The 55992-nt window shown below is 63.5% G+C and carries 52 protein-coding genes and 2 pseudogenes (1 of these 54 only partly in view); 32 read left to right on the plus strand and 22 right to left on the minus strand.

Annotated features, from left to right (window positions below; all coding sequences use genetic code 11):
* On the minus strand, positions 1-101 hold a 101-nt coding region (locus ACTHJ1_RS07190; protein WP_440190021.1), incomplete at its 3' end, for a transposase.
* Between the two features lie 297 nt (positions 102-398).
* Between ACTHJ1_RS07190 and ACTHJ1_RS07195 the strand changes: the two genes are divergently transcribed.
* The 7 genes from ACTHJ1_RS07195 (at position 399) to ACTHJ1_RS07225 (ending at position 8031) form a co-directional block, all read left to right on the plus strand.
* Entirely contained in the window at positions 399-1070 is a 672-nt protein-coding gene (locus tag ACTHJ1_RS07195; protein WP_440189851.1) for a GntR family transcriptional regulator, read from the plus strand.
* A 79-nt stretch (positions 1071-1149) separates the two neighbouring features.
* Entirely contained in the window at positions 1150-2124 is a 975-nt protein-coding gene (locus ACTHJ1_RS07200; RefSeq protein WP_440189854.1) for a tripartite tricarboxylate transporter substrate-binding protein, read from the plus strand.
* 24 nt (positions 2125-2148) lie between these two features.
* On the plus strand, positions 2149-3837 hold the full coding sequence (locus ACTHJ1_RS07205) for a thiamine pyrophosphate-binding protein (RefSeq protein ID WP_440189857.1): 1689 nt from the start codon (positions 2149-2151) through the stop codon (positions 3835-3837).
* Between the two features lie 3 nt (positions 3838-3840).
* On the plus strand, positions 3841-5472 hold the full coding sequence (locus tag ACTHJ1_RS07210) for a GMC family oxidoreductase (protein ID WP_440189860.1): 1632 nt from the start codon (positions 3841-3843) through the stop codon (positions 5470-5472).
* Between the two features lie 17 nt (positions 5473-5489).
* On the plus strand, positions 5490-5879 hold the full coding sequence (locus ACTHJ1_RS07215) for a carboxymuconolactone decarboxylase family protein (protein ID WP_440189863.1): 390 nt from the start codon (positions 5490-5492) through the stop codon (positions 5877-5879).
* Between the two features lie 32 nt (positions 5880-5911).
* A complete protein-coding gene (locus ACTHJ1_RS07220) occupies positions 5912-6643 on the plus strand; it encodes an N-acyl homoserine lactonase family protein (protein WP_440189866.1) in 732 nt (243 codons plus the stop codon).
* A 53-nt stretch (positions 6644-6696) separates the two neighbouring features.
* Positions 6697-8031 (plus strand): MFS transporter, encoded by a 1335-nt coding sequence (locus tag ACTHJ1_RS07225; RefSeq protein ID WP_440189869.1) that lies wholly within the window; start codon positions 6697-6699, stop codon positions 8029-8031.
* A 57-nt stretch (positions 8032-8088) separates the two neighbouring features.
* Here ACTHJ1_RS07225 and ACTHJ1_RS07230 read toward each other — a convergent pair.
* Positions 8089-8274, minus strand: a pseudogene (locus tag ACTHJ1_RS07230) (hypothetical protein); the annotation flags it as partial.
* 43 nt (positions 8275-8317) lie between these two features.
* On the opposite strand from ACTHJ1_RS07230, the gene ACTHJ1_RS07235 reads away from it, so the two are divergent.
* Positions 8318-8482, plus strand: a complete 165-nt coding sequence (locus ACTHJ1_RS07235; protein WP_440189872.1) for a hypothetical protein — start codon at positions 8318-8320, stop codon at positions 8480-8482.
* Between the two features lie 441 nt (positions 8483-8923).
* On the opposite strand, the gene ACTHJ1_RS07240 is transcribed toward ACTHJ1_RS07235, so the two are convergent.
* Positions 8924-9676 carry an SDR family NAD(P)-dependent oxidoreductase gene (locus ACTHJ1_RS07240; RefSeq protein WP_440189875.1) on the minus strand — a complete coding sequence of 251 codons (753 nt, stop codon included), beginning with the start codon at positions 9674-9676 and terminating at the stop codon, positions 8924-8926.
* A gap of 302 nt (positions 9677-9978) precedes the next feature.
* On the opposite strand from ACTHJ1_RS07240, the gene ACTHJ1_RS07245 reads away from it, so the two are divergent.
* Complete coding sequence (locus ACTHJ1_RS07245) at positions 9979-10392, plus strand: ester cyclase (protein ID WP_440189878.1); 414 nt, start codon at positions 9979-9981, stop codon at positions 10390-10392.
* Between the two features lie 35 nt (positions 10393-10427).
* Positions 10428-10859, plus strand: coding sequence for a MarR family winged helix-turn-helix transcriptional regulator (locus ACTHJ1_RS07250; protein WP_440189881.1), 432 nt, complete (start codon positions 10428-10430; stop codon positions 10857-10859).
* A gap of 187 nt (positions 10860-11046) precedes the next feature.
* Here the strand turns inward: ACTHJ1_RS07250 and ACTHJ1_RS07255 are convergent, their stop codons facing one another.
* Positions 11047-12627, minus strand: a complete 1581-nt coding sequence (locus tag ACTHJ1_RS07255) for a winged helix-turn-helix domain-containing tetratricopeptide repeat protein (protein ID WP_440189884.1) — start codon at positions 12625-12627, stop codon at positions 11047-11049.
* 234 nt (positions 12628-12861) lie between these two features.
* Here ACTHJ1_RS07255 and ACTHJ1_RS07260 point away from each other — a divergent pair, with 234 nt between their 5' ends.
* Both ACTHJ1_RS07260 and ACTHJ1_RS07265 read left to right on the plus strand, forming a co-directional pair.
* Positions 12862-13605, plus strand: a complete 744-nt coding sequence (locus ACTHJ1_RS07260) for an SDR family oxidoreductase (protein WP_440189887.1) — start codon at positions 12862-12864, stop codon at positions 13603-13605.
* A gap of 99 nt (positions 13606-13704) precedes the next feature.
* Positions 13705-14184, plus strand: a complete 480-nt coding sequence (locus ACTHJ1_RS07265) for a carboxymuconolactone decarboxylase family protein (protein ID WP_440189890.1) — start codon at positions 13705-13707, stop codon at positions 14182-14184.
* 139 nt (positions 14185-14323) lie between these two features.
* Here ACTHJ1_RS07265 and ACTHJ1_RS07270 read toward each other — a convergent pair whose 3' ends face one another.
* Positions 14324-15778 (minus strand): efflux transporter outer membrane subunit, encoded by a 1455-nt coding sequence (locus tag ACTHJ1_RS07270; protein ID WP_440189893.1) that lies wholly within the window; start codon positions 15776-15778, stop codon positions 14324-14326.
* 93 nt (positions 15779-15871) lie between these two features.
* Here ACTHJ1_RS07270 and ACTHJ1_RS07275 point away from each other — a divergent pair, with 93 nt between their 5' ends.
* The 4 genes from ACTHJ1_RS07275 (at position 15872) to ACTHJ1_RS07290 (ending at position 21657) form a co-directional block, all read left to right on the plus strand.
* Entirely contained in the window at positions 15872-16489 is a 618-nt protein-coding gene (locus tag ACTHJ1_RS07275; protein ID WP_440189896.1) for a TetR/AcrR family transcriptional regulator, read from the plus strand.
* 76 nt (positions 16490-16565) lie between these two features.
* Positions 16566-17693 (plus strand): efflux RND transporter periplasmic adaptor subunit, encoded by a 1128-nt coding sequence (locus tag ACTHJ1_RS07280; RefSeq protein ID WP_440189899.1) that lies wholly within the window; start codon positions 16566-16568, stop codon positions 17691-17693.
* Positions 17690-20776: an efflux RND transporter permease subunit gene (locus ACTHJ1_RS07285; protein ID WP_440189902.1), complete on the plus strand. Its 3087-nt coding sequence runs from the start codon at positions 17690-17692 to the stop codon at positions 20774-20776. The genes ACTHJ1_RS07280 and ACTHJ1_RS07285 overlap by 4 nt, the downstream gene beginning before the upstream one ends.
* Positions 20777-20850: 74 nt before the next feature.
* Positions 20851-21657 (plus strand): oxidoreductase, encoded by an 807-nt coding sequence (locus ACTHJ1_RS07290; RefSeq protein WP_440189905.1) that lies wholly within the window; start codon positions 20851-20853, stop codon positions 21655-21657.
* A 159-nt stretch (positions 21658-21816) separates the two neighbouring features.
* Here the strand turns inward: ACTHJ1_RS07290 and ACTHJ1_RS07295 are convergent, their stop codons facing one another.
* The gene (locus ACTHJ1_RS07295) at positions 21817-22782 is read right to left on the minus strand and encodes a GlxA family transcriptional regulator (protein ID WP_440189908.1); all 966 of its coding nucleotides are present in this window, start codon (positions 22780-22782) and stop codon (positions 21817-21819) included.
* 274 nt (positions 22783-23056) lie between these two features.
* Here ACTHJ1_RS07295 and ACTHJ1_RS07300 point away from each other — a divergent pair, with 274 nt between their 5' ends.
* From ACTHJ1_RS07300 to ACTHJ1_RS07315, 4 genes are all read left to right on the plus strand, one after another.
* Entirely contained in the window at positions 23057-23716 is a 660-nt protein-coding gene (locus tag ACTHJ1_RS07300; RefSeq protein WP_440189911.1) for an HD domain-containing protein, read from the plus strand.
* Positions 23717-23751: 35 nt separating this feature from the next.
* Entirely contained in the window at positions 23752-24447 is a 696-nt protein-coding gene (locus tag ACTHJ1_RS07305; RefSeq protein WP_440189914.1) for an alpha/beta fold hydrolase, read from the plus strand.
* 52 nt (positions 24448-24499) lie between these two features.
* Positions 24500-25372, plus strand: a complete 873-nt coding sequence (locus ACTHJ1_RS07310) for an alpha/beta fold hydrolase (protein ID WP_440189917.1) — start codon at positions 24500-24502, stop codon at positions 25370-25372.
* 66 nt (positions 25373-25438) lie between these two features.
* A complete protein-coding gene (locus ACTHJ1_RS07315; RefSeq protein ID WP_440189919.1) occupies positions 25439-26200 on the plus strand; it encodes an MBL fold metallo-hydrolase in 762 nt (253 codons plus the stop codon).
* Positions 26201-26321: 121 nt separating this feature from the next.
* Here ACTHJ1_RS07315 and ACTHJ1_RS07320 read toward each other — a convergent pair whose 3' ends face one another.
* Complete coding sequence (locus ACTHJ1_RS07320; RefSeq protein WP_440189922.1) at positions 26322-27224, minus strand: LysR family transcriptional regulator; 903 nt, start codon at positions 27222-27224, stop codon at positions 26322-26324.
* A gap of 116 nt (positions 27225-27340) precedes the next feature.
* Here ACTHJ1_RS07320 and ACTHJ1_RS07325 point away from each other — a divergent pair, with 116 nt between their 5' ends.
* The 3 genes from ACTHJ1_RS07325 (at position 27341) to ACTHJ1_RS07335 (ending at position 31225) form a co-directional block, all read left to right on the plus strand.
* Positions 27341-29023 carry an acyl-CoA dehydrogenase family protein gene (locus ACTHJ1_RS07325; protein ID WP_440189925.1) on the plus strand — a complete coding sequence of 561 codons (1683 nt, stop codon included), beginning with the start codon at positions 27341-27343 and terminating at the stop codon, positions 29021-29023.
* Between the two features lie 66 nt (positions 29024-29089).
* Complete coding sequence (locus ACTHJ1_RS07330; RefSeq protein ID WP_440189928.1) at positions 29090-30070, plus strand: Bug family tripartite tricarboxylate transporter substrate binding protein; 981 nt, start codon at positions 29090-29092, stop codon at positions 30068-30070.
* Between the two features lie 21 nt (positions 30071-30091).
* On the plus strand, positions 30092-31225 hold the full coding sequence (locus ACTHJ1_RS07335) for a CaiB/BaiF CoA transferase family protein (RefSeq protein WP_440189931.1): 1134 nt from the start codon (positions 30092-30094) through the stop codon (positions 31223-31225).
* A 25-nt stretch (positions 31226-31250) separates the two neighbouring features.
* On the opposite strand, the gene ACTHJ1_RS07340 is transcribed toward ACTHJ1_RS07335, so the two are convergent.
* Positions 31251-32465: an MFS transporter gene (locus ACTHJ1_RS07340; RefSeq protein ID WP_440190023.1), complete on the minus strand. Its 1215-nt coding sequence runs from the start codon at positions 32463-32465 to the stop codon at positions 31251-31253.
* Positions 32466-32618: 153 nt separating this feature from the next.
* Here ACTHJ1_RS07340 and ACTHJ1_RS07345 point away from each other — a divergent pair, with 153 nt between their 5' ends.
* Complete coding sequence (locus tag ACTHJ1_RS07345; RefSeq protein WP_440189934.1) at positions 32619-33497, plus strand: LysR family transcriptional regulator; 879 nt, start codon at positions 32619-32621, stop codon at positions 33495-33497.
* Here the strand turns inward: ACTHJ1_RS07345 and ACTHJ1_RS07350 are convergent.
* Together ACTHJ1_RS07350 and fumC are read right to left on the minus strand one after the other, a co-directional pair.
* A complete protein-coding gene (locus ACTHJ1_RS07350; protein ID WP_440189937.1) occupies positions 33481-34479 on the minus strand; it encodes a tripartite tricarboxylate transporter substrate binding protein BugE in 999 nt (332 codons plus the stop codon). The two genes, ACTHJ1_RS07345 and ACTHJ1_RS07350, sit on opposite strands and share 17 nt — an antisense overlap.
* A 240-nt stretch (positions 34480-34719) precedes the next feature.
* Positions 34720-36120 carry a class II fumarate hydratase gene (gene fumC / locus ACTHJ1_RS07355; protein WP_440189940.1) on the minus strand — a complete coding sequence of 467 codons (1401 nt, stop codon included), beginning with the start codon at positions 36118-36120 and terminating at the stop codon, positions 34720-34722.
* An 83-nt stretch (positions 36121-36203) separates the two neighbouring features.
* Here fumC and tsaE point away from each other — a divergent pair, with 83 nt between their 5' ends.
* Together tsaE and ACTHJ1_RS07365 are read left to right on the plus strand one after the other, a co-directional pair.
* Positions 36204-36731, plus strand: coding sequence for a tRNA (adenosine(37)-N6)-threonylcarbamoyltransferase complex ATPase subunit type 1 TsaE (gene tsaE, locus ACTHJ1_RS07360; RefSeq protein WP_440189943.1), 528 nt, complete (start codon positions 36204-36206; stop codon positions 36729-36731).
* Complete coding sequence (locus ACTHJ1_RS07365; RefSeq protein WP_440189946.1) at positions 36671-38056, plus strand: N-acetylmuramoyl-L-alanine amidase; 1386 nt, start codon at positions 36671-36673, stop codon at positions 38054-38056. The genes tsaE and ACTHJ1_RS07365 overlap by 61 nt, the downstream gene beginning before the upstream one ends.
* A gap of 15 nt (positions 38057-38071) precedes the next feature.
* On the opposite strand, the gene ACTHJ1_RS07370 is transcribed toward ACTHJ1_RS07365, so the two are convergent.
* From ACTHJ1_RS07370 to ACTHJ1_RS07380, 3 genes are all read right to left on the minus strand, one after another.
* Complete coding sequence (locus ACTHJ1_RS07370; protein WP_440189949.1) at positions 38072-39523, minus strand: HDOD domain-containing protein; 1452 nt, start codon at positions 39521-39523, stop codon at positions 38072-38074.
* On the minus strand, positions 39523-41238 hold the full coding sequence (locus ACTHJ1_RS07375; RefSeq protein WP_440189952.1) for a putative bifunctional diguanylate cyclase/phosphodiesterase: 1716 nt from the start codon (positions 41236-41238) through the stop codon (positions 39523-39525). Before ACTHJ1_RS07375 ends, ACTHJ1_RS07370 begins: the two co-directional genes overlap by 1 nt.
* Before the next feature lie 64 nt (positions 41239-41302).
* Entirely contained in the window at positions 41303-41932 is a 630-nt protein-coding gene (locus ACTHJ1_RS07380; RefSeq protein WP_440190026.1) for a VTT domain-containing protein, read from the minus strand.
* Between the two features lie 124 nt (positions 41933-42056).
* Here ACTHJ1_RS07380 and mutL point away from each other — a divergent pair, with 124 nt between their 5' ends.
* Positions 42057-43964, plus strand: coding sequence for a DNA mismatch repair endonuclease MutL (mutL, locus tag ACTHJ1_RS07385; protein ID WP_440189955.1), 1908 nt, complete (start codon positions 42057-42059; stop codon positions 43962-43964).
* Positions 43965-44002: 38 nt separating this feature from the next.
* On the plus strand, positions 44003-44950 hold the full coding sequence (gene miaA, locus ACTHJ1_RS07390; protein ID WP_440189958.1) for a tRNA (adenosine(37)-N6)-dimethylallyltransferase MiaA: 948 nt from the start codon (positions 44003-44005) through the stop codon (positions 44948-44950).
* An 85-nt stretch (positions 44951-45035) separates the two neighbouring features.
* Here miaA and ACTHJ1_RS07395 read toward each other — a convergent pair.
* Positions 45036-45232: pseudogene (locus ACTHJ1_RS07395) on the minus strand (YqaE/Pmp3 family membrane protein).
* Between the two features lie 62 nt (positions 45233-45294).
* Positions 45295-46344, minus strand: a complete 1050-nt coding sequence (purM, locus tag ACTHJ1_RS07400) for a phosphoribosylformylglycinamidine cyclo-ligase (protein WP_440189961.1) — start codon at positions 46342-46344, stop codon at positions 45295-45297.
* A 129-nt stretch (positions 46345-46473) separates the two neighbouring features.
* Here purM and hda point away from each other — a divergent pair, with 129 nt between their 5' ends.
* Genes hda through ACTHJ1_RS07420 form a run of 4 tightly spaced genes read left to right on the plus strand, consistent with a single transcriptional unit; the run spans position 46474 to position 49780 of the window.
* Complete coding sequence (hda, locus tag ACTHJ1_RS07405; RefSeq protein ID WP_440189964.1) at positions 46474-47175, plus strand: DnaA regulatory inactivator Hda; 702 nt, start codon at positions 46474-46476, stop codon at positions 47173-47175.
* Complete coding sequence (locus tag ACTHJ1_RS07410) at positions 47172-47873, plus strand: HAD family hydrolase (protein WP_440189967.1); 702 nt, start codon at positions 47172-47174, stop codon at positions 47871-47873. The genes hda and ACTHJ1_RS07410 overlap by 4 nt, the downstream gene beginning before the upstream one ends.
* The gene (pcnB, locus tag ACTHJ1_RS07415) at positions 47873-49258 is read left to right on the plus strand and encodes a polynucleotide adenylyltransferase PcnB (protein WP_440189970.1); all 1386 of its coding nucleotides are present in this window, start codon (positions 47873-47875) and stop codon (positions 49256-49258) included. Before ACTHJ1_RS07410 ends, pcnB begins: the two co-directional genes overlap by 1 nt.
* Before the next feature lie 12 nt (positions 49259-49270).
* On the plus strand, positions 49271-49780 hold the full coding sequence (locus ACTHJ1_RS07420; RefSeq protein ID WP_440189973.1) for a 2-amino-4-hydroxy-6-hydroxymethyldihydropteridine diphosphokinase: 510 nt from the start codon (positions 49271-49273) through the stop codon (positions 49778-49780).
* Positions 49781-49791: 11 nt separating this feature from the next.
* Here ACTHJ1_RS07420 and ACTHJ1_RS07425 read toward each other — a convergent pair whose 3' ends face one another.
* The 7 genes from ACTHJ1_RS07425 to ACTHJ1_RS07455 form a co-directional block, all read right to left on the minus strand.
* A complete protein-coding gene (locus ACTHJ1_RS07425) occupies positions 49792-50619 on the minus strand; it encodes an HpcH/HpaI aldolase/citrate lyase family protein (protein WP_440189976.1) in 828 nt (275 codons plus the stop codon).
* A complete protein-coding gene (locus ACTHJ1_RS07430; RefSeq protein ID WP_440189979.1) occupies positions 50619-51812 on the minus strand; it encodes a CaiB/BaiF CoA transferase family protein in 1194 nt (397 codons plus the stop codon). Before ACTHJ1_RS07430 ends, ACTHJ1_RS07425 begins: the two co-directional genes overlap by 1 nt.
* On the minus strand, positions 51809-52642 hold the full coding sequence (locus ACTHJ1_RS07435; RefSeq protein ID WP_440189982.1) for an FAS1-like dehydratase domain-containing protein: 834 nt from the start codon (positions 52640-52642) through the stop codon (positions 51809-51811). The genes ACTHJ1_RS07430 and ACTHJ1_RS07435 overlap by 4 nt, the downstream gene beginning before the upstream one ends.
* Positions 52643-52797: 155 nt before the next feature.
* A complete protein-coding gene (locus tag ACTHJ1_RS07440) occupies positions 52798-54201 on the minus strand; it encodes a DHA2 family efflux MFS transporter permease subunit (protein ID WP_440189985.1) in 1404 nt (467 codons plus the stop codon).
* A gap of 10 nt (positions 54202-54211) precedes the next feature.
* Positions 54212-54541 carry a hypothetical protein gene (locus ACTHJ1_RS07445; protein ID WP_440189988.1) on the minus strand — a complete coding sequence of 110 codons (330 nt, stop codon included), beginning with the start codon at positions 54539-54541 and terminating at the stop codon, positions 54212-54214.
* A 24-nt stretch (positions 54542-54565) separates the two neighbouring features.
* Positions 54566-55066 (minus strand): MarR family winged helix-turn-helix transcriptional regulator, encoded by a 501-nt coding sequence (locus tag ACTHJ1_RS07450; RefSeq protein WP_440189991.1) that lies wholly within the window; start codon positions 55064-55066, stop codon positions 54566-54568.
* Positions 55067-55191: 125 nt separating this feature from the next.
* Positions 55192-55992, minus strand: the 3' portion of a protein-coding gene (locus tag ACTHJ1_RS07455; RefSeq protein WP_440189994.1) for a fumarate hydratase. It continues 723 nt past the right edge of the window; only the last 801 of its 1524 coding nucleotides appear in the window; its start codon lies off the right edge, out of view — the gene reads right to left on this strand; it ends in the stop codon at positions 55192-55194.

The raw sequence follows: 55992 nt of genomic DNA on the forward strand, positions 1-55992 counted from the left end.
CTGACGCCGTACTTGCGGCATAGCTCGGCCACCGGTACACCGGCTTCACCTTCCTTCAGCGCGGCAACGATCTGGCTTTCTGTAAATCTGGTTTTCTTCAAGGGAGACTCCTAACGGGGGAGGCTCCGAATATTCTACTGATGACTGTCTACCGCACGGGGAAGCTTACGAACCGACACTCCTCTGTGTCGGAATCGACGCCAGCCTTCTGAGGCTGGTGTTTTCATTTCAGGAGCCACGATGGTCGGTGAATCCCCCATTTATAGCGATCACCGCTTTATTGGGGGATTATCGTAGTAGCCCTTACCTGGAGTCCGCTGACCGCCGATGGTAGCCCGCCTCGCTGGCCTACAATATTTGGCACATACTATCTTGGTCGCTCAAATCACTTGGTCCAGATGTCCCAGTTGCAGCAAAACCGAAATCTCCTGAAGACCCTGCCCCTGCAGATCGCGGATTTGCTTGCTGAGCAAATCGCCGAGGGAAGGCCCATGCCCGGCGATCGGCTGCGGGAAACGGAGCTCGCCTCGACCTACGGCGTCAGCCGGGCGACGGTGCGCGAGGCCCTGCGGCTACTGGAGTTGCGCGGCCTGGTCACCATACGACCACAGCGCGGCGCCTGCGTCACCCAACTCTCGACCAAGGAAATCTTCGACTTGTACGCCGTGCGCGCCGCCATGGTGTCGACAGCGTCGCGCCTGGCCGCCGAGCGATGCACGCCCGAAGAGGTCGAAGTCCTGAAAAATCGCCTGCAGCTACTGGCCGACAACATCGACGATGCCACGGCCTACATCCGCCATAGCCGGGAGACGGTCGAATACATTTCCGCCCTGGCCGACAACCCCATTCTGGCCGGCTACGTCAGCGACATGGCCAAGCAGATGGGCCGCTACGTGCGGATCAGCCTGGCGACTCCCGAACGGCGCCAGCGCTCGCTGCGCACCTGGGAAGAGACTATCGACGCGATCGTGCGCCATGACCCCGAGCGCGCGGCCGCCTGCCACTATCGGCTGGCGGTACAAAATCGGGACGCAGTGCTGGAAGAACTTTCCCGCATCAACCCCGCCTGAAACCCTTGCCTTACCCGGATTTATTCGTTAAAGTAAAAATGTCGACATTTAAAATACCGACATAATAGGGAGGAGAATCATGTTTTCAATTCGCAGGCTGAAAGCCGCCATCGGCGCAGTTCTTTTGCTCGTGGGAACGGCTCAGGCATTGGCCGCGCCGGCCCCTGCAGTCAAGTTCGACGCTCCGCTCAAGATCGTCGTGCCGTTCAGCCCGGGAGCGCTGATCGACATCATCGCCCGGATCTACGCCGAGAAAATAAGCAAGCTCGTCGGGCAGCCCGTGATCGTCGAGAACCGGCCTGGCGCGGGAGGCCTGGTCGGCGCCCAGCACGTGCTTCTGGAGCCCGTCGCCGAGAACACCATGCTGTTCGTGTCCTCGTCGTACGCGGTCATCCCCGCCATCACCCCGAAGATGCCGTACGACACCTTGAAGGATTTCTCCGGCATCTCGGAGATCGCGTCGTCGCCCACGCTTGCCATCGTCAACGGCAAGAGCCCCTACACCCGCCTGCAGGAGTTGATCGACGCCGCACGGCGCCCCGGCGCCCATATCACCTACGGTTCGGCGGGTGTGAATTCGGCGACCGATCTGGTCGGCCGCTACTTCAACCGCGAGGCCGGCATCCATTTGGCGCAGATCCCGTTCAAGGGAGTGCAGGAAGGTGTCAGCGAAGTCATGGCCGGCCGGGTTGGCGTGTCTTTCCCGCCCATCGCGCTGGCCTTGCCGTACATCAAGTCGGGACAGCTCAAACCCCTGGCCGTGACCAGCCTGAAGCGCTCCACGCTGCTGCCCGACGTCCCCACCGTATCGGAAAGCGGCCTGGCCAACTTCGACTACAGCATCTGGTACGGCGTGGTAATGAGCGCCAAGACCTCGCCCGCGGTCAAGCAGGCTTTGGCTCATGACATCGCCCAGATCAACCAGGACCCCACCGTCCTGAACGTGCTGACGCGCCAGGGCCTGGTGCCCGAGAGCCTGCAGCTCAGCGCTTTCGATCACTACATCGCCGGCGAGATGAACAAGTTCAACAAGCTATTGCAAGCGAACCCGTAAAAATTCGATAGAAGGAAACGCAAAATGAAGACCATGACTGGCGGCCAGGCGGTCGTCGCAGCGCTCGGCGCTCAAGGCACAGACCATGTATTCGGTCTGATCGGATCCGCGGGCATGGAAATTTTCGATGCCCTGTACGACGCCAAGGACATCAACTTCATCGGCGTGCGCGACGAGCGCACCGGGGTGCACATGGCCGACGGCTATGCGCGCGCCTCGGGCAAGGCCGGCGTGTTCCTGGCCGGGCAGAACGGGCCTGGCGCGACCAACCTGGCGACGGGCCTGGCGCAGGCCTACGCTGCATACTCGCCGGTCATCGCCCTGGGTGGGTCGCTATCCTCGGCGCATATTTATCGCGATGCGTTCCAGGAAGTCGACCAGCAGTCGCTCTTCAAGCCCATCACGAAAAAGACCTATACGCTGACTCAGACCGCGCGCATTCCCGAGATGGTGGGCGAGGCCTTCAGAACCGCCCTGTCGCCGCGGCGCGGGCCGGTCATGCTCAATCTGCCGCGCGACCTGCTGGCCGACTCGCTCGAGACTTCGGCGTACGGCCAAATCGAGAAAGCCCAAGTATTCGGCGCGATGACGGCGCCGCGATCCGTGCTGGAGCAAGCCGCGCAGCTGCTCGCGAATGCACAGCGCCCGCTCATCCTGGCTGGCGGCGGCGTCAAAAACGGCAGCGGCCAGCGCGCCGTGCTGGATCTGGCCGAAAGACTGAATGCGCCAATCGCCATGTCGCCCGGGCACGGCGATGCCGTTCCCTGCACGCATCCGCTCTATGCCGGGCAGGCCGGTCCGCGCGGCAACTCCGTCGCATCGGATCTGGCTAGGCAGGCCGACGTCATTCTGGCCCTGGGCACACGACTTGGCTTCAACACGACCTTCTACCAGCGCGAGAGCCTGAACCCCGCAGCCACACTGATTCAAGTGGAAGTCGAGCCCACCGCGCTGGGCCGTTTCTTCCCAGTGGACGTGGGCATCCTGGGCGATGCCGCGACGGTTGCGGGCGACCTGGTCGACGCGCTGCGAGGCCTGCCGACCCATCCCGAGAGCAGGACTTGGGCGGACAGATTCACCGAACAGCGGCGCGCGCTGCTGCAGCAACGGGACACTGCGGCGGGCAATGCCGCCGATCCTCTGCAGCCGGGGTATCTCTTCAAGACCATCCGCGAAGTCGCGCCCGACGACGCTATCTACACCATGGACGCGGGTACGCTTTGCCTGCAGGCCACGGACCAGATGCGCTACGTTCAGACGCCCTCGCTTTTCACGCCGCTCGATTTCGGCCTGGTGGGTTTCTCGTATGCCTGCGGCCTGGGCGCCAAACTGGCGCAACCGCACCGCACGGTGATCAGCCTCATGGGCGACGGCGGCTTCGGCATGGCCTGCAGCGAAATCGGCACCGCGGCCGCCTATGGCATCAACACCGTATGCCTGGTGCTGAACAACGGCTGCTGGGGCGCCGAGAAAGCGTATCAACGAGACTTCTTCGGCGAGCGCTACATCGGTGCCGACGTGCCCAATCCACCGTACGACAAGCTTGCCGAGCTGTGGAATGCCAGCGGCTTTCGCGTGGACCGCGCCGCGGACCTCGCCAAGACCCTCGAGGCGGCCATTCACTGCGGCAAGCCGGCCGTGGTCGATATCCGCGTCGATCCCAACGCCCTCTACAGCTTCCGTAGGGACTCCTTCAAGAATCGCACGAAGTAAATCATGACACCCGAACAATTCGACTACATCGTGATCGGTGCGGGCTCCGCGGGATGCGTCGTGGCGAACCGACTGAGCGCTTCGGGCAAATACCGCGTCCTGCTCCTCGAAGGCGGCGGCGAAGACCGCAATCCTTGGATCCATATCCCGCTGGGCGTGGGCCGGCTGCTGACCAACGAGAAATTGGTTTGGCCCTTCAAGACCGTGCCGCAGGACACCCTGGCCGGACAGCAGATCTATTGGCCGCGCGGCAAGGTGCTGGGCGGGTCCAGCGCCGTCAACGGTATGGCCTATGTCTGGGGCGATCCGCAGGAGTACGACAGCTGGCAGAGCCGCTTCGGCATCGAGGGCTGGAACTTTCAAGACCTGCTGCCCTACTTCGGCAAGATCGAAACCAATCCGTATTCGAATCATCCGCTGCGCGGCAAATCGGGACCCATTCGCATCACCGACCGGGGCGCACGCGACCCGGACAAGATTTCCGACGCTTATATCGCCGCTTGCAGGCAGGTAGGCATCGTGCCGACCGAAGACTACAACGCCGTCGACTACGAAGGCGTGCGGTATCTGGAACAAAGCGCGAACAACGGCAGGCGCTGCAGCGCCGCCGTAGGCTATCTGCGCCCGGTCCGCGGGCGGCCGAACCTGACCGTTCGCACGCTGGCTTTCGTCAGGCGCATGCGCCTGGCCGGAACCCGGTGCGTGGGCGTCGAATACGAATGGAACGGCGCCATACATCTGGCGACGGCCCAGCGCGAGACGGCGCTCTGCGCGGGCGCCGTGCAGTCGCCGCAGATGCTGGAACTGTCCGGCATCGGCGATGCCGGCCGCCTGCAGTCCCTGGGTATACCCATCGTACGCAATCTGCCGGACGTAGGCGAACACATGAGCGACCATCTGCAGGTGCGGTGCACCTATCGCTCGGCCATCTCCGAGACCATCAACGACATCATGCGCAGCCCCTTTTACAAGGTCAAGTATGCACTGCAGTACGCTATCAGCCGCAAGGGCCTGATGGCCGGCACCTCGTCCACGGCCCACGCCATCACGCGCACCTCGGCCACGATGACGCACCCAGACGTCATGATCCGCATTTATCACATCAGCGGCAAGGACCGATATTCGCGCGATGGCATCGGCGGCATCGATCAGTTCTCGGGCTTCTCGATCGGCGGCTTCATGCTGTATCCGCAGTCGCGCGGCAGCATCCATGTGGTCTCTGCCGACCCGAAGGTGGCGCCAGCCATCAATCCGAATTATCTGCAGAACGAAACAGACCAGCAGACCGTCGTCGGCATGCTACGCCTGATCCGGCGAGTCGCCGGTCAGGAGGCACTGCGTCGCGTGATCATCCAGGAAGAGCGGCCCGGTCCGGCTGCCGACACCGATGCTGATCTGCTGGCCTATGCTCGCCAGACAGGCCAGACGGCATGGCATACCGTAGGAACCTGCCGCATGGGCCGACCCGGCGAATCCGTGGTGGACAACCGGCTCAAGGTGCACGGCATCCAGGGCCTGCGTGTGGCGGACATCTCCGTCATGCCCACCATCGCGTCCTCCAATACGAATGCCCCCGCCATGATGATCGGCGAGCGCGTGGTCGATTTCATGCTTGCCGATGCCGTCGGCAACTGACCTGTCGGGAGATCACAATGACCAGCAAAAAAACCTCGGGCATCCCCACTCCGCAGTGCGAAGCGCACATCGCCAAGGGCGATTGGAATCCGCTGTGGGACCAGCTTCGGGAACTCGATCCCGAGTTCATGGAGGCCTATCTTGCCTTTCGCAGCGTGCCGCAGCGCAATGGACCGCTGCCGCAGAAATACAAAGAACTGATCCTCGTAGCCATTAATGCTGCCACCACGCATTTGTACGGGCCGGGTGTGCGGCGCCACGTGCGCAACGCTATCAAGGCCGGCGCGACGCGCGAAGAACTGCTCGAAGCGATACAGCTCACCACCGTGATGGGCATTCACGCCTGCAACCTGGCGATTCCCATCCTCATGGAAGAGACACGGGACCAGAGCGCCATCCAATCTTGAGCGCCACGCCTGCCCTGCCGGAGACCCTGCGCATGAATACTGCGGCTCCCTTTCGCATCGATGCAGTTGAAATCGGCCGGCGCAGGGCCGATACCTCCCTGTTCCTGTACCTGACCGAACCGGGCACGTCGCTCGAGATCGCCTATCGCGTATGGGTGTTGCGCGACGGCGCTCGCACCATTCTGGTAGACACCGGGCCGCCGACGCAGGAAGGCCGCGAACGCGGCCTGACGCAGGTGACCGACGTGGCCCCGGCGTTAGCCCGTATCGGCGTGGACGCCGCGAGCATCGATACCGTGCTGCTGACCCATCTGCACTGGGATCACGCCGCGAACGCCGAGAAATTTCCTAATGCCACGTTCTTCGCGCAGCAGGCCGAACTCGATTTCTTCGGCAGCGCCATGCGGCAGCATCCGGCCTTCAACCATTTCTTCAGCGTACGCACCGACTTGAGCGGAATGATCCGCGCACAGCGCATCCGGCCGCTGAACGGCGACGTGGAATTCTGCCCCGGCATCCGGGTGATGTGCGTGGGCGGACATACCCCCGGCTCGCAAATGATCTGCGTCGACACGCAGGAAGGGCTAGCCGTCATTACCGGCGACGCGATTCCGCTGCGCCGCAATTACCACGACTCGATTCCGTCGGGCATCGTCTCCAACATCGACGAGGCCATCCTCGCGCTCGAACGCGTGGCACGCCTGGCGCCGGCGCGCATCTACCCCGGCCACGATCCGCAGGAGAGCTTCGATCCGTCCTCTTGAACACCACTAGAACTTGAATAGCCACGAGAAATACTTAAAACATGGAGACAACAATGCACGAGAAATCATCCTTCTCATCGATGAACGACGCGCCGCTCAACGCATTTCACCGCAAGGTGACATTTCTGTCGGGCATGGGCGTCTTTCTCGAGGGATACGACTTCACCAACATCGCTTCGGCCCTGGTATTTCTGGTGCCGTACTTCCAGCTCAAGCCCGCCCAGATCGCGCTGGTGGCCACGTCCACCTATGTGGGCACCATCGTCGGCGCGGTCAGCATCGGCTACCTCGCCGATCGGTTCGGACGCCGGTCCATGTACATGGCCGACATCATCATCTACGCGCTGTTCGCGCTGATCAGCGCCTTCGCCAATTCGTACGAAATGCTGGTGATCGCGCGCATCGGCCTGGGCTTCGCCGTCGGTGCCGACCAGGCCCTGAGCTTCACGATCATCGCGGAATTCGCGCCGCGCAAGATCCGCGGCAAACTCAATGCCAGCACATGGATCCTGTGGACGGTAGCCAGCGCCTTGACCTATCTAATCAGCTACGCGCTCAACCCGCTACTGCATGGAGAAACGTGGCGCGTCCTGTTCGGGCTGGCGCTGATCCCGTCGATCATCGTGCTAATAGGCCGGCACAGCATCCCAGAATCGCCGCGCTGGCTGGTGCGTCAGGGCCGCTATGATGAAGCCCGCGCCGCGATGGACGCGGCCGTTCCCGGCAGCGGCGCGCAGCTCAAGCCGACTAGCGCCGGCATGAGCGCGACGTCGGCACGGCCCGGCATCGGCGCCCTGTTCCGCACCAAACAGCAGACCTACAGCACGCTCTACATCTTCTTCATGTGGTTCTGCATCACCTTCAACACCTACGGCGTGGGCTATTTCACGCCCTACATCCTCAGGACGCTGGGTTTCACCGAAACCTTGTCCTTGCTGGGCGGCGTCGTGGTGTCGACGTTCGCGGTGATCGGCTCGATCCTGATGTTCCTGCTGGTCGAGCGCGTAGGCCGTAAACCCTTGGCCACGCTGGGCTTCGGCTTGCTTGCCTTGATCGATTTCGGATTGGTCCTGGTCAGCGACTCACAGGTGTTCATTGTGCTGCTCGTGCTCTTTAGCCTGTTCCAGCTCGTCGTCTGGATCGGACCGGCGGGACTGGTCGGCGTGGTCGCTCCCGAGGCGTTCCCGACCGACATCCGCTCGTTCGGCACCGGATTGGCCGCAGGGTTGGGACGCCTGGGCGCGATCATCGGCATCATCCTGTTCCCGATCCTGATGAACCTGGGCGGCCTCAAACTGACCATGTCGGTGTTTTGCCTGGACGCCATCATCGCCACCGCGGCGATGGTTATGTTCGGTCGGGAGACCAAAGGGGTTGAGTTGGATTGACGGTAAGCATAGCAGGCAAGAAAAACCCGCAGCCCCTAAGTCGCCGCGGTTTTTTCACTAGGCCTGGCCATCGTTGATCGGGCACTCGTCGCCCCGGTCTTGATTCCATACTTTGAACACCGGTAACAAGCCGGCAGAGAAGTAGCTGCGAATCAGGTCGTCATACAACGAAATGTCACGGCGGCTCCGTGCGATCAATTGGGCACCTGCGATTGCTGCAAAAATAGCTTCTGCGCGGCTGGCGCATTCCTTATCCGGTATCGTAGCCTGGCTTACAAGCATACGTTTGCCCGCCATCGCGCAGTTGGGCATCTGGGGCCGCAAGTATCTACCGGTAACCAAGGAGAGCGCGGCCGCTGCCTCAGCGCTGGAGAAGGGCGGGCCCGAGCTGCTGAAGACGATGAAGGCCGAGCTGCGGCGGCAGCACGTAGGCAAGCAGACCACGGAGTGAAGGCGCCGCGCCGCTCGCCGGTGTTCCTCGCTAGATGCGAGGTCCTTGCAGAACAGTCTTCGATCAGCGGCACTCGGTGCTCGGCCACGATCTGATCGCGGACGTGGCGCAGAGGATCGACGCCTGGCTGGCGCGCATTGGGTACAAGTTCAATCAGGTACGCGGGGATTCATCATGCTGATCGGGTTCCTGCTGCCGCTGAGGTTTTGAGCTGTTCTCCGGACTCGCCATGCGTGCGACCTCGGCGGCAGAGAGAGCCGTTTTGCGGCCCTCAATGTCGCCTGCGGGACCTTCAAGGTCTCGGCTCAAACGAGCCCGTACTGCGGCCATTCATAGGCGACGGCTCATGGCCGGTCAGAGCCCGACCGCTTGCGGAACGGGCCATCGCTAGACGGACGATCACCGTGGAGCTGGCGCGGGCGTTGGTTCGTCGCGTTTTGGTTACGTGAGATTCAAACCGCCGTCCGAGAGCAGAATTTCGCCCGTTAGATAATCCGAAGCGACTAACAAGGCAACCGCCTGAGCAATATCCTCGGGGCTTGCGGCCCGCCGCATCGGTGAACGCTCTTTCCAGAGTTGCTGGGCTTGCGTCCACTCGGCCGTGAGAGGTGTATCGACCAAGCCAGGCGCGACAGCATTCACACGAATGTCAGGGGCAAGTGAAAGCGCAAGCAAGCGCGTCACATGGTTTAGCGCTGCCTTGGTTGCTGCGTACGGGATGGATGCACCTTTAGGTCGCACTCCGGCATGTGAACTCACGTTGACGACGCAGCCCGCCTTTCCTCGCGCGGCAGCTTCACGCAGTGCCAATTGCGCTTCGGTTACAAGGCGAAACGGTGCGACAACATTAACTTCATGCAACTCCTGCCAAACGTCTGGCGTGGCGGCCGCCAGATCGTTATGGGGGATCACTCGACTGATGCCGGCGTTATTGACTAGGACGTCGAGTCGACCCCAAGCGCCGATTGCCTCGCGGATGAGATTCACCCTCTCTACATCGTTGGCTAGATCGGCTTGCACGTACACGGCGGAACCGAGGTCGCGAGCCAACGCGAGCCCCGCATCGACGGAACTGCGCGAATGGAGAACAACAGAGAATCCATCTTTTGAAAGCCGTCGCGCGATTGCAGCGCCAATCCCGGTGGTCGAGCCGGTCACAAGAGCGACGGGGGCTGAGGTCTTCACAGTGGCCATGCGATCCTCTAAAGGCCATTCGTTGATTGGCGATTGTCGGCGAGTCAGGGCCCCGTGTCGAATGTCTCAAAGTGGCCGCACTCCGACCGATTTTGTTGAAAAACTCGGTAAATCTCTGCGCAGGACACGTGGCGGGAATACTTCAACCGTTGCCGAGAGCAGCCGTAAGCTTCCCCGTGCGGTCGAAGCCGGTCTTCGTCGCTTCCCTGTCATCCAATAAAATATACAGCATTACTGTACAATATTCCGTAACGCGCACTCCCCCTGGCGCTACCTATCTCACCAAAACAAACGGAACATACATGACCAGCAATGATTTAAAAGCCATTGTCACGCGCTTCAATCGCGAGGTTATCCAGGAGGGCAATCGCGAGTCCTTCGAAGCTCTCATGGCGCCGGATTTCGTCAACTGGTCGGCACCCAGCGAGGCACAGCGCGGCGCCGAAGTTATGTGGAAAACGTTTGCCACCGTGCTGCGTCCTGCGATCGGATATCTGCAAGTACATATTCACGAGCAACTCAGTGATGGCGACAAAGTGATCACGCGCAAGACGATCTCGGGTAAACACATCGGCCTGCTGGCCGGCATCAAAGCGACGAATAAAGATATCTCGATCGATGTGATCGATATCGTCCGCATTCGCGACGGCCGTTATTTCGAGCACTGGGGCGTCAACACGCTTGCCGCAGTTGCGGATCAACTGCGGCAAGCGTGAGGTCTCGCGATATGAGTCAGTCTCGGCGAGCGCCAATGCCTTCCTCCCATGCCACTGACGCTGCGCAGATTGCCGAATCCCTCCGCGAGGTAGTCAGTCGTTTCGTCAAGAGTGTCCGGGGGCATAGCGGCACGCACTCAAACGCCCAGAACGAAACCCTCGCAGCTTTGGAACATACTGGGCCGGTAAGTATTTCGGCGCTGGCCGAGCGCCGAGGCGTGACGCATCAGACGATGCGACTGATCGTGATGAAACTTGTCGAGCAGAATCTATTGGGCCTGACGCAGGATGCCGAGGATCGTCGCGCTTATCTCGTGCACATGACCAATACCGGAAAGCATCAATTGGCGCGAGAGAGGACCGCGCGTACGCGCTGGCTAACCGAGCAGCTACTCGCTAAAACAACCTCGGAAGAGCGCGCTCTATTGAAAGTGGCGACTCAGTTGCTTGATAGGCTGATCGACTAAAAAATCTTCGGTCTTTTAAAGCACGAATGTTTAGACGGCCTACTTGCGACCGTCGCATGATGGCCGCACTCCGACCGATGAGGCCGGCTCGAAGCGCTTCGCCGCGGAAAGGTCGCTGTCCGGCAGTTTCCTGCCAATGACTCGTTTACACAAAATTCTGCACACTCCCTGAAGGGGGAAGCGCCCTTCATTCTGGCAGCCCAGCCCTACGTAGACCGTCCATTAAGATGGCGAAATTCTCCGGGCGTTGGATAGGTAGCCAATATTTGAGATTGGACAGACGCAACTTGGGATCGAGCTGGCGCAAATGATCCATTGCATGCCGGGATTCGGCCATGCGGCCGGCAAGCGCGTGACTTGCCGCGAGCACGGCGGCTACCAGCAGAAAACTTGGCAAATCCCGGAATGCCTTTTCCGCCCATGACGATGCTGCGTCGAAACGCCCCAGGAAGAGATGCGCGGCCCCCATTCCGGCTTGCATTCTATACAGCTCCGGGTCGAGAGGGCTGAAACGCATGGCGTGCGCAAAGTACTCGATAGCCGAGTCAGTTTCGCCATGCCAGAGCCTGAGAAATGCACCGAGAAACCACGCCGCCGCGAGGTTGGGATTGAGTTCGAGCGCCTTGTCCAACAATGCGATACCGGCTCGGAGGTCACCGGCAAGATGGGCAAGCGCATGTCCGCTCCTGGTGAGCGCGACTGCATCACCCTTGCCCAACTCTATGGCTCGGCGAGCCAGTCTGGCGCCCTCCGCCATCTCCAGCGGGCAATCCGTCCAGCGATTGACCCTGCGCCAACAATGGCACCACGCCGCCATTGCGTAAGCTGACGCGAAATCCGGATCGGACTCTATTGCCTTGTGAAAGAGTGGGAGCGCCTGGTCGATGGACTGCTTGGTCCCGTGATGCAGCTTGGACATTCCGCGCAGATAGTAATCGTAAGCGTCGAGGTTTTCTGTCGTCTTGCGGCTCGTCCGCTCGATCTCCGCTCGTTCAAGCTGTGGCGCGATTGCGCCGACCACACTCTCGGTAATTTGATCTTGCAGCGTGAAGATATCTCCCAGCACCCCTTCGAAACGGCCTGCCCAGTGGAGCTCCCCGGTTGCCGCATCGACCAGCTGCGCCGTAATGCGGACACGATTTTTTGCTTTGCGCCAACTGCCTTCCAACACATAGCGAACGCCCAACTCGCGACTTACTTGTTTCACGTCCACTACACGAGCCTTGTAGGTAAAGCTCGAGTTGCGCCCGACGACGAACAGCCAGCGATACTGCGACAACGCCGCGATGACGTCCTCCACCACACCGTCAGCCAGGTAGTCTTGCTCCGGATCTGCGCTCAGATTCACAAATGGCAAGACAGCAATGGACGGCTTTGCAGGCAAGGCTGGCGCGACGACCGAGATTTCAACCGATCGGGAGGGCTCGGCAGCAGGCAGGCCGACGCCATCCCATGACCCGGCGTTCCTGACGTCGGCAACGAACCGGAATCCCTTGCGGGCAATCGTTCGGATCACGCGCTGTTGCTGGCCGTTGTCGCCGACCGCCGTACGCACCGCATTAATGTGACTGGCCAGAGTCGATTCCGAGACGATTCGACCGCCCCACACTGCTTCGATCAAATCGGATCTGCTGACGACGCGTTCGCGGTGCTCTGCCAGATAGACCAGCAGGTCGAAGACTTTGGGCGCCGTGGCAACGGCCAGAGAGGCCCGGAAGAGCTCTCTCCGGTCGAGGTCGAGTACGCAGTCGTCAAACACCAATCGCATTCAGGGCTCCTTGCCCCATGTTCGTGCCGAGCATGCGACCGAAGCAACCGGGCGGCTACGCCGGCCAGCCGGCAACACCCATAGCCCAGTCACGGTTCAGGTTTCTAGACAAATTTCCAAGCCTAATTCAATGAAAACCCAAGGCGTTGACAAAGTATTCCGACAGGTCGCCAAGCATACTGAATACATCGATCGCTGCCCTGAGTCGATCGACATTGAATCGAGGAGCCGAGCATGAAAATAGTCGTTATTGGCGGTGGAGGCCTTATCGGGTCGAATATTGTAAACAGGCTTCGTCATCATGGTCATGAAACGGTAGCGGCATCGCCTCGAACGGGTGTGAACACTCTCACCGGGCAAGGTCTGGCAGAAGCCCTTGCCGGCGCTCAAGTGGTGGTCGACGTAACAAACTCTCCCTCGTTTGAAGATCGGGACGTCCTGGAGTTTTTCGAAACGTCCGGCCGAAATCTGCTTGCCGCAGAAGCTGACGCCGATGTCGAGCATCACGTCGCGCTCTCGGTTGTCGGCACTGATCGCCTTCCCGAGAGCGGCTACATGCGCGCAAAAGCCGCCCAGGAACAACTGATCACAGCGTCAAAAATCCCCTACACCATCCTGCGCGCAACGCAGTTCTGCGAGTTCATCGAAGGCATTATCAACTCGAGTGACGATGGCGGCGTGATTCGCCTTTCACCCGCTCTTATTCAGCCCATCGCTGCTGATGATGTCGCAGCGGTCATGGCTGATCTCGCAGTCGGGGCGCCGGTGAATGGCGTTGTCGAAGTGGGTGGTCCGGACCGCTTTCCCCTTGATGAACTGGCACGCAAGTTTCTAGCGGCGCGCAAAGACAAGCGCGAAGTAACCGCCGACGTCCATGCGCGCTATTTCGGCAGCGAGCTGAATGACCGATCCCTGATCACGGGCGACAACGCGCTCATCGGCTCAACACGTTTCCAAAACTGGCTCAGCCATTCATAGATTCACGCTCGAGCCTCAAACCCAGCGCCGACCCACATACCCCGAGGGCGGACGCCAACGCTTCACTAGCCTGCATACTTCGTACATTAAGGACTCCTCATGACCCAGCGCATCGCCTACCAGAAGCAATCCCCCGAGCTGTTCAAGAAGTTTCTCGAGTTCAGCCTGGCCCACAATGAGTCCTCAATCGAGCGGTCCACCCGAGACCTCGTCGATATCAGGGCGTCGCAGATCAACGGCTGCGCATTCTGCGTGGATATGCATATCAAGGAAGCCACGATTCATGGCGAGCGTCCGCTCAGGCTGCACCATGTTGCCATCTGGCGCGAGTCCACGCTGTTCAGTCTGCGCGAACGAGCCGCCCTGGAATGGACCGAAATCCTGACCCGGATCCCGGCCGAGGGGGTGTCCGATGAAATCTATGAACACGTTCGTTCGCACCTTTCCGAGAAGGAGCTGTCCGATCTGACCTTCCTCGTGATGGCGATTAATGCTTGGAATCGCATCAGCGTGGGTTTCCGAGCCGTTCCGGGCTCATACGACAAGGTATACGGTCTCGACAAATCCGGCCTGTCCTGATCCTGCATCGGCGCCGCCGATGCGCAGCAAGCGTCGCAGGGGGCGCACGTGACGCTGCCGATGACCAAAAGTATGGCCGACATGCAAAGCTCGTCAACGGGATACCAAGCGCTGAAGCGATCTGCTATCTGAACAGGGACTACGAGGGCTGCGCGAAATTCCGAGGTTGCCAACCGCCCCCAAGTGCCTTGAACGTGGCGACCGCAGCACGCGCTGATTCCACTTGTGCCTGCGCTCGCGCCTCGGAGGTCTGCAACAGCGTTTCATCGGCGTGCAGTACATCGACCCGGCTTGCTGCGCCCTTCCGGTACGCCATCATGGAAGATTCGCGTGCCCGAGCAAGCGATGTTTCTCCCTGGCCTAATACGATGGCCTGTTCTTCGCGGTTGATCAAGGCTGAGAAGGCATTTTCGACATCTTCCGTTGCGCGAAGAACTGCCTGACGATACGCAGCCAATGCCTCGGCATCCCGTCCTTTGGCCTGTTTGATCTGAGCGTTGATGCGGCCAAAATCGAACAAACGCCAGCGCAACCCAAGCACACCCGCTGCCTGATTCGCTCCGCCGGTAAATAAATTGCCTGCCGACACCGTTGCGGCGCTGCCCAACAGGCCACTGAGCGAAAATTTTGGGTAGTACTCGGATATGGCTTCGCCGATTCTCGCATTGGCTGCTGCGAGATGTCGCTCGGCAACAATAAGGTCAGGCCGCCGCTGGAGCAGATCTGCCGGCGATCCCAAAGACACGATCTTCGGTGTGGCGGGTATCGGCTTGGCCTTCGCCAGCTCGGCCCGATACGAGCCAGGTGGAGAACCCAGCATTACATCCAATGCATTCATTGCAGCATCAAGATGCATCTGGAGGATAGGCAGAGTCGCTCGAACCCGGGCGAGCTCTCCCTTCGTTTGCTGAACCTGATATTCGGCAGCGAGGCCGTGGTCGTAAAGCAGGTTGATTTTTGCCAACAGCTCTTGCTCGACGCCAACCTGCCTCCGGGCGATCTCAAGACGAGTCTGCAGCCCTCGAATGGCGATATAGATATCCGCAGTCTGAGCAGCGACTTCCAATCGCGTGGCGACGACACCTGCCTTCGATGCCTGATAGTCCGCCAGCGCTGCCTCACGTCCACGCCGCAACCCGCCAAAGATGTCAATCTCCCAACTCGCACCCAGATCAGCCTCGTATGCGTTACCCCACCGTTCATAGTTAGGCGTGGCATTGAGCAAGCGCCCTGTTGGCGTTTCGACCGACTGGTATGCCCGGGCGGCCGAGCCACTGACGTTGCCTGACGGAAGCAGTGCGGCGTCAGATCCACCGAGTGCTGCGCGCGCCTGTGTAACTCGGGCCCTTGCTTGCGCCAGATCCAGATTCTGTTCGAGAGCTAGCGATACAAAATGAGTCAATAACGCATCATCGAAGCTCTCCCACCATTTCGCGAGATCGGCCGTAGTGGCCGCGTGCTGCCGCGCGATCGCGCCCTGCTCCATGTAGTGATTCGGAAGCGGCGCATCGGGCCGGTGATAATCTGGACCCACTGCGCAGCCGGCAATGGCGCCGGCGCATACAAAAAGAGCAAGAAAGCGGCTGACACGCATGGCGATCCTACTGAAGAGTATCAATTTCGATGTGACTAATATACCAAATGGTCACTTGTTTTCAAACCCCATCTTTCGCGGTAAGCTTGTGCCATGACTGACTCCACGCCTCTTGCCCCGCAACTGCGGGGACCGCAGGACCACGATGTCCGCACCCAGATCGTTGAAGCCGCCACCGAGCATTTCGGGCATTACGGCTACGAGAAGACCACTGTTTCAGACCTGGCCAAAGTCATCGGTTTTTCCAAGGCTTACATCTATAAATTCTTCGATTCCAAGCAGGCAATCGGCGAAGTGATCTGCTCCAACTGCCTGGATGCAATCATGAAGGCGGTGGACGAGGCAACGTCCGCGGCGCCCACGGCATCTGATCGGCTGCGCCAGATGTTCAAAGCCTTGGTGGAGGCCGGTAGCAACCTTTTTTTTCGGGAACGCAAGCTTTTCGACATTGCCGCTGCGGCGGCAAGCGGGCCATGGCCCTCGGCGCGTGCCTATGAAGAGCACATCAGGCAGCTCATTGCGCAAATCATCGTCGAAGGCCGCAACTCAGGCGAATTTGAGCGTAAGACCCCTCTGGATGAGACCGTGAACGCCATCCATCTCGTGATGCGCCCCTACGTCAATCCGCTCCTGCTTCAGCACAACCTCGACCTTGCTCCAGAAGCGGCGGTCCAGCTCTCCAATCTGATCCTGCGCAGTCTGGCGCCATGATTACACCTCATGTGTGACTATTGACTTTATTAGTCACTTGAATAAAATGGCGGTCCTACCCTGAAGGAAGGACCCCATGCGCCGCCAACTTGCTTTAACCGCCCCATGCCTCTTGTCCTTCGTCTTGGCAGCATGCGGCAACAATCACTCAGCTGACCCGCGCACCTCGACTCCCGTGGTCGGAATCGCGCCTGTTGCAGAGGCCCCTGTTGCCTCTCTGTCGTTCACCGGCAGCGTGGGCGCGCGGGTCGTAAGCAACCTGGGGTTTCGTGTTTCGGGCAAAATCTTGCAACGCTTGGTCGACGCGGGACAGGTGGTAACGCGTGGACAGGCGCTGATGCGGATCGATCCGACCGATCTGCGGCTGGACGCCCATGCACAGAGCCAATCGGTCGCTGCGGCTCGCGCCCAGGCGAAGCAGACCGCCGACGACGAGGCGCGTTATCGCGGGCTGGTAGCTGCCGGCGCAGTGTCAGCTTCAGCCTATGACCAAATCAAAGCGGCAGCCGATGCCGCTCGAGCGCAGCTCGCTGCCGCCGAGGCGAAAGCCGACGTGTCGAAAAACGCAGCCAGCTACGCAGTCCTGGTGGCCGACGCCGACGGCGTCGTAGTGGACACGCATGCCGAGCCCGGCCAAGTGGTAAGCGCCGGGCAGGTCGTGGTGCGCCTTGCGCACGCCGGCCCGCGCGAAGCGATCGTCGACTTGCCTGAGACATTGCGTCCGGCCATCGGATCCAAGGGCGAAGCAACGCTATATGGCAAAGACCAGGTCGTATCCGCGAGATTGCGGCAACTCTCGGATGCAGCCGATCCGCTGACGCGGACCTATGAGGCAAGATACGTACTCGAAGGCGCGCTTGCCAGCGCACCGCTAGGTGCGACGGTCACTATCCGAACACTGGTGAATGACGCCCCGGCACGGACCAGCATGCAGGTGCCGATCAGCGCCATTTTCGATCCTGGCAAGGGCGCGGGAGTCTGGGTGGTGACGGGCCATCCTGCGCATGTGACGTGGCGTTCGGTCAACGTGCTCGGACTGAGCGATGATGCTGCGCGCGTTGGCAGCATCAATGACAACCTGAAGGCAGGCGATCAGGTCGTGGCGCTCGGCGCTCAGCTATTGCACGAGGGAGAAGAAGTCAAACCCGTGCTTCTCGCCACACACACGGCCGCGATCGTCGAACGCGGAGGGCTGCTGAAATGAGTGGGTTCAACCTCTCGGCGCTTGCCGTCCGCGAGCGATCGATCACGCTCTTTCTGATTATCCTGATCTCCGTCGCCGGCATCCTTGCTTTTCTCAAACTCGGGCGAGCCGAGGATCCGCCCTTCACTGTAAAGTCGATGACCGTCATCACCGCGTGGCCTGGCGCAACCGCCAAGGAAATGCAGGACCAAGTCGCCGATCCATTAGAAAAGCGCATGCAGGAATTGCGGTGGTACGACCATACCGAAACGTACACGCGCCCCGGTCTGGCGTTCACCACCGTAGAGCTGCGCGACAGCACACCGCCCTCGGAAGTACAAGAACAGTTTTATCAGGCACGCAAGAAAATCCATGACGAATCCGCTCAGCTGCCGGCCGGCGTCATCGGGCCGATGGTGAACGACGAATTTTCAGATGTGACCTTCGCACTGTTCGCCTTGCAGGCGCAAGGCGAACCACAGCGGCTTCTAGTGCGCGAAGCCGAGGCGCTACGCCAACATCTTCTGCATGTTGCAGGGGTAGAAAAAGTCAACCTCATTGGTGAACAGCCAGAACGCATATTCGTGTCATTTTCCAATGATCGATTAGCGACGTTAGGGGTGACGCCGCAAGAGATCTTCGCCGCGCTCAATCACCAGAACCTTCTCACCGCGGCGGGTTCGATCGACACGCAAGGACCGCAAATATTCATTCGTCTGGATGGCTCCTTCGATAAATTGCAACAGATACGCGATACGCCAATTGTTGGTCATGGGCGAACGTTCAAGCTATCGGACGTCGCCGACGTCAAGCGTGGCTACGAGGATCCGCCGACTTTCTTGGTCCGCAACGACGGCAAGCCAGCATTGCTGCTGGGCATTGTGATGCGCGACGGCTGGAACGGTTTGACCCTGGGCAAGGCGCTGGACCGGGAAGTCGTCAAGGTCAACGCGGGATTGCCGTTGGGCGTGAGCCTGACGAAAATCACCGACCAATCTGTCAACATCAAGTCGGCGACCAACGAATTCATGCTCAAGTTCTTTGTCGCCCTGCTCGTGGTGATGGTCGTTTGCTTCGTCAGCATGGGCTGGCGTGTTGGCGTGGTGGTCGCCGCTGCCGTCCCGCTGACGCTGGCCGGAGTTTTTGTTGTCATGGCGGCCACGGGAAAGAACTTCGACCGCATCACTCTCGGATCATTGATCCTGGCCCTAGGTCTGCTGGTAGACGATGCGATTATCGCTATCGAAATGATGGTGGTGAAAATGGAGGAAGGCTATAGCCGAGTTCATGCCTCCGCTTATGCCTGGAGCCATACGGCCGCACCGATGCTGGCCGGCACTCTGGTTACTGCCGTGGGATTTCTGCCCAACGGTTTTGCCCGATCCACTGCAGGCGAATACACGCACAATATGTTCTGGATCGTGGGCATTGCCCTGATCACTTCCTGGATTGTCGCGGTGGTCTTCACCCCCTACCTCGGCGTGAAGTTGCTGCCGGAAATACCAAAGATTGAAGGCGGCGAGAAAACCCTCTACGACACGCCGAACTACAACCGCTTCCGTCGCGTGCTTGGTCGCGTCATCGGGCGCAAGTGGCTGGTGGCGGGCATCGTCGTCGGGGCATTCCTGCTGTCCGGCCTCGGTATGAGCGTGGTGAAAAAGCAGTTCTTCCCGACATCGGACCGCCCCGAAGTACTGGTCGAAGTACAGATGCCTTACGGATCCTCCATCGAGCAGACCAGCGTGCAGACAGCCAGGATTGAAGCCTGGCTGGCAAAGCAGAAGGAGGCGAAAATTGTCACGGCTTACATCGGCCAGGGAGCGCCTCGCTTTTACCTGGCGATGGCGCCCGAATTACCCGACCCATCCTTCGCGAAAATCGTCATTCGGACAGACAACGAAGAAGAACGCGATACCCTCAAAGTCCGGCTACGCCAAGCCATCGCGAACGGTCTGGTGTCCGCAGCGCAGGTGCGTGTCACCCAATTGGTATTCGGCCCCTACTCGCCGTATCCCGTGGCATTTCGCGTAATGGGGCCGAACCCGGACAAGCTTCGCGCGATCGCGGCGCAGGTCAAGGCGATCATGCGCGCCAGTCCGATGATGCGCACAGTCAATACCGATTGGGGACCGCGCGTCCCGACCTTGCATATCGCGTTAAACCAGGACCGGCTACAGACATTCGGACTGAGTTCAAGCTCGGTTGCTCAGCAGCTCCAGTTCCTGCTGACGGGCATCCCCGTCACGGCGGTCCGCGAGGACATTCGTTCCGTGCAAGTGGTAGCCCGCGCCGACGGCGACATCCGCTTGGATCCGGCCAAGATCAACGGCTTCACGCTGGTGGGATCATCCGGGCAGCGCGTTCCGCTCTCGCAGGTCGGAACCGTGAACGTGCAAATGGAAGAGCCCATCCTTCGTCGAAGAGACCGCATGCCAACAATCACGGTGCGCGGCGATATTGCGACGGGATTGCAACCGCCCGACGTATCTACAGCCGTATTGAAGCAATTGCAGCCAATCATCGCCGCACTACCAGACGGCTACCGGATCGAAGAAGGCGGTTCCATCGAACAATCTCGCAAGGCGTCCGATGCCATCGTCCCGCTTCTTCCTATCATGATCGCAGCCACGCTCCTGATCATCATTCTGCAGGTGCGCTCCATGGCCACCATGATCATGGTGTTTGCCACAAGCCCGCTTGGCCTGATCGGTGTCGTGCCGACACTCTTACTGTTCAATCAACCGTTCGGCATCAATGCGCTGGTCGGCCTGATCGCGCTCTCAGGCATCGTCATGCGCAATACCTTGATCCTCGTCGGACAAATAAAGGACAACATAGAATCCGGTTTGACGCCTTTTGCCGCGGTGGTCGAGGCGACCGTGCAGCGTGCCCGCCCCGTTATCCTGACTGCGCTGGCGGCGATCCTGGCCTTCATCCCGCTGACCCATTCCGTGTTCTGGGGAGCCCTCGCTTACACGCTGATCGGCGGAACGTTTGCAGGGACGATTCTGACTCTGGTTTTTTTGCCAGCCATGTATTCCATCTGGTTCAAGATCAAACCAGGCGACACGGCCGATCTGCGCAGCAACCATGCGCATGCATAACCAGCATATCGGCGAGCCCCTTTGCGCTGCCGGCATGTCTTTATCGCAATTTATCTACGTCGAAAGGAGCCGCCATGTCGAATTCTAAAGTTGTTGTCGTGACCGGAGTGTCGTCGGGTATCGGACGCGCCACCGCCGAGACGTTTGCCAAGCGAGGTTGCCGGGTATTCGGCACCGTGCGCAACACAGCAAAAGCTCAGGCGATACCCGGTGTTGTTTTCATAGAAATGGATATTCGCGATGAAGCATCAGTTCAACAGGGAATCCAGGCCGTCATCGCTCAAGCCGGGCGCATCGACGTACTTGTCAACAGCGCAGGGGTAACCCTGGTCGGCGCGACGGAAGAAACGTCGATTGCGGAAGCCCAGACGCTGTTTGACACCAACCTTCTTGGCATCCTGCGCACAACGCAGGCAGTTCTTCCGCACATGCGCGGGCAGCGCTCGGGGCGCATTGTCAATGTCAGCTCCGTGCTCGGTTTTCTGCCTGCGCCCTACATGGGGCTCTATTCGGCATCCAAGCATGCGGTTGAGAGAATGTCCGAGACCTTGGATCATGAGGTGCGCCAATTCGGAATTCGCGTAGCACTTGTCGAGCCGTCCTTCACTAAAACCAACCTGGACCTCAACGCGCCGCAGGCGGCCTCCACGATATCTGCCTACGATGCCGAGCGCAGAATTGTTTCTCAGGCCATTCAAAAGGGCATTCAAAACGCAGCCGCACCCGATGGCGTTGCCAAAGCGATTGTCGATGCCGCCTTGGGCACCTGGAAAATGCGCCATACGCCCAAGGGAGAGGCATCTCTTCTGGCCAAATTGCGCCGCTTCATGCCTGCCGTTCCGGTCGAGAAGGGTCTGAGAAAAAAATTTGGGCTCAGTTGAATTCAGCTCGCGCTTTCTTGCTACCGCGCAGGTCCGATTCGCATCGCAACACACCTGCAGACACTTTTCGGGTGTCTGGCGAGAGATCGCGGCCCCACCCACAAGGCACAGCCGTCCCGCTCGGAAGCGGTCTTTCAGCCGGCCTATCCACAGTGCGGCTCACACGGTTCTGAAGCTTCGCCGATATTGCTGAGGCGTGACGTTGAGTCGCCGCTGAAACGCGCTTCGCATCTGCTCGGGACTGGTAAAGCCACATTCGAAAGCGATGGTCTTGAGGGCCGCCTCCGTGGATTCCAGAAGTTTTCGGGCTTGGTCCAGGCGCACCCCTTCCACGAAGTCATGCGGGGTTACGTTCAGTTCGCTAACGAAGAGCCGCGCAATGCTACGCGGGCTTACACCGCCTATATCGGCGAGCCGCTCGACCGGGAAGGCCTCGCGGATGTGTTCCATGACATAGGTTTGCACCTTGCCCAGCGGGGTTTCCGGATCGCGGACCGAGTTCAGCAGGGGGCTGAACTGAGATTGACCTCCCTGGCGCTGCGCGACAACAACGAGTGCCTTGGCGCACGCGAGAGAAAGCGCGGGTCCGTGATCTTCTCCGACCAGAGAGAGACTGAGGTCGATGCCGGCCGTCACGCCGGCGGAGGTCACCAAACGATCGTCACGTGAATAGATCCGGTCATGCTCCACCCTCGCCGCAGGAAACTGCGTTGCGAGCTGCTCCGAACAAAGCCAATGCGTCGTGACGGTTCGCTCGTCGAGAAGTCCCGCATGGCCTAGCGCAAAAGCGCCCGTGCAAATCGAGCCATATCGCTGGGCCGCCACCCCCCATCGTCTCAGCCATACCGACAAGGCCTCGTCGGGTGGACTAGCCGGAAGATGCGGGCCTCCCGCCACCAGTACCGTGTGAAACGCGCGGTCTGCCTGATCGAAGCTGAGATCGGCGATCATCCACATTCCGTTGGAACTGCGCAGGCGCTGTGTGCTGCCCGCCACCAGGATGCATTGGTAATGGTCCTGTTCCGGCAAGAAGCCATTGGCTGCGGCGAAGACATCGAGCGGGCCGGCTACGTCAAGCGCTTGAACGCCGTCGAAAATGACGAGTGCAACTTCTCTCTTTGCCATCAGTACCCGTGTCCTTGTGCCAGGAATGCTCCGTTTTCGGCACTGGAAGTAGTCCGAAACGCTGCTGGCAGCTTATCACCTACGCTTGGCAGTTTTCCGCAGGTCAATGTGATTGCTGCCAAACGGGATTGTCGCGATGATGACTGGGTCGGCTGCAAGGTCCTCGTCGGACACCAGCCAAATCCTGCATTCAACCCACGGCAATGGCCGTCAGCACAAACCAGTGGCGCATTCATCCGATGCCCGCCGTGTCTGCTGCCTACGGAGAGAAATCTTGACCCACCCTCATCGCGCAACGCCGTCCATCGACGGCGTCGCCATTCCCGACAGCGCCTTGGCCCGAGCCATCACCGAATTTGTGCGCGATACCGAGACCGAGCTGCTCTTCAACCATTCGAGCCGGGTCTATTTCTTCGGCGCCATCGCCGGACGACAACGCGGGCTGACGTTCAATCCGGAGCTGCTTTATGCGGCGACGATGTTCCACGATGTGGGTCTGATGCCGTCGCACAGCAGCGCCGATCTGCGCTTCGAAGTGGATGGAGCGAACGCCGCCCGCGACTTCCTGCAAAGCTACAAGCTCGACCCTGCCGACATTGAAAAAGTGTGGACCGGCATTGCACTGCATACCACGCCGGGCATACCGGAATTCATGCATCCGGTGATCGCGCTTACCACCGCAGGCGTTGAAATGGACGTGCTGGGCCTGACCTATGACCGCTATCGCGCCGACATCCGTGAGGCCGTGGTCGCAGCCTTTCCACGCACACCCGCCTTCAAGGAAGACATCATCCAGGCCTTCTACGACGGCATCAAGCATAAGCCCGACACCACATTCGGCAACGTCAAGGCAGACGTGATCGCCGACAAAGCGCCGCATTTCCATCGCGGCAATTTCTGCTCCGTCATCCGCTGCTCACATTGGCACGGCTGAGCCTATTTCCCCAACCATTTATTCAAGGAAAAACCATGACTACCTCTGTATCCAACTCCGTCTCTAACGTAATTCTTGTCCACGGCGCCTGGGCTGACGGTTCCAGCTGGGCCAAGATCATTCCTCTGCTGGCCGCCAAGGGCGTGGCATTGACTGCCGTCCAGCTTCCTCTCACCAGTTTCGATGACGATGTTGCGGCGGTGGGCCGCGCCATCGCGCTGGCACAAGGAGATGTGGTTCTGGTTGGTCACAGCTATGGGGGCGCCGTGATCGGGCAGGCAGGCAACGACCCCAAGGTCAAGCGGCTCGTGTACATCGACGCCTTTGCGCCGGATGCGGGGGAATCGGCGGGCTCGCTGTTCGCCCAGTTCGAAGCAGTCCCGCTCAACGACGAAATCAGGCCCGACGCGAAAGGGTTTCTGTCGCTCACTTACAAGGGTGTCGCCACCCTGTTCGCACAGGACCTGGACCCCGTCGAGCAGAAGGTAATTCACGCCACGCAAGGCCCGATCAACGGCGCGGCGCTAGGCGGCACGCTGACACAGGCCGCGTGGCGCAGTCGCCCCACCTTCTACCTGATCGGCGAAAACGATCAGGCCATCCTGCGCGTGGATCAGGAACGCATGGCCGCGCGCATGAATGCAACGATCAAGCATGTGGCCTCCAGCCATGTGCCGATGTTGTCGCATCCCGTTGTCGTCGCCGACTTCATCCTTCAGGCCGCCGCCTGAGATCGCCGCAGCCGCCATATCCGCGCTGCTAGCCTGCTTCAGGAGCCGTTTCATGAATACCCTTTCGAACACTGTCAAACTGCATGTCGAAGATCTCGGGAACGGCGCTCCGGCGCTCGTTTTCCTGCATTACTGGGGAGGGTCGTCGCGCACATGGCGGCATGTCGTGCAGCGCCTTAGGCCCGGTTTTCGCACCATTGCGGTCGATCAGCGGGGCTGGGGTCAGTCGGACAAACCTCCTGGCGGCTATACGCTGGCGGCGCTGGCCGACGATGCCCAACATCTGATCGAAAGTCTCGGCCTGGATCATTACATTCTGGTGGGGCATTCGATGGGCGGCAAAGTCGCGCAGCTGCTGGCATCGCGCCGCCCGGCAGGACTGGCAGGACTGGTGCTGGTGGCGCCATCGCCGCCATCTCCGATGAGCGTGCCGCTTGCAGTCCGGCAAGACATGGTCAAGGCCTACGACAGCCGGGAAAGCATCCTGGCTACCGTCCGGCAGGTGCTGGCAGCCAACCCTCTTCAGCCGGACGATCTGGAAACCGTGGTGCAGGACAGCCTGCAAGGAGCCCCCGCTGCCAAAGTGGCGTGGCCGCTGGCCGCCAGCCAAGAAGACATCGGCGCACAAGCCGCGCGAATTCGCGTTCCCACGCTTGTCATTTCAGGCGAAAAAGATCAGGTCGATCCCCCTGCCGTGCTGCAGCGGGAACTGATGACGCGCATACCGCAAGCCACGTTGCATATTCTGCCGGGCGTCGGCCATCTCTCGCCCCTGGAAGCGCCGGGTGACCTGTCTGACCTGATCCGGGGCTTTGCCACGCCGTTAGCGGCCGCTATGCCCACACAGCTCGAGACTCCGGAAGGGTCTCTTGCCGGCGGCAGCGTGATCGCGGACACCGGCGAACACGTGGCATTGCCGCGATGAAGAAGACCTTCTCGCTACACGATAGACCGCATGTAGCCGTCTACTTGCCTATCCAAGGATAACTCCATGTTTCAGACCCAGATCATTACCATTCCGATCTTGCCTTTTGGTATGGTCAACGCCCATGTCATCCGCAGCGAGGCCGGTTGTGTGCTCATCGACACCGGGATTCCCGGATCGGAGTTCAAGATCGGCAAGGCGCTCGCCAAACACGGCCTGACGTTTCGCGACATCAAGCTGATCGTTGTGACGCATGCCCATACCGATCACGCCGGCAGCGCGGCACGTGTGCGTGCGTTGTCGGGCGCGCCCATTCTGGCGCACCGGGATGACGCGGATTTTTACAGCCGCAAGGTGCCGATGACTTATTGCACGACAAGTTGGGTCGGCAAGCTGTTTCTCAAAACGCCGGTTCCGCATGAACCCTACGAGGGCTTTACGCCGGACATCATGATGACCGCCGGCCACACCGTGAACCTGCTCGACTTCGGGGTTGACGGCATTGTGCGACATACCGGCGGCCATACGCCCGGCTCGATTGCCGTGGAGTTGTCGTCCCAAGACATGATGGTCGGCGACCTGATCGCCTCAGGCATCCTTATTGGTGGCGTGATCCGAAAAGGGCGGGCGATTCGACCGCCGTTCGAAGATGATCCCGCGATTGTTTCGCGTGAACTGATCAGGATGGTGCAAAGCGGCGGCAAGCGGTTCCATATGGGCCATGGTGGGCCTTTGGATGTTCGCGAAGTGCTGCGCCACGCCCAGGCGCTTGCAAAGCTGGGGGGCAATCCATGCATCTCTGGCAAATGCCAGCACCTGCATCACTAGGCCTTTGCAGATTCAGCAATCGGCGCTCTTCAAAAATGAGCTTGTGCCACCCGTTGCAGGGCCCGTTTTTGACCAGTCGCCATTGACTCTTGCATTACGCAACCCGCCTAATGATCGGCATTTAGACCTTCGCTTTGGGCAAGGCGTAGTGCCCCTCCACCCGCCGCAATACCGTGCGCACCAGCGGCGCCGGATCAGCCTGACGCCAAATCACCTGACTGACCGACCGCGCCTGGTGCGCGAAGGCCAGGAACCGCGTCCCCGCCAACCCGCTACGCGCCAAGCAAGCCGGCACAACAGACACCCCCAGCCCCTGCGACACCAGCGCAGCGACGCTCAGCCAATGCCGCACCTCATGACGCACCGCAGGCACGAAGCCCGCAGCCACGCATAGCGACATGACCGTCGCGTAATAGCTGGGCGATGCCGCTTGCGCGAACATGATGAACTCCTCGCCGTTCAACGCCTTCAGATCCAGACGCTTACGCCCCGCCAAGGCATGCGTCTCGGGCACACAGACGACGAAGGGCTCGGCCACCAGATCCTGCGCGCCCACCTCCTGCGGCACCGGGTTGGCATGAATAAAACCTAAATCCAGCTCGCCGCGCCGCACGGCCTCGATCTGGTCGTGGGAATTGATCTCCGACAGCACGTGCTCCACATCGGGCAGCTCGGCGCGCAGGGCGCCCAGCAGCACGGGCAGGCCGCGGTACAGCATGGAGCCGACAAAGCCGATGCGCAGCCTGCCGCGCAAGCCTGCGTCCACCCGGCGCACGAGCCGACCCACCTCGTCCGCCTGGCGCAGCAGCCCCTGGGCTTCGCGATAGAGCACGCGGCCGGCCTCGGTCAACGCCACGTGCCGGCTGGTGCGTTCAAGCAGACCGGCGCCGAGCAGGTCTTCCAGCTGGCGTATCGCATAGCTCAACGGCGGCTGGGAGATGTGCAGGCGCTGCGCCGCCCTGCCGAAGTGGCGCTCTTCGGCCACCGCAATGAAATAGCGCAGCAGCCGCGGTTCCAGTTCCATAGCGAGGCTCCTCGATTAATATTTTTCATATATTGTTCAACACAAAAATAGTATTTGTATAGATAAATCAAAGTTCGGAAGATGGTGCCGTTTTCACTGCCAAAAGCACCGCTTCCATGGATACCGTCAGCTCCTGCGCCGTTCCCGATTCGCGCGGCCTGAACCTGTACCGGGCCGACCCCTATGCCGCCGCCCTGGCCCAGTGTTATCTGCCCGCCGATCTCTATCGGCATCTGGCGCCGCATTTCGATCGCCTGGGCGAACTGGCCGGCGGCAGGCTGGACGAGCTGGCCGCGGTTTCCGACAAACACCCGCCCACGCTGTCGGTGCGCAGCCGCGCCGGCACCGATGAGTCGCGCATCGACAAGCATCCTGCCTACGTCGAGATGGAACGCCTGGCCTACAGCGAGTTCGGCCTGGCCGCGCTGTCGCATCGCGGCGGCGTGCTGGGCTGGCCCGAGCCCATGCCCGCAGCGGCCAAGTATCTGCTGACTTATCTCTTTGTGCAGGCCGAGTTCGGCCTGTGCTGCCCGGTGAGCATGACCGACTCGCTGGCGCGCACGCTGCGCAAGTTCGGCGACCCCGCGCTGGTGCAAAAGGTGCTGCCCCAGGTCATCTCGCAGGACTTCGACGAACTGCGCCAGGGCGCCATGTTCATGACCGAACAGGCTGCGGGCTCGGACGTCGGCGCCACCGAGACAGTGGCCCGCGAGCAGGCCGACGGCAGCTGGCTGCTGACCGGCGACAAGTGGTTCTGCTCCAATGCAGACGCCGGCTTCGCCATGGTGCTGGCGCGCGGCGACGACACGCCCGGCTTAAAGGGGGTTTCGCTTTTTCTGCTGCCGCGCGATCTGCCCGATGGTTCGCACAATCACTACCGGGTGCTGCGCCTGAAGGACAAACTGGGCACCCGCTCCATGGCCAGCGGCGAGATCCGCATGGAAGGCGCGCGCGCCTGGCTGGTGGGCGAGCGCGGCAAGGGCTTCAAGCAGATGGCCGACATGATCAACAATTCGCGCCTGTCCAACGGCATGCGCGCGGCCGGCCTGATGCGCCGCGCGCTGACCGAAGCGACGTTCGTGGCGCAGCGCCGCCGGGCCTTCGGCAAACGTCTGATCGACATGCCGCTGATGCGCCGGCAATTGACGAAGATGACGGTCTGGACCGAACAGGCGCGCAGCGTCATGCTGCAGACCGCGCAGGCGCTGTCGGCCGCGGACCAGGGCAAGGGCGATGCGGCGCTGGCGCGCATACTCACCCCGCTCATCAAGTTCCGCGCCTGCCGCGACGCGCGCAAGGTCACCGGCGACGGCATGGAAGTGCGCGGCGGCTGCGGCTATATCGAAGAATGGACCGAGCCGCGCCTGCTGCGCGACGCGCATCTGGGTTCGATCTGGGAAGGCACCAGCAATATCGTCGCGCTGGACGTGCTGCGCGCCATCCGCAAGGAAGGCGCGCTGCCTGCATTGAAGCGCCACATCGATAGTCTGCTGGCCGACGGCCTGCCCTGCGCGGCGCCGCTGGCCGATCTGCAGGCCCGCAGCCTGGAGCAGGCCTATGCGCTGGCCCGGTACGCGGCCGATCAGCAGCGCGACGACCTGGCCCGCCAGGTCGCCTCGGCGCTGTATCACGCCGTGGCACTGGCCGCGCTGCGCTGGGAAGCGCGCACGCCTGGGCTGCAGACGCGCGCATTGATCGCCGACCAGGTGCTGATTCATCGGCTGGCCCCGCGCGACCCGTGCGGCATACCGGCCGACGAGGACGCGGCCTGCCGCGCGATTCTGCACTACGCGCTCTGAGCGCATCGCATTCATTACGCCATCGACGCAAAGCCGGCGGCGCACAACCCCGAGGAGACAAACACGATGTACAAGAAGACCCTGGCCTGGATGGCCTGCGCCGCCGCCCTGATCGCCGCTGCGCCCGCGGCATATGCGGCAGACAGCTACCCCGAGCACGCCATCAATCTGGTCGTGCCCTTTCCGCCGGGAGGCCCAACCGATGCCCTGGCGCGGCGCCTGGCCGAAGGCCTGGGCAAGCAGCTGCACCAGAACGTGCTGGTCGAGAACCGCGCGGGCGCGGGCGGCAATATCGGCGCCGACTTTGTCGCCCATTCCGCGCCGGACGGTTATACGGTTCTTTTCGGTACGTCGGGACCGCTGGCCATCAATATCGGGCTCTACAAGCACCTGAACTACGACCCGCGCACCAGCTTCGCGCCCATCATCCGCATCGGCTATCTGCCCAACATCCTCACGGTCAATCCCTCGCTGCCCGTGCACGACGTGCAGGAGCTGATCGCCTACGCCAAGGCCAACCCCAACAAGCTCACCTTCGCCTCGTCGGGCAACGGCGCTTCCTCGCACCTGGCGGGCATTCTGTTCAACAAGATGGCGGGCACCCGCATCCAGCACATCCCCTACAAAGGCACGGGCCCGGCCATCACCGACCTGCTGGGCGGACAAGTGTCGATGTCGTTCACCGACATTCTCACCGCGCTGCCGCTGGTGAAGGCAGACAAGCTGCGCGCCCTGGGCATGGCCAGCGGCGAGCGTTCCGAAGCGCTGCCCAATCTGCCCACCATCGCCGAGCAGGGCTTGCCCGGCTACGACGTGAGCGTGTTCTTCGGCATCGTCGCGCCCAAGGGCACACCCGCCCCCGTCATCGCCCGACTCAACCAGGCCTTCGTCACCGCGCTCGACGATCCCGCCGTGGCCAAGGCCCTGCATGATCAGGGCGTCGTGCGCGCCGCCGACACCACGCCCAAGGGATTGGCCGACTACATTCAGGCACAGGTGCCGTACTGGAGCGGCATCCTCCACGAGGCCAAGGTGTCGATCGACTGACAGCCACGGAGCGCAATCGCCATGTCCCACGCCCCCATTCCGCCCGGATCGCTGTCGGGCTGCAAAGTGGTCGACCTGTCCCGCGTGCTGGGCGGCCCCTACTGCACGCAGATATTGGCCGACCACGGCGCCGACGTGCTCAAGATCGAGCCGCCCGACGGCGACGAGACGCGCGGCTGGGGGCCGCCCTTTCTGGGCAAGACGGCTTCGTACTTCGTCGGCGTCAACCGCAACAAGCGCGGCCTGTCGCTGGACTTGTCCACGTCGACCGGCCAGCATCGCCTGCGCACCCTGCTCGCCGACGCCGACGTGCTGATCGAGAACTTCAAACCCGGCACGCTGGAGAAATGGGGGCTGGGTTATGACGCGCTGAGCCAGACGTTTCCGCGTCTGGTCCATTGCCGCGTCAGCGGCTTCGGCGGCGACGGCCCGCTGGGCGGTCTGCCCGGCTACGATGCCTGCGCGCAGGCCATGTGCGGCTTGATGAGCGTCAACGGCGAGGCCGGCGGTGAAAGCACGCGCGTGGGCCTGCCCGTGGTCGACATGGTTACCGGTTTGAACGCCGCCGTGGCCATTCTGCTGGCGCTCAACGAACGCCAGCGCAGCGGCCTGGGACAGTTTCTCGACATTACGCTGTACGACTGCGCGCTGTCGCTGCTGCATCCGCATGCGCCCAACTACATCTACGGCGGCCAGTTGCCCAGGCCCACCGGCAATGCGCATCCCAACATCGCGCCGTACGAGACATTGCCCACGAAGCACGGACCGATCTTTCTGGCAGTGGGCAACAACCGGCAGTTCGCCAGTCTGGCAAAAATGCTGAAGGCGCCGGCGCTGGCCGACGATCCGCGCTTTGCCACCAATGCCGATCGCCTGATTAACCGCGCCGCGCTGCACGAACGCCTGGCCGAGTTGCTGCGCGAGCACGATCCCGTCGAGTTTTCCGAACGCCTGCTGCGCGCCGGCGTGCCCGCGGCCGCCGTGCAGGACGTGTCGCAGGCCTTGAATCATCCGCACACTGCGCATCGCAATATGGTGTGGCGCGACGGCGACTACGTGGGGCTGGGCACGCCCATCAAGCTGTCGCGCACGCCCGGTGGGCTGCGCAGCCTGCCGCCGGACCTGGGGGCGAGCAACGACGAATTCGGCTGGTAGCGCCGCGCCGACGGTTCGACCCGTTTTATGCGGCCGCTCTTCCCGGCATGCCGCCAAGAGACGAGCGAAACGCCACCAGCACCAGCGTCGCCGCCAGCCCCATGCCGAACGAGCCGATATACATCGGCGCATAGCTGCCGAAATGGTCGTAGACCATGCCGCCCACAAGCGGACCGGTCGACATGCCCAGACTGCCCGCCATCGCGGTGCCGCCGACGATCGTGCCCATCATCTTCAGCGGAAAATTCTCGCGCACCAGTACGGCATAGAGCGGCATGGTTCCGGCATACATGAAGCCGACCACCGCCGCCACGGCGTAGAACGGCCCGAGCGTCGAGACGAAGGCATAGGACAACACGCCGAGGGCCTGCACCAGCAAGCCGAGCGTCAGCACGCGCAGCGCGCCGCAGCGATCACCCAAAATGCCGAAGGCCAGGCGTCCGCCCATTCCGGCAAGCCCTTCGACGCTATAGATCGTCACGGCCATGACCATCGGAATGCCGCAAGTCTGCGCGTAGCTCACCGTATGGAAGATCGGGCCGGAATGCGTGGCGCAGCAGAAAAAATTCGCCAGCATCAAGGCGATGAACTGCGGCGTGCGCACCGCTTGCCTGACCGTCATGTCGGAACGCGGCTCGTTCGCGGCCGCAGCGGCCGGCGCCGCGCCGCTCAAGGCCGGCGCACGGCGCACCAGCAGCGACACGGGAATCATCAGCGCCGCCGCGATGGCGGCGATGCCGAGCATGGCGCCGCGCCAGCCATAGCGCTCGAGCAGCCAGGCGGCGAGCGGCGACATGGTCATCGGCGCCATGCCCATGCCGGCCGACACGAGCGACACGGCCAGCGCACGCCGGGTTTCGAACCACCCGGTCACGCAGGCGATCATCGGCGCGAAAACGGCCGCGGTGGACGCGCCGATCAAGACGCCGAAAAGCAGCTGGAATTCGATCAACGAGGCGGCGCGGCTGGCCAGCGCCATGCTGGCCGCCAGCACGACCGACCCCGTGAGCACGGCCGTGCGCGGCCCGTAGCGGTCGGACAGATTGCCCCACGCCATGCTCGCCGCTGCCATGGCCAGAAAGCCCACGGTCATCGCTGTGGAGATGCCCGTGACCGACCAGCCCGTGTCCTGCGCCATGGGCAGCAGGAAGACCGGCAGCGAAAACATGGCGCCGACTGCGACGCAGCCCAGCAGGCCGCCTGCCGCGACGATGACCCAGCGATACGAATGCCCGCTCATGGCCAGGCGCGCTTCAGGCTTGCGCATGCGCGCAGCGGTCTGCGGGGCGGGTTGGATGCTTTCATGATCCGCTCCCAAGGGGTGTCGAGCGATCATCATAGCCCTGCTCCCGGCATAGAATCGAGGCTTAACCCGGATCGCCCCTCACCTTCCATGCGCCTGCGCCACATCGAGATCTTCGAGGCCATACGCCGCACCGGTTCCCTGACCGAAGCCGCGGCCACGCTGCACATTACGCAGCCGGCCGCCAGCAAGCTGCTGGCCAACGCCGAGATGCAGCTGGGCTTCAAGCTGTTCGAGCGCGTCAAGGGCCGGCTGGTGGCGACGCGCGAAGCCGAGATCCTCACGCCCGAGATCGCCCGCCTGAGCCAGGACCTGAACGGCGTGCGCAAGCTGGCCGCGAGCCTGCGCGAACGCCCGCACGGCCACCTGCGCCTGGGCTGCGCGCCGGCGCTGGGCCTGGGCCTGCTGCCGCAGGTCATCCGCGCGAGCCGCAAAACCCGGCCCGGCCTCACCTTCGACATACAGACTCACCACAGCGCGGAGCTGGTGCAGGGCCTGCTCACCCGCGAGCTGGACCTGGCGGTGACGTTCGACACGAACGACACCCCCGGCCTGGTACGCGAAGAAATCGGCCATACCGAACTGGTGAACGTGGGAAGAGAGCCGGGCGAAGGCCCGGTCACGCTGAAGCAGCTATGCGGCCAAGCGCTGATCGTGCTCGACCCGCGCGACGCTGCGGGCGCCTTGCTGCAGATGTCGCTGGATGCGCTGGAACTGGAAGCGCCGCAGGCCCTGCAGGTGCAGACCCACTATGTGGCCTGCGCCCTGGCCGAGGCGGGATGCGGCGAGGCCATCGTCGACGCCATCACCGCCCGCGCCATGCTGCGCCCGGGCATGCGGCAGCGGCCTATCGTGCCCGCGCTGCGCGTGCCGATCAGCGTAATGCGGCGCAGCCACGACTCGATGTCGGAGCTGCACCGCGAACTGATCGCCGCGCTGCGCGAGGCCTGCGTCACTTCTCCATCTTGATGTGCTGCTTGGCGACCACGTCTTTGGCCCAGTCGTACTGCTCGCGGATCTCCTTGGCGAACTCGTCGGGCGTGTTGCCCGACGGCGCCGAGCCCTGCTCGTCCAGCGCCTTGATGACCTTGGGATCTTTCAGGGCGATCACGGCCGCATCGCGCAGCTTGTTGACGATGGCCATGGGCGTGCCCTTGGGGGCCAAGAGGCCGTACCAGACGGGCTGGTTGAGCACCGGGTAGCCGAGCTCCTTGAAGGTGGGCACGTCTTTGATGGCGGGGATGCGCTGCGGCCAGGCGATGGCCATGGCGCGCAGATTGCCCGCGAGCACTTGCGGCATGGAAGACGGCAGATTGTCGAAGTCCATGTCGACGTGGCCGGCCACCGTGTCGGACACGGCCGGGCCCGAGCCCTTGTAGGGCACGTGCACGATATCGGTGCCCGTGGCCATCTTGAAGGACTCGCCCATCAGGTGCAGCACGCCGCAGGTGCCGGAGCTGGCGTAGGAAAACTTGCCGGGATTCTTCTTGATGAGCTCGAGGAACTCTTTGAAGTCGTTGACCGGCATGCGCTTGGGATTGACCGTGACGATGTTGGCCGTGTTGGCGAAGTTGGTGATCGGCTGGAAATCCTTGATGGGATCGTAGGGCAGATCGTGCGGACGGCAGGCGGGGTTGACCGCCATGGTCGATACCGTTGCGATGGACAGCGTGTAGCCGTCCGGCGCGGCGCGAGCCGCTTCGGCCGCGCCCACCGCGCCGCCGGCCCCGCCCCGATTCTCGATCACCATGGCCTGGCCCAGTTCGGCAGCCATGCGCTGCGTGACCAGGCGCGCGATGATGTCGGTAGAACCGCCCGCCGCGAACGGCACGATGACGCGGATGGAATGCGCGGGATAGTCGGCAGCCTGGGCCGGCGCAGCAGCGCCGGACAGCAATGCGGCGGCGCCGGTCAGCGCCAGAACGGGGGCCAGGGGACGAATCTTGATCATGGGAATATCTCCGATGCGGTCATACGGATCGCGCATGCCGCTTGTTTTCAGTGGTTTGCTCAGATGGCTTACTCAAGGACGAAGCCCGCACCCTCGCGAAGCACGAGCCGTCCTGCGTCCGAGGATAGCAGCAAATTGCGGAAGTCGCGCCGTGCCGGCGAACCCCGCGCCGCGACGGTCCGGCCGCACGTCCGTCGCGCTGCGGGGTTTGCCTGCCTTGGCTCGACAATGCCGCGCGGTTTAGCGTCGCGCGTTGGTCATGTCGGCCGGCACCACCCACCGATCGAATTCTTCCTCCGTCAGATAGCCCAGCGCCAGCGCCGCCTCTTTGAGCGAGGTGTGCTCCTTGTGCGCCTTCTTGGCGATCTGGGCGGCCTTGTCGTAGCCGATATGCGGATTGAGCGCGGTCACGAGCATCAGCGAGCGCTCGACCAGCTCGGCGATGCGCTCGCGATTGGGTTCGATGCCTGCCGCGCAATGCTGATCGAAGCTGGCCATGCCGTCGGCGAGCAGACGCACCGACTGCAGGAAGTTGTGAATGATGAGCGGCTTGTAGACGTTGAGCTCGAAGTTGCCGCTGGCTCCGCCGACATTGATGGCCACGTCATTGCCCAGCACCTGCGCGGCCAGCATGGTGACTGCCTCGCACTGCGTGGGATTGACCTTGCCCGGCATGATGGAGCTGCCCGGCTCGTTCTCGGGGATGCGGATTTCGCCCAGGCCGGAACGCGGCCCGCTGGACAGCCAGCGCACGTCGTTGGCGATTTTCATGAGGCCGGCGGCCAGCGTCTTGAGCGCGCCGTGCGCGAACAGCAGGGCCTCGTGCGAAGCCAGTGCCTGGAATTTGTTCGGCGCCGACAAAAACGCGACGCCGGTGTCGCGCGCCAGCTCGCTGGCCACGCGCGCGCTGAACTCGGGATGTGCGTTCAGGCCGGTGCCCACGGCCGTGCCGCCGATGGCCAACTGATACAGGCCCGGCAGGGTGGCGCGTATCTGCTGTCCGGCCAGATCCAGTTGGGCAACATGGCCGGAAAGCTCCTGCCCCAGCGTGAGCGGCGTGGCGTCCTGCAGGTGCGTGCGGCCTATTTTCACGATGCCGCGAAAGGCCTGACTCTTGGCCGCCAGCGTGGCGGCCAGGGCCTTGAGCGCCGGCAGCAGGCGGTGCTCGACCTCGACCGCCGCCGCGACGTGCATGGCCGTGGGGAACGTGTCGTTGGACGACTGGCCGCGGTTGACATGATCGTTGGGATGAACCTTGCGCGCTTCGCCGCGCACGCCGCCCAACAGTTCCGAGGCGCGGTTGGCCAGCACCTCGTTCATGTTCATATTGCTCTGCGTACCCGACCCCGTCTGCCAGACCGACAGCGGAAACTCGTCCGGCCACTTGCCGGCGATGACCTCGTCGGCCGCACGCACGATGGCATCGGCGATCTGCGGATCGAGTTCGCCCAGCGCGGCGTTGACCTTGGCCGCCGCGCGCTTGAGCCGCGCCATGGCCGTTACCAGCGCTGCCGGCATCTTCTCGGTCGAGATGGCAAAGAAATGCAGCGAGCGCTGCGTCTGCGCGCCCCAAAGATGATCTTCGGGCACTTCGATGGGGCCGAACGTATCCTGCTCGACGCGGGTCTTGCCTGGTGTCATGGCGATCTCCGGAAAGCCTGGGGGCCCGCTCCCTATAATCGCGGGCGCAACCCCTGTTTTACACCTCGAGGCCTCGCAATCCGATGACCGAACCGCTCGCCCTGCGCACCCTGCACCTGCCCGACGAAGCCGCCACCGACGCGCTGGCCGGCCAGCTGGCGCCCCTGGTCGGCGGCGCGGCCGGACTGCCGCCGGGAGGCCGCATCCACCTGCAGGGCGACCTGGGCGCGGGCAAGACCGCTTTTGCCCGGGCACTGTTGCGCGCGTGCGGCATCCGGGGTCGGATCAAAAGTCCGAGCTACGCGCTGCTTGAATCTTATAAAATTTCTAACTTATACTTGTATCACTTTGATTTTTATAGATTTAGCGATTCGCGCGAATGGCTGGACGCAGGGTTTCGCGATTTGCTGCGCGAGGACGCGGTGGTTTTGATCGAATGGCCGGAGCGGGCCGGCAATCTGTTGCCCCCTCCCGACCTCCTGATCAACCTGTCCTATGCGGAGCCTGGTCGTGACGCAACCCTCGCAGCCCACACTGCCCGAGGTCTATCATGGTTGAACGCGCTCGCCTTGCCGCATCCCCCCCGGTCAACGCCACCCGACGCCGGCTGATCAGTACCGCCACCACGCTGCTGGTGCTGCCCGTGGTGCCCCGCCTGGCGCAGGCCGCCACGCTGCTCGCAGTGCGCACCTGGCCGGCCGACGCCTATACCCGCGTTACGCTCGAACTCGACAGCGAGCTCAAGACCGAACACTTCACGCTCGACAATCCGGACCGCCTGGTGGTCGACATCCAGGGCCTGACCGCCAGCCACGCGCTCGACAAGCTGATCTCCGAGGTCCGCCCCAACGACCCCTACATCAAGAGCCTGCGCGTCGCGCAGAACCGGCCCAACGTCGTGCGGCTGGTGTTCGACCTGAAGCAGGCTGTGGCGCCGCAGGTTTTCACGCTCAAGCCCGTCGCCGACTATCAGTACCGGCTGGTGCTCGACCTGTACCCCAAGGTCGCGCAGGACCCGCTGCTGGCCGTGCTGAACGACAAGCATGCCGGCCCCGACGTCGACGACCCGCTGGCCCACGTGCTGGATCAGATCGCGCGCACCGAAAAGCAAGGCGGCGGCGCGCCGGTGCCGCTGGTCAAGGGTCAGACTGCGCCGCGCGACCCCGTCGTGCCGCCTGTTGCCCTGGGCGAACCGCCGATGCCGCCGCGCGACGGCCGCAGGCGCATGCTGACCATCGCCGTCGATCCCGGCCACGGCGGCGAGGACCCGGGCGCCATCGGCCAGACCGGCCTGTACGAAAAAATCGTGGTGCTGCACATCGCCGACCGCCTCAAGTCGATGATCAACAGCCAGCCGAACATGCGCGCCTATCTGACTCGCGACAGCGATTTCTTCGTGCCGCTCAATGTGCGGGTAGAGAAGGCCCGGCGCGCGGGCGCCGATCTGTTCGTCTCGATCCACGCCGATGCCTTCATCAAACCCTCGGCCCGCGGCTCGTCGGTCTTCGCGCTCTCCGAGCACGGCGCCTCGAGTGCGCAGGCCCGCTGGATGGACAACCGCGAGAACAACTCCGACCTCATCGGCGGCGTCAATCTGGGCGCGCACGACGCCCAGGTCGCCAAAGTGCTGCTCGACCTCTCCACCACTGCGCAGATCAACGATTCGCTCAAGCTGGGCACGGTTTTTCTCAGCGAACTGGCCAAGATCAACCGCCTGCACAGCCATCAGGTCGAGCAGGCAGGCTTCGCCGTGCTCAAAGCGCCCGACATTCCTTCCGTGCTGGTCGAGTCGGCATTCATCAGCAATCCCGAGGAAGAAGCCAAGCTGCGCACGGCCGGTTATCGCGAACAGGTGGCGCAGGCTCTCATGGCGGGCATCAACCAATACTTCACCAGCCATCCGCCGCTGGCGCGCACGGTGGCCGACGCGACGTAAAGAGCGCGCAAGTTCCTAGTACGACGGGCGGGGCGACATGGCCCGCTCGAAGCTGCCCGATATCTCGCCCGCGAGCGCGGACAAAGCCTGGATTTCCCCGAGGCTCAACTCGCGCGAGCACTGCGTCTCGCCCCACGAGCCGCACATCCTCGCGAGGCCCTTGCCCTCAATGTGCACCGGCACCAGCAGCACCGAGCGCGACTCGGGAAATTCGGTCGAATACCACGCCGGCACCCGATGACTCACGCTGGGCTTTTTCACGTCGAGCCAGAGCGTGGGTTCTCTCTTGGTCACCACGAGGTGGAAGATATCCGGCACGAACCCCGCGTCGAACGAGAACCGCTCCAGACGCTCGCGTATGCCCGGCCCGAACCCGAAGCGGGCGATGTAGCGGCGCGAGCCCGGATGCAGCAGCATCATGAACCCCGTCTTCAGGTTCAACGCATTCATGATGCTTTCCACGACCCAGGGGGTCAGCGCCGTCGCCACCAGGCCGGGCGCCTTCTCGCGGATTTCCTCGAGCGCCGCCTCGAGCCGGGCGACTGCGTCCCGCGGCTTGTCGAATTCCGGTTCGCTTTCGATGGGCGCGGGAACCTCCCGCTCGGCCTCGATCGCCCAGCCCACCGCCTTCGTCTGCTCCAGCGCCTGCTGCACGACGATCGGATCCAGCGCCAGGTTCTCGGTGTATTGCAGGACGAAGTCGGAGATCTCGTCCTCGCTCGCGTTGGCCTCCATCATGGACGCGACGTTCGACGACAACGCCGCGACCGCACCCAGCCACTCTCCGTGGGACTGCGGCGTCGAGTCGTCCAGCGCGGGCAGATTGGCCTGCATGCATGTGCGTATCTCGCTGGGCAGATTCCACTGCTGCGCCGCCTCCTCGGCGATTTCTTCGAGCGTTGCGCCCAGCACCTGCCGGCACGCGTCGCTCTCGGACAAGGACGGGTCTGCCGCCATCGCAGCCTGGATGAGCGCCCATTCGTCGTCCAGGTAGAGCACGACCAGAAGCCGCGCCAACTGGAACATCAGCGTGCAGAGCACGGCCTCTTCGGAGGGATGGCTGCCGTGCGCAATGGTCATCGAACGCGTGAACTCGGCGGCCATCTGCGCGCGCTTGATCACGCCCTGGGCGTCATCGCGGCTGCCCGCCGCGCTCTGGAACTGGTTCAGCAGCTGCAGGCCGAGCCCCAGGTATTCGATGGTATCGACGCCCAGCACCATGATGGCGCGCGACACCGTGGTGACGTCTCCACCCATGCTGCGGTACATCGCCGAATTTGCGAGCCGCAGGACTTTTTGCGAGAACGCGAAATCGGACAGCACCAGCGAAGTCAGATCCGTCACGCTCGCCTGCTCGTCCTGCAGCGAGCGGATGATGTGCTCGGCCGAGTGCTGCAGGGACGGCACGTCCCCGCGTACGCTCATCCGCTTCCACAACTTGTCGATGACTGTTTTCTTTGCGGTCATCAGAAGATTCGGAAGAGGGAGCCGCGCCCTCGCCCTTTGGGCGAGACGACGACTTGAGTGGCGACGAAATGCTCGAAATCTTCAGGCGGCAGCGCCTTGGAAAACAGCCAGCCCTGAATGTATTGGCATTCGCGCTCGATCAGGATCGCGAGCTGATCTTCGGTCTCGACGCCTTCGGCGACGACGGATAGATCGAGCTCCCGGGCCAGGGACAGCATCGCCGAGACGATCGCGCGGTCATGGCCCGATTCCAGTATGTCGCTCACGAAACTGCGGTCGATCTTGATTTCCGAAATCGGGAAGCGGCGCAGATACGACAGGTTCGAATAGCCGGTGCCGAAATCGTCGATGGCGAAACGCACGCCGAACGCATGCAGCCTGGACAGGATGGCCTCGGTCTGCTCGGGATTTTTGATCAGCGTGCCTTCCGTGATCTCCAGCACCAGGCGCCCCGGGTCGATGCCCGACTCGCGCACCGCGCTCATCACCGATTGCGAAAACGCGGGATTCTGGAACTGGACGGGCGATACGTTGACCCCCACGTAGGCGAGCGAGATTCCGCACGCGTCCCAACGGGCCAGTTGCGCGCACACCATGCGCAGCGCCCAGCTGCCCAGCAGATTGATCAGGCCGTTATCTTCGGCCAGCGGAATGAAGGCCGTCGGCGGCCTCTGGCCATCCGGATGATTCCAGCGCATCAGCGCCTCGGCCGCGAGCACTTCGCGGGTGCGGGCATCGACGATGGGCTGATAGTGCAGTTCGAACTCGCCCGTGCGGATTCCCGAGAGCATGTCCTGCTCCAGGGAGAACGCTTCCGCCTTCACCTTTTCGAGGTCCGACGAATAGAACACGAACTGGTTCTTGCCGCGGTCTTTGGCGCTGTACATCGCCAGGTCGGCGTGCTTGAGCAGCTGGCTGCTCTTGAGCCCGTCTTCGGGGTACAGGGCAATGCCGATGCTGACCGTGACGCGCAATTGCTGGCCGCCCACCGAAAACGGCCGCTGCATCGCAGCGACGATGCGTGCGGCAAGACGATCCCAGGTATCGGTTTCGTCCAGGGGTCCCGCCACCAGCACGAATTCGTCCGCGCCCAGACGGGCGAACACGTCGTTTTCGTGCAGCTGGGCCTTCAGGCGCTTGCCGACCGCGCGCAGCAGGGCGTCGCCGATGTCGTGCCCCAGGGAGTCGTTGATGCGCTTGAATCCGTCCAGATCCAGCATCATCACCGCGAAGGCCTTGCCGGATGCGACGCCGTTGTCGATGGACTCGATCATCCATTCGCGCAGGTGCGCGCGGTTGGACATGCCCGTGAGCGGATCGCGGCGGGACTCGTCGCGCAACTGGCGTTCCTTGCGCACCCACGACGTCACGTCGTAGCCGAATACATCGAAGCGCGGTTCGCTCTTGTCGCCCGAATTTTGCGCTGGACGGACGGAGAGATCGAGCCAGTAACAGCCGTCCTCGGCCCGCAGGAACGGGATCACCGCTTTCTGCAGCGTGCCGGACGACGCTGCGAGGGCCATGAGATCGTCGAGCTCGGCCACGTGCTCGGGCATGACGAGATCCCGCAGGCTGACCTGCGCCAGATAGGCGGCGGGATAGCCCAGCAGCGCCACGGTGCACTCGGCCGTGGCAAGCAGTTGCCCGCTTGCATCGACGTGAACGACGAAAGCGGCGTTCTGCGCGACGATGTCCGCGAGACGGTCGTCATTCAATGTCGGCAGATTTCTGTCGGCAGCCGGCAATGCTTGCGCCTTTGGCCTCGAGGCCGATGTCATTTCATTTCCTTCGCACCAGCTTGACCAGCACGCCCAATGCCACGGGCACGGCTGCGGCGGCCAGGCCGACCAGCACGATGGCGTTCAAATGCACCTTGATGAAGGGAATGTTGCCGAAGAAATACCCAGCCAGCACCAACAGCAGAACCCATATCAGCGCGCCGATCACGCTGAAGAACTGAAAGCGTCCGGCGGACATTTCGGCCACGCCCGCCACGAAAGGCGCAAAGGCGCGGATCACGGGGATGAAGCGCGCCAGCACCAGCGCCTTGCCGCCGTGTCTTTCGTAGAATGCGTGAGTGCGCATCAGCGCCTTGCGGTCCAGGAAGCGCCAGTTGGCCGTATAGGCTCGCTTGCCTATCGCACGGCCGATGTAGAAATTGACCGTATTACCCAAAATGGCTGCAATCAGCATCAAAATGATCACAAGTTCGGTGTTCATGATACCTGCTGCACCGAACGCGCCAGCAATGAAAAGCAAGGAATCCCCTGGCAGAAAGGGCATTACGATCAGGCCTGTTTCGGCGAACACGATCAAAAACAACACCAGATAGACCCAGGCGCCGTATTGGTTTACCCAAACGCCCAGCGTCTGGTCGATATGCAGAATCATATTCAGCAAATCAGCCATAGCAATATCTTGAAAAAACAAAAGGTTAAGGACTATACCTCAAGATCAGAGCGAACATACTCGTTCTGTGGGTTTGGCGCCACCCTGCGGATAAAATAGCCACATTCCCTTACCTGCATCGTACATGACCGAACGCCGTCGCATTGCCGCCCTGCCCGACCTGCTGATCAGCCAGATCGCCGCGGGCGAAGTCATCGAACGACCGGCTTCGGTGCTCAAAGAGCTCCTGGAAAACGCCGTGGATGCGGGCGCGCGGGCCATCGAGGTGCGGCTCGACGGCGGCGGCGTCAAGCGCATCGCCGTCACCGACGACGGCGGCGGCATCCCGCCCGAGGAGCTGCCCCTGGCCCTGATGCGCCACGCGACCAGCAAAATACGCGACCTGGCCGAGCTGGAATCGGTCGCCTCGATGGGGTTTCGCGGCGAGGCGCTGGCCTCCGTCGCCTCGGTGGCGCGCCTGACTCTGATCTCGCGTACCCGCTCGGCCGATCACGCCTGGCAGATCGAGGCGGGCAACTCGCAGATCATCCCCGCATCCGGACCCGTCGGCACCACGGTCGACGTGCGCCAACTGTTCGACGCGGTGCCGGCGCGCCGCAAGTTCCTGCGCTCCGAAGCCACCGAGTTCGGCCACTGCCTGGACGTGCTGGAACGCATCGCGTTGGCCCATCCCGGCATCGCCTTTCGCCTCTTCCACAACGAGCGCGCCCAGCGCCAGTGGCTGCCCGCCGACCCCGGCCAGCGCATCCGCGACGTGCTGGGCGAGGATTTCACCAGCCAGGCCCTGCCTCTGCATCAGTCCGCCGGCGCGATCGCCCTGGCCGGCATGGTGTCGCGTCCGACCGCCTCGCGGGCGCGGGCCGATCGGCAGTACCTGTACGTGAACGGGCGCTATGTGCGCGACCGCACCGTCAGCCATGCGCTGCGCGCGGCTTATGCCGACGTGCTGCACGGCGACCGCCAGCCCGCCTACGTGCTGTACCTGGACATCGATCCGGGCGCCGTGGACGTGAACGTGCACCCCGCCAAGCACGAGGTGCGATTCCGCGACAGCGGCGCGGTGCACCGCTTCGTCGGTCAGATCGTGGGGCAGGCCCTGGCGCAGACGGGCGGGTCGCAGATCGGCACGGCGGCTGTCGATGCCGCGGGCGGTTCCGACGCCCTTTCCGGCTCCACCACGCCGCAGACGGGCTCGGGCGCCTATCAGGCCTTCGGCCAGCCGCGGTCGGCGCCCTACGCACCGGCCCAGCGACCGCACACCCAAGTGCCCTTCCGACTGCAGGAGCCGGCCGGCGTGCCCGTGCGCGACTGGCAGACGCTCTACCGCCCCCTGGGCGACGCCGCCCCGGCCGCGACGGACCACGCCACCTTGCCGGCCGGCCAGCTTCCCGCCTTGAATGAGGCGACGCCGCAACAGGCCGCGACTGGAGCGGCCCTGCCCGAGGGCGAGCTGCCGCTGGGCATGGCGCTGGGGCAGCTGCACGGCATCTACATCCTGGCGCAGAACGCGCGCGGCCTGGTGCTGGTCGACATGCACGCCGCCCATGAGCGCGTGGTCTACGAACAGCTCAAGCGCGAGCTGGACGCCCGCACCCTGCCGCGCCAGGACTTGCTGGTGCCCGTGGTCTTTCATGCCAGCGAAAAAGACGTCGCCTTGATCGAAGAGCACCAGGAGCAGCTTGCCGAGCTCGGCTTCGAGATGCGTCCTGCCGGCCCCGCGTCCGTCGCCGTGCGCTGCGTGCCGGCCATGCTGGCGCGCGGCGACATCGAGACCCTGGCCCGCGCCGTGCTGCGGGACCTGGCCGCCGTGGGCGTCTCGCGGCTGCTCACCGAGCAGCGCAACGAACTGCTGTCCACCATGGCCTGCCACGGCTCGGTGCGCGCAAACCGCAAGCTCACCCTCGACGAGATGAACGCGCTGCTGCGCCAGATGGAAGCCACCGAACGCGCCGATCAGTGCAATCACGGCCGCCCCACCTGGATGCAATGGAGCGTGGGCGATCTGGACAGGCTCTTCCTGCGCGGGCAGTAGGCGCGCCGTTCACGCGTTCACGACATTCGATTCAGCCCGTGCCCGATTCCGCGTCGATACCTCCCGTGATCTGCCTTGCCGGCCCCACCGCGGCCGGCAAGAGCGCGGCCTGCCTGGCCCTGGCGCAGCGCTGGCCGCTGGAGATCGTCAACGTCGACTCGGCCACCATCTACCGCGGCATGGACGTCGGCACGGCCAAGCCCGGTGCCGAGGAACGCGCTTTGGTTCCGCAGCATCTGCTCGACATCCGCGATCCGGCCGAATCCTATTCCGCAGCGCAGTTCCGCGACGATGCCCTGCGTCTGATCGACGAGATACGCGGCCGCGGCCGCCTGCCGCTGCTGGCCGGCGGCACCATGCTCTATTACAAGGTCCTGCGCGAAGGCCTGGATGCGCTGCCTCAAGCCGACCCGGTCCTGCGCGCCGAGCTCGAAGCGCAGGCCGCCGAGCGAGGCTGGCCCGCGCTGCATGCCGAACTCGCCGGGCGCGATCCTGCCACGGCGGCGCGCCTGTCGCCCAACGACAGCCAGCGCATTCAGCGCGCGCTGGAGATCTGCATGCTGAGCGGTCGACCCATGTCGGCCTTGTTGGGCGGCGCGAACAAGAACGACGATGCCCGGCGCTACGTCACCGTCAGTCTCGAACCCACGGACCGCCTGGCCCTGCACGCCCGCATCGCCCGACGCTTCGACGCCATGATGGCGGCGGGCTTTCTCGACGAAGTCCGCGTCTTGCGATCGCGCGGCGATCTGCATCCCGGCCTGCCGTCGATCCGCTGCGTGGGCTATCGCCAGCTATGGGCACACCTGGACGGCGAAACCACGCTGCAAGAAGCCCGCGAACAAGGCATCGCTGCGACCCGGCAGTTGGCCAAGCGCCAGATCACCTGGCTGCGTGCGCAGCCGGATCGCATGCAGATCGACTGCATGGCGGGCGATGCGGTAGATCGGGTGATCGATGCCGTGGCGGGGCTGTTGCGCGGCTGAGAAGCGCAACGCGCTTCCCGTCGAGCGCGAAAAAAAACCCGTTCGACGAATCGGACGAGCTCTGTTTTTTAAAAAATCGTCGACGCTATTTGGCACCGGAACCCAGCGCCTTCGCGATTTTCTGGTCGGTCTTGTATTGGCTCAGCGCATACACGGACCAGATCGCCGCGGGAATCCAGCCGATAAGCGAGATTTGCAGGATCAGGCAGATGACGCCCGCGAGAGGTCGCCCTATCGTGAAAACTGCAGCCAGGGAACGATGATTGCCAATATCAGACGCATGGGTTGAATCTCCTTTCTTGAGATGACGGATATCTTGCGCCCGGCTTCACCGCGCGCAAGCCTTACACGACGATAGTCTGCGCCATGCCCTCGGCCTGCGGCACGATCTCGCCCAGCGTGTAGACCGTCTCGCCTTGCTCGCGCAGCGTCGCGGAAATCGCGTCGGCCTGCGCGGCCGGCACCACCAATACCATGCCGATGCCGCAGTTGAACACGCGATGCATTTCGCCGTCGGCCACGCCGCCCTGCTGCTGCAGCCATTGGAACAATTGCGGCATCTGCCAGGCGTCGCGATGCAGCCTGGCCGTCAGCCCCGGCTGCAGAATGCGCGGCACATTGTCCAGCAGGCCGCCGCCCGTGATGTGCGCCAGGCCCTTGATCGCGGCGCCATGCCTGGCCAGCGCGGCCAGCACCTGCTTGACGTAGATGCGCGTGGGCGCCATCACCACGTCGACCAGCTTCTGGCCGTGGAAGTCCTGATCGGGGTGGGCAGCAGCGCGTTCCAGGATCTTGCGCACCAGCGAGTAGCCATTGGAATGCGCGCCGCTGGAAGCCAGGCCCAGCACCACGTCGCCGGCCTGGATGGACTTGCCGTCGATGATGGCCGGCTTGTCGACTGCGCCCACCGCGAAGCCGGCCAGATCGTATTCGCCGTCGGGATACATGCCGGGCATTTCGGCCGTTTCGCCGCCGATCAGGGCGCAGCCCGCCAGTTCGCAGCCGCGCGCAATGCCGCCCACCACCGCAGCGGCGGTGTCCACCGACAGCTTGCCGCAGGCGAAGTAGTCGAGGAAGAATAGGGGTTCGGCGCCCTGCACCAGAATGTCGTTGACGCTCATGGCCACCAGGTCGATGCCCACCGTGTCGTGGCGGTTCCACTCGAAGGCCAGGCGCAGCTTGGTGCCCACGCCGTCGGTGCCCGACACCAGCACCGGCTCGTTGAACTTCTTGGGCACTTCGAACAGGGCGCCGAAGCCGCCGATGCCGGCCAGCACGCCGGCGCGCATGGTGCGTGCGGCCAGCGGCTTGATGCGATCGACCAGCGCGTCGCCCGCGTCGATGTCGACGCCGGCATCGCGGTAAGTGAGGGGGGCGGAGGTGGGATTCGTCATGAGAAAAACCGTGGCCTATGTAACAATTGAAGGATTTGGGCGGATAGGCGGGATTTTACGATGCCATACCGCATTGCCGGAAACGCCGCCCCAGCCCCGCTGTTCTCTTTGTCTATCGCATTCTTTTAAATGAGCCGCCAGCTCCTGCTAGACGTCCTGCCCGCCCCGGCGCCAACCCTGGGCAACTATATCGCCGGCCCCAACGGCGCGGCCCTGGCCGCCGCCCGCAGCCTGAAGACCGGACAGGCCCTGTATCTCTGGGGCCCGGCCGGCTGCGGCCGCAGCCACCTGCTGCGCGGCCTGGCAGACCAGCCGGGCGGCGCCTATCTGCAGGCCGATCAGGATGCCCGGGACTTCCTCGCGCTGGCCCAGGCGGACCCGCAGGCCGAACTGCCCACGCTGGTCGCCGTGGACGACGTGCATCGCATGGACGAGGCCCGGCAGTCGGCCCTCTTCGCCTTGTACAATCGTTGGCGCGAATCTGCGGCCACCGGCCGGGCCTTCGCGCTGGCTGTCGCGGGCGACCGCGCGCCCCTTTCCATGCCGCTGCGCGAGGACTTGCGCACCCGGTTGGGGTGGGGGCTGGTATTTCGGCTCGATCCGCTGTCCGATGCCGACAAGCTTGCCGCACTATCGGCTCAGGCGGCCGAGCGAGGCCTGCAGCTGGCGCCGGAAGTCCTGAACTGGATGCTGACGCACCACGAGCGCGACATCCGAAAACTGAGCGCCCTGCTCGACGCGCTGGACCGCTATTCGCTGGCGCAGCGGCGCGCAATCACGCTTCCTTTGCTGCGCGCCATGCTCGCAGACCCTGAAACTCAGACACCATGACCGCCTCACAACGACTCGCCCTGTTCGATCTGGACCACACGCTGATTCCGCTGGACAGCGACTACCAATGGGCCGAGTTCATGGCGCGCAGCGGCCGCATCGGCGATCCCGAGCAGGCCCTGCGCCGCAACGACGAGCTGATGGAGCGCTACAACCGCGGCGATCTCACGGCCGGGCAGGCAGCCGAATTCATGCTGGGCATCCTGGCGGCCCACACCCCCGACGATCTGGCGTTGTGGCACGAGGACTACATGCGCGAGGTGATCCGCCCCGCCATCCAGCCTGCGGCGGTAAACCTGGTGCGCCAGCACCTCGAAGCCGGCGACCTCTGCGCCATCGTCACGGCTACCAACACCTTCGTCACCGCGCCTATCGCACGCGCCTTCGGCATCCCGCATCTCATCGGTACCGAAGCCGAGTACGCAAACGGCCGCTACACCGGCCGCATCGCCGGCACGCCCAGCTTCAAAGAGGGCAAGGTGACGCGAGTGAACCAATGGCTCGCCGGCATGGGCCTGTCCATCGCCGACTTCGGCGCCTCGTTCTTCTACAGCGACTCCATCAACGACGTGCCTCTGCTGGAGCACGTCACCCGGCCTATCGCCGCCAACCCCAGCCCTTCGCTGCGCGCCATCGCGCAAAAGCAGGGCTGGCAAGTGCTCGACCTGTTCGATCACGTTCAGGACGCCAAGTCGTAATGATCACTTCAACCATCAAGAAATTCGTCGGCCGCCTGTTCACCCCGGCTGCCAGCGCAGGCCCGCAGCGTATCGGCCGCGACCAGCATGGCATAGACCGGCGCAACGTCTCGCGCCACGCCGTGAAAGTCTGCGAAGTGTTGCAGCAACAAGGCTACGAGGCCTATGTCGTGGGCGGCGCGGTGCGCGACCTGATCCTGGGCCTGGAGCCCAAAGACTTCGACGTGGCCACCAACGCCACGCCCGAGGAGGTGCGCGCCCTGTTCCGCCGCGCCCGCATCATCGGCAGGCGGTTTCAACTGGTGCATGTGGTCTTCGGCCAGGAAATCATCGAGACCTCGACCTTCCGCGCGCCGGCCAACGGCGAGCAGAAGACCGACGAGCACGGCCGCATTCTCAGCGACAACGTGTTCGGCTCGCAGGAGCAGGACGCCGCACGGCGGGACTTCACCATCAATGCGCTCTACTACGACCCGCATACCGAACTGGTCATCGACTACCACCAAGGCGTGCAGGATCTGAAGAAACGCCAGATCCGCATGATCGGCGACCCCGAGCAGCGCTACCGCGAAGACCCGGTGCGCATGCTGCGCGCGGTGCGGTTCGCCGCCAAGCTCAACGGCGCGATCGAACCCGGCACCAGCAAGCCCATCCAGGCGCTGGCCGATCTGATCGAGAACGTGCCGGCCTCGCGCCTGTTCGACGAGATGCTCAAGCTGCTGACCTGCGGCCACGCCATCGACTGCCTCAAGCAGTTGCGCGAAGCCGGCCTGCACCACGGCATGCTGCCCCTGCTGGACATCGTGCTGGAGCAGCCGGGCGGCCGCCGCTTCATCGAAGAAGCGCTGGACCGCACCGACGCGCGCGTACGCGCCGGACGCGGCATCAGCCCCAGCTTCCTCTTTGCCGCACTGCTGTGGCCTCAGGTCGATGCGCGCTGGAAACAAATCATGGCGCAGGGCGGACACACGATTCCGGCCCTGAGCGAGGCGGCCGACTCGGTGCTCGACGAGCAGACCGAAAAGCTCGCGATCCAGCGCCGCTTCTCTTCCGACATGCGCGAGATCTGGTTCATGCAGCCGCGCTTCGAGCGCCGCCAGGGCAAGGCCATCTATCGCATGATCGAGCAGCCGCGTTTCCGCGCGGCCTGCGATTTCCTGCAGCTGCGCGCGGCGGCCGGCGAATTCGACAGCGTACTGGCACAATGGTGGATGGATCTGGCCAACGCCAACGACGAAACCCGCGCCGAGATGATCGAGGAAACCTCGCGCCTGCCGCGCGAAGTCAGCGAAGCGCCGGTCCGCAAGCGCCGTCGCCGCCCACGCCGCAAGCCGGTGGGGGATGGGCCGGCCGGCGGCGACGCGGCGCCCGAATCGTTGGGCTGATAAGCGCCGGCCATGCATCCTGCGCGTTGCTCCGCGCCCATACAGGCTTATATCGGGCTGGGTTCGAACCTGGGGGACAGCGGCGCGACGCTGCGCACCGCTTTGCGAGAGATCGCCGCGCTGTCCGGCGTGCAGGCCTGCACGGTCTCGCCCTTCTACCGCAGCGCACCGGTCGACGCCTCGGGACCGGATTTCATCAATGCCGCGGCGCTGCTCGCCACGACGCTGGAGCCCTTGTCCTTGCTCGATGCGCTGCAGGCTATCGAACTCAGGCACGGCCGCCAACGCCCTTACCGCAATGCGCCGCGCACATTGGATCTGGATTTGCTGCTGCATGGCGACGCCGTCCTGGACACGCCGCGGCTGATACTGCCGCACCCGCGCATGCATGAACGCGCCTTCGTACTGCGGCCTCTGCAGGACCTGGCGCCTACGATCGTGCTGCCGCAGGGCCCGATAGGCGACTTGATCGCCGGCGTCGCCGGGCAAGCGATCGAGCGCTTGCCTGCAGAAAATCGGTAGGCGTCTTCGGCTCAGGCGGACGCGATGCCCGCGCGCGCCAGCACCTGCCGTGCACGCGCCAGCACCGGCGCGTCGACCATCTTGCCTTCGAAGCGAAAAGCGCCGGCGCCGCTCGCGCGTTGAGCCGCGAGCACACGGCACGACCAGTCGATGTCGGACTGTGCGGGCATGAATGCGGCATGCACCGCTTCGATCTGCGTGGGATGAATGCACAGCATGCCCGAGAAGCCCATGTGACAGGCGCGCTCGGCCGCTGCGCGCAAGCCCTGGACGTCGCCGATGTCGGGATATACGCCGTCCATCGGCGCGGCCAGGCCCGCAGCGCGGCTGTGCAGCAGCACCAAGCCGCGAGCGTGATCGAGTAGCGCGGCCGCAGCTGCAGTATCCGGCGTGAACGCCAGATCCACACCGTAATCGAGGCTGCCGAAGGCCAGCCTGTCCACGCCCGCTCCGGCGGCGACGTCGGCTATCTGGACCAGGCCGCGTGCGGTTTCAATGATGGGCACCACCGGCCTGCCCTGCCCCGCACGGGCTACCTGGGCCGCGGATTCGGCCTTGGGCAGCATGACGGCAGCCACGCCGGGCTGGCCACGGAGCGCGGCCAGATCTTCTTCGTGCCAGGGCGTCGTGGCGTCGTTCACGCGCACCCACAGGCGCACAGCAGGATTCGCGTCGAGAAACTCGACCAGAGCCTGCCGCGCCGCGGGCTTGGCCGCAGGCTCGACCGCGTCTTCCAGATCGACGATGACGGTGTCCGCGCCGCTGGCCAGAGCCTTGGGTATGCGCTCGGCGCGCGAGGCCGGCACGAACAGGGCCGAGCGCACGATGGCTTGCGGCATCACACGGCTCCTTCGGCATGCAGCCTGGACACTTGGTCCGCGTCGAAACCCAGCGAGGCCAGCACTGCGTCGGTGTGCTGGCCTAGGTCCGGGATTGCGTCCATGCGCGGCTCGAACGCGTTGTTCGACGCCGGCGGCAGCAGCGCGGGCAGCGCGCCCGTGGCGCTGCCGATGTCGCGCCAGCGGTCGCGCGCGCGCAATTGCGGATGGGCCCATACGCCGGCCATGTCGTTGACGCTGGCGTTGGCGATTTGCGCGGCCTCCAGCTTGTCGGTCACTTCGTCCAGGCTCATCGTGGCGAAAGTCTCGACGATGATGGCGCGCAAAGCCTCGCGATTGACCGTGCGGCGCGAATTGGACGAAAAGCGCTCGTCGTCCGCCAGTTCGGGCCTATTCAGAATTTTGTCGCAAAACACCTGCCATTCGCGTTCATTCTGCAGGCCCAGCATGATGGTCTTGCCCGCGCCGACGGGAAAAGGGCCGTAGGGGTAGATGGTGGCGTGGGCCGCGCCGGCGCGCACGGGGGGCGGCGCGCCGTCGAAAGCGTAGTACATGGGAAAGCCCATCCACTCGACCATGCTCTCGAGCATGGAGACGTCGATGCGGCTGCCCGTGCCGGTCTTGCCTCGCAGCAACAGCGCGTTCAGGATGCCCGAATACGCGTACATGCCCGCAGCGATGTCCGAGATGGAACAGCCCGCCTTGGCGGGCTCTTCGGGCGAACCGGTGACCGACACGAAGCCGCTCTCGCTTTGAATCAGCAGGTCGTAGGCCTTTTTGTCCTGATAGGGACCGCCTTCGCCGTAACCCGAGATGTCGCACACGATGAGCCGCGGATGCGCTGCATGCAGCGCCTCGAAGGACAAGCCGTGGCGGGCCGCGGCGCCGGGCGCCAGGGGCTGCACCAGCACCGCGGCCTGCGCCAGCAGGCGCTGCAATACGTCCTGGGCCGCCGGGTGCTTCAGATCCAGCGTCAGGCTTTCTTTCGAGCGATTGGTCCAGACGAAATGCGAGGACAGGCCGCGCACGCGCTCGTCGTAGTTGCGGGCGAAATCGCCCACGCCGGGGCGCTCGACCTTGATGACGCGCGCGCCCATGTCCGCCAGCTGGCGGGTGCAGAAAGGTGCGGCGATGGCGTGCTCGAAACTGACGACGGTGATGCCGTCCAGCGGACGAGGGGCTGCGTTGCTCATGCGGTAAACCTCAGATGGGCCTGGTGGGCCAGGGTGCCGTCCTGCTCGGCCCACAATTCGGCCACGCCGGGCTCGACCATGCGGCCGGCAACGTCGAAAGGCGTGGGTGCGACCAGCGGCCGCAGCCCGCGATAAGACAGACTCAAAAGCCTGCTGTCCGGATGGGCGCGCCGAAACGCCGCGACCATCATCGTGGCAATCATCGGGCCGTGCACGACCAGACCGGGATAGCCTTCCTGTTGCGTCACGTAGGGATGATCGTAATGGATGCGATGGCCATTGAAGGTCACCGCCGAATAGCGGAACAGCAGCACCGGCGTGGGATGCATGGTCTCGCGCCACGCCGCGGCCGGAGCCGGTTCGGTGCCTACGAGCTTGGGCGGGGAAGGCTGGCGGTAGACGATGTCCTGCTCTTCCGAGATCGCGATGACGCCGTCCTGCCAGTATTCGTGGCGCACGGTCACGAACATCAGCGAGCCGGTGCGGCCGGTCTTTTGCTTGACGTCGATCACGGTGGAGCGGCGCTCGGCGGGAACGCCCACGCGCAGGGGCGCGGTGAATTCGACGCGGCCGCCGGCCCACATGCGGTTGCGGTCGTTGCCGGCGGGCGGAAGAAAGCCGCCGCGCGCCGGATGGCCATCGGGCCCCACGCCGTCGATGGAAACGGCCGAGATGAAGAAGGCCCATTGCCACAAGGGGGGAAGCGGATCGCCGGCCTTGAGCCCCGGACCGCCCAGTGTGGCCGTCACGCGGCCTACGGCGGTCTCGTCCAGCTCGTCGGCCATGGTTTCGCCGCGGCCGATCCAGGCGGCCGGGTCGGATTGGTTCATTGTTGATCTCCTGTCGTCTTGCTTTACCATTATTCCATCTCACCCGCGCCCTCTGACGCCATCACCGATACAGCCAGCGACCACAATCATCAAGACATCCGCGAAGCCGTGCGCGATCCGTGCGCCTGGTTTCCGGTGGGATACTCTCGCAAGATTCACGCTTCGCGTACAGCGGGCAGCAGCATCGCCGCCAGCACCATGACAGCGTGCAGCGCGGCTAGCGCCAGGAAAGCCCAGGCCCAGGCGTTCAGGCCGAAACGACTCACCTGCCCCTGCAAGGCCCAGGAAAGAAACAGCGCACAACCTGTCGTGAGGATGGGGCCGCCGATCCGCTGCACGATATTGAGCGTGGTGGTGGCCATGGGCAGGGCGCCTTTCTCGACAGACGCATAGGCCAGGGAGATGGCGGGCAGTCCCACCGCTCCCAGGCCCACGCCGCGCATGAAGATGACGCCGGCCAGGACGGCCTGGTCCAGGCCCCGCGTTGCCTGCCAGACCAGCGCCAGGGTCGATACGAGCGACAAGAGAGCGCCCGCAACGGCCACCGGGCGATCGCCGAAACGCCCGGTGAGAAAGCCTAAAGAGGGCATGGCGGCCATCATGCCCAGGCCCATCGGCGCAAGCATCCAGCCCATCGCCGCAGGAGACCGGCCGCAGGCCTGGACCAGGAACAAGGGGATGAGCATCTGTCCGGCAAACAGAACGCCGTTGGAAAAAAACTGGGTAAGCGATGCGGCTGAAAACACCCGCCGACGGAACAGGTCCAGATCGATCAACGCATCGGTGCCCTTGCTCTTTTCCACATAAATGAATGCGGCAAGCGACAGCGCTCCCGCTGCGACCGTGGCAATGCCCGATGGCCGATCGACATGCTCTGCCCCGACGAGAACGAGCATCAGGCCGGGCGAAAGCAGGAAAAGTCCCATCCAGTCGAGTTTGCGCGCGGCGTAGTCCTGCTCGTCGTTCGGCAGAAAGCGCACCGCCAGCGCGAAGGCAAGGGCGCCGAGCGGAACATTCACCAGGAACAGCCAGCGCCATGTCGCGTAATGCAGTATTGCTCCGGCGATGACCGGGCCGAGCAGCGGCCCGAGCAGCACAGGGAGGGCAGCGTAGCCCGCGACACGCGTGAAATGCGGACCTGTCGCCCGCTTGATCATCATCTGCGCCATCGGCGCCAGCAATCCGCCGCTGGCTCCCTGCACGAGGCGAAAACCGATGAGCGAGCCCGCCGACCACGCCAGCCCGCAAAGCGCAGAGCTGATCGTGAAGATCGAAAAACACCAAAGATAAAGCGCCTTGGCGCCAACGCGCTCGATCAGCCAGCCGTTCAAGGGCAAGGCGAATGCGAGCGCGAGCAGATACCCGCTGGTGACCCATTGAATCGTCGAAAGCGGCGCGTGCAAATCCGCGGCCAGGCTGGACAGCGATACGTTGACGATCGTCGCATCCAGTTGCGCGAGCAGCGCGCCGAACATCGCCACAACCGTGATCTTCCACGCCTCGGCGTCCAGGCCTTCCGATGCGAAGCTTGTGCGCGAGCGCACCCGGGCATCACCCATGCCTGGACACTCAGGAATGCTCCGGCGCATTGCCGCCGTGGAAACGGCCGAAATGCCGGGCCGAGAAAAGCGCGATCAGCAACGCACCGGCACCGCACGCGAGCATGTCGCCCGTATTCTTCAGGCCGAAATCGCCGACCCGGCAAACGAGCGCATAGCCGGCGGCAGCGTTGAAGAAACCCCACAAGACATTCACCGTAGACGAGGAAAGGCCTGCGCCCGGCGGCCTGGCGAAAGGACTCTGAAAAGGCCGTCCCATCATGCCGCTGACAAGATGCGGGATCGCGTTCGCGAGAAAAATGCCGCCGAAAAAATAAGCCACATCGTAAAGCCAGTTCATCGTTGAACCCCTTTTCCAATCTGGTCAGAGATCGCGCAGCGTCCCGTCGCCGGAATGGCCGCGAGCCTGCGGGTCTTCCGGTTCAGCTTCGCTCAAGCGCTTGATGAGAGCGGCCGCCGACACCAGCGTCTGCCGCTCCCCGGGATCGAGTTCGGCCATTGCGGCAAGCAGCCACTTCTGCTTGGCGGCGCTGCGTTTGCGCCGCGCCTGGACGCCCTCGGCCGTCAGCGCAAAAAGTACCTGCCTGCCGTCGGTCGGATGAGACTGGCGCAGGACCAGTCCCTCCCGCTCCAGTTCGGCGAGCGTCGCGCCCATGGACTGCGGTTTTACCGACTCCATGCGCGCGAGATCCGCGGTTGTAGCCGGGCCGGCCTTCTCCAGCCGCGACAAGGCCATGGTCTGCGACCACGTCAGCCCGTCGGGATTCGATTCCGCGCGCAAGCGCCGCAGGAGTTGGCCGATCGCCAGCGCGAGCTCGGAAATGGTCGTTTCCAGCGATAGCGATGCAACAGGGGCAGCAGTCATGAATGAAGCATAGATATAAACAGGAAAACTTGCAAGTTTTCCTGTTTATATTCCGACCTATCCATTGCCGCTGCGGGACAGAAAAAAGCCCCGCGATGCGGGGCTTGGTCTCGGTACCCGGCGGATCAGGCCACCGCGACGGGAATCTTGCCGATCTTGGCCTGCCATTCCTTCGGGCCGGTGTTGTGCACCGATACGCCGCCGGCGTCGACCGCCACGGTCACGGGCATGTCTTGAACCTCGAACTCGTAGATGGCTTCCATGCCCAGGTCGGCAAAGCCCACCACCTTGGCCGAACGGATCGCCTTGGACACCAGGTAGGCGGCGCCGCCCACGGCCATCAGGTAGGCCGACTTGTGCTTCTTGATGGCCTCGATGGCGGCCGGGCCGCGCTCGGCCTTGCCGATCATGGCGATCAGGCCGGTCTGCGCCAGCATCATCTCGGTGAACTTGTCCATGCGGGTCGCGGTCGTGGGGCCCGCCGGGCCCACGGCTTCATCGCGCACCGGATCGACCGGGCCCACGTAGTAGATGACGCGATTGGCGAATTCCACGGGCAGCTTCTCGCCCTTGGCCAGCATGTCCTGGATGCGCTTGTGCGCGGCGTCGCGGCCGGTGAGCATCTTGCCCGACAGCAGCAGGGTCTGGCCCGGCTTCCAGCTAGCGACTTCTTCCTTGGTGAGCGTGTCCAGGTCGACCTTTTTGGACTTGTTGTAGTCCGGCGCCCAGTGCACGTCGGGCCACTCGGACAGCGCGGGCGCCCGCAGGTGCGCCGGGCCCGAGCCGTCGAGCACGAAGTGCGCATGGCGGGTGGCCGCGCAGTTGGGGATCATGGCCACGGGCTTGGAGGCCGCGTGCGTGGGGAACATCTTGATCTTGATGTCCAGCACGGTGGTCAGGCCGCCCAGGCCCTGCGCGCCGATGCC

The sequence above is a fragment of the Bordetella sp. genome, assembly GCF_051960075.1.
GTDB lineage: Bacteria > Pseudomonadota > Gammaproteobacteria > Burkholderiales > Burkholderiaceae_B > Bordetella.

Excerpts from the sequence above, each read along its gene's own strand:
- purM (WP_440189961.1), bottom strand. The coding sequence starts at position 46,344 with ATGACGAATCCCACCTCCGCCCCCCTCACTTACCGCGATGCCGGCGTC.
- mutL (WP_440189955.1), top strand. The coding sequence starts at position 42,057 with ATGACCGAACGCCGTCGCATTGCCGCCCTGCCCGACCTGCTGATCAGC.
- pcnB (WP_440189970.1), top strand. The coding sequence starts at position 47,873 with ATGATCACTTCAACCATCAAGAAATTCGTCGGCCGCCTGTTCACCCCG.
- ACTHJ1_RS07365 (WP_440189946.1), top strand. The coding sequence starts at position 36,671 with ATGGTTGAACGCGCTCGCCTTGCCGCATCCCCCCCGGTCAACGCCACC.
- ACTHJ1_RS07350 (WP_440189937.1), bottom strand. The coding sequence starts at position 34,479 with ATGATCAAGATTCGTCCCCTGGCCCCCGTTCTGGCGCTGACCGGCGCC.
- ACTHJ1_RS07315 (WP_440189919.1), top strand. The coding sequence starts at position 25,439 with ATGTTTCAGACCCAGATCATTACCATTCCGATCTTGCCTTTTGGTATG.
- ACTHJ1_RS07275 (WP_440189896.1), top strand. The coding sequence starts at position 15,872 with ATGACTGACTCCACGCCTCTTGCCCCGCAACTGCGGGGACCGCAGGAC.
- ACTHJ1_RS07450 (WP_440189991.1), bottom strand. The coding sequence starts at position 55,066 with ATGACTGCTGCCCCTGTTGCATCGCTATCGCTGGAAACGACCATTTCC.
- ACTHJ1_RS07270 (WP_440189893.1), bottom strand. The coding sequence starts at position 15,778 with ATGCGTGTCAGCCGCTTTCTTGCTCTTTTTGTATGCGCCGGCGCCATT.
- ACTHJ1_RS07335 (WP_440189931.1), top strand. The coding sequence starts at position 30,092 with ATGTCCCACGCCCCCATTCCGCCCGGATCGCTGTCGGGCTGCAAAGTG.
- ACTHJ1_RS07255 (WP_440189884.1), bottom strand. The coding sequence starts at position 12,627 with ATGCGATTGGTGTTTGACGACTGCGTACTCGACCTCGACCGGAGAGAG.
- ACTHJ1_RS07445 (WP_440189988.1), bottom strand. The coding sequence starts at position 54,541 with ATGAACTGGCTTTACGATGTGGCTTATTTTTTCGGCGGCATTTTTCTC.
- hda (WP_440189964.1), top strand. The coding sequence starts at position 46,474 with ATGAGCCGCCAGCTCCTGCTAGACGTCCTGCCCGCCCCGGCGCCAACC.
- ACTHJ1_RS07245 (WP_440189878.1), top strand. The coding sequence starts at position 9,979 with ATGACCAGCAATGATTTAAAAGCCATTGTCACGCGCTTCAATCGCGAG.
- ACTHJ1_RS07380 (WP_440190026.1), bottom strand. The coding sequence starts at position 41,932 with ATGGCTGATTTGCTGAATATGATTCTGCATATCGACCAGACGCTGGGC.
- ACTHJ1_RS07215 (WP_440189863.1), top strand. The coding sequence starts at position 5,490 with ATGACCAGCAAAAAAACCTCGGGCATCCCCACTCCGCAGTGCGAAGCG.
- ACTHJ1_RS07290 (WP_440189905.1), top strand. The coding sequence starts at position 20,851 with ATGTCGAATTCTAAAGTTGTTGTCGTGACCGGAGTGTCGTCGGGTATC.
- ACTHJ1_RS07250 (WP_440189881.1), top strand. The coding sequence starts at position 10,428 with ATGCCTTCCTCCCATGCCACTGACGCTGCGCAGATTGCCGAATCCCTC.
- ACTHJ1_RS07260 (WP_440189887.1), top strand. The coding sequence starts at position 12,862 with ATGAAAATAGTCGTTATTGGCGGTGGAGGCCTTATCGGGTCGAATATT.
- ACTHJ1_RS07305 (WP_440189914.1), top strand. The coding sequence starts at position 23,752 with ATGACTACCTCTGTATCCAACTCCGTCTCTAACGTAATTCTTGTCCAC.
- ACTHJ1_RS07310 (WP_440189917.1), top strand. The coding sequence starts at position 24,500 with ATGAATACCCTTTCGAACACTGTCAAACTGCATGTCGAAGATCTCGGG.
- ACTHJ1_RS07195 (WP_440189851.1), top strand. The coding sequence starts at position 399 with ATGTCCCAGTTGCAGCAAAACCGAAATCTCCTGAAGACCCTGCCCCTG.
- tsaE (WP_440189943.1), top strand. The coding sequence starts at position 36,204 with ATGACCGAACCGCTCGCCCTGCGCACCCTGCACCTGCCCGACGAAGCC.
- ACTHJ1_RS07285 (WP_440189902.1), top strand. The coding sequence starts at position 17,690 with ATGAGTGGGTTCAACCTCTCGGCGCTTGCCGTCCGCGAGCGATCGATC.
- ACTHJ1_RS07225 (WP_440189869.1), top strand. The coding sequence starts at position 6,697 with ATGCACGAGAAATCATCCTTCTCATCGATGAACGACGCGCCGCTCAAC.
- ACTHJ1_RS07345 (WP_440189934.1), top strand. The coding sequence starts at position 32,619 with ATGCGCCTGCGCCACATCGAGATCTTCGAGGCCATACGCCGCACCGGT.
- ACTHJ1_RS07370 (WP_440189949.1), bottom strand. The coding sequence starts at position 39,523 with ATGACCGCAAAGAAAACAGTCATCGACAAGTTGTGGAAGCGGATGAGC.
- ACTHJ1_RS07420 (WP_440189973.1), top strand. The coding sequence starts at position 49,271 with ATGCATCCTGCGCGTTGCTCCGCGCCCATACAGGCTTATATCGGGCTG.
- ACTHJ1_RS07320 (WP_440189922.1), bottom strand. The coding sequence starts at position 27,224 with ATGGAACTGGAACCGCGGCTGCTGCGCTATTTCATTGCGGTGGCCGAA.
- ACTHJ1_RS07410 (WP_440189967.1), top strand. The coding sequence starts at position 47,172 with ATGACCGCCTCACAACGACTCGCCCTGTTCGATCTGGACCACACGCTG.
- ACTHJ1_RS07205 (WP_440189857.1), top strand. The coding sequence starts at position 2,149 with ATGAAGACCATGACTGGCGGCCAGGCGGTCGTCGCAGCGCTCGGCGCT.
- ACTHJ1_RS07265 (WP_440189890.1), top strand. The coding sequence starts at position 13,705 with ATGACCCAGCGCATCGCCTACCAGAAGCAATCCCCCGAGCTGTTCAAG.
- ACTHJ1_RS07280 (WP_440189899.1), top strand. The coding sequence starts at position 16,566 with ATGCGCCGCCAACTTGCTTTAACCGCCCCATGCCTCTTGTCCTTCGTC.
- ACTHJ1_RS07240 (WP_440189875.1), bottom strand. The coding sequence starts at position 9,676 with ATGGCCACTGTGAAGACCTCAGCCCCCGTCGCTCTTGTGACCGGCTCG.
- ACTHJ1_RS07210 (WP_440189860.1), top strand. The coding sequence starts at position 3,841 with ATGACACCCGAACAATTCGACTACATCGTGATCGGTGCGGGCTCCGCG.
- ACTHJ1_RS07295 (WP_440189908.1), bottom strand. The coding sequence starts at position 22,782 with ATGGCAAAGAGAGAAGTTGCACTCGTCATTTTCGACGGCGTTCAAGCG.
- ACTHJ1_RS07440 (WP_440189985.1), bottom strand. The coding sequence starts at position 54,201 with ATGGGTGATGCCCGGGTGCGCTCGCGCACAAGCTTCGCATCGGAAGGC.
- ACTHJ1_RS07425 (WP_440189976.1), bottom strand. The coding sequence starts at position 50,619 with ATGCCGCAAGCCATCGTGCGCTCGGCCCTGTTCGTGCCGGCCTCGCGC.
- ACTHJ1_RS07430 (WP_440189979.1), bottom strand. The coding sequence starts at position 51,812 with ATGAGCAACGCAGCCCCTCGTCCGCTGGACGGCATCACCGTCGTCAGT.
- ACTHJ1_RS07220 (WP_440189866.1), top strand. The coding sequence starts at position 5,912 with ATGAATACTGCGGCTCCCTTTCGCATCGATGCAGTTGAAATCGGCCGG.
- ACTHJ1_RS07325 (WP_440189925.1), top strand. The coding sequence starts at position 27,341 with ATGGATACCGTCAGCTCCTGCGCCGTTCCCGATTCGCGCGGCCTGAAC.
- ACTHJ1_RS07200 (WP_440189854.1), top strand. The coding sequence starts at position 1,150 with ATGTTTTCAATTCGCAGGCTGAAAGCCGCCATCGGCGCAGTTCTTTTG.
- ACTHJ1_RS07435 (WP_440189982.1), bottom strand. The coding sequence starts at position 52,642 with ATGAACCAATCCGACCCGGCCGCCTGGATCGGCCGCGGCGAAACCATG.
- fumC (WP_440189940.1), bottom strand. The coding sequence starts at position 36,120 with ATGACACCAGGCAAGACCCGCGTCGAGCAGGATACGTTCGGCCCCATC.
- ACTHJ1_RS07330 (WP_440189928.1), top strand. The coding sequence starts at position 29,090 with ATGTACAAGAAGACCCTGGCCTGGATGGCCTGCGCCGCCGCCCTGATC.
- ACTHJ1_RS07340 (WP_440190023.1), bottom strand. The coding sequence starts at position 32,465 with ATGAGCGGGCATTCGTATCGCTGGGTCATCGTCGCGGCAGGCGGCCTG.